Here is a 57115-nt window from a genome sequence, read left to right on the forward strand (position 1 = left end):
AGCCGTCCTGGAACTTGCCCGACGCCTTCTCCGTCTTGAACCCGTCCTGAACGAGCTCGTCCACGTAGCCCTGGCACTCATCCAGAGCCGACTCGATCGTGTCCTTGCCCTGGTCGAGCTTGTCGGCGGTGCCGGTCATCTCGTCGTATGTTGCCCCGAAGTCACTCATCGGTCGTTGCCTTTCCCGGGATGTGATGAGGTGGCGCCCGGACGGACGCCGCGGGTCACGCTAGGCCACCCTCACGGTGATGTGAAGGGTAAAAACCGTTCCGTTGCCCGATCCATGCAAAGGGTTCATTCCGCGCCTTCTGCGTCGCTGGCCAGAGGCATCTGCATGGTGACCGTGCGGCCGGCCTGGACGAAGATTCCGCGGCCGACCGGGAAGTCGGTGCGCTTGAGCTTGCCGAACGGAACCTTGAACAGCGTGTCGCCGTCGTAGGTGTCCGGCTTGAGCACGATGCCCTGGCGGGCGGCCTTCCATTCACCCATGACACCCGAGCCGCCGCCGGCGCGGGTGACGTCGGCGTCGCCGACGAAGAGGTGGTCGGAGTTGTTGATGGCCTGCAGCAGGGCGCGCATCGGGCGGTCGGCGGGGCCGTCGGCCAGGTGGGTCATGTCCTCGGCGACGATCATGATGCGGCCGGGGAACGACTCGTCGGCGACGATCTCGGCGAGCTCGGTGACGAGCGCCTTCTCGTCGTCGGGGCGGGTGGCGCTGCGTACCCAGGGCCTGAAGTCGCCCAGCTGGGCGCGACGGCTGCCGAGGTGGAACAGCTTGACCTCCGGGTCGAAGCGCTCGACGGACTCGACCAGCGCCTTGAGCACGTTGGTCTTACCGGACTGCGGCGGGCCGGTGATGATGAACGAGCCGATCGGGTCGAAGCCGCGCGGGGCCAGGGTGTCGTCGGCGATACCGAAGACGGGCTGGCCGTTGACGTGCGCGGGCATGGACTTGCTCGCGACCTTGGTCGGCAGGGCGCCGATCTCGCCGACCTCGGGTGCACCCTGTGCACGCAGCTGGCTGACGAGCTCGTCGAGGGCCTTGGTCTGCTCGGCGACATTGGTCGTGCCGCCGAGGACGGCGAGCTGCACCTCGGCCTTGTCGACCACGGCGCGGCCGGGAGCCGACTGCTCGTTGAGTACGTCCTTGGGGGCTCCGACGAGCACGTACTGGCTCGGGTCGGAGAGCCGCATGACGACACGGCGCGGGATGTTCGCGAAGACGGCGGTCGGCACGGAGCCGCTGCGGTCGGCGGTGATCACCGCGTGGATGCCGAGCGGGCGGCCCTCGCCGAGGACCCGCATGAAGGACTGGTAGAACGGCGCGCGGCCGGCGGCGATCTCCCACTCCTTCTTGAACTCCGGGTAGTTGTCGATCAGGAGCAGGATGCGCGGCACCGAGGGGTCGGCGAGCTCACGGTATTCGCTGAGGTTGGCCGCCGAGGCCTTGGCGAACATCTCCGAACGGCGGTCCATCTCCCGCTCGAGGGTGCGCATCAGGCGCTGCAGACGCTCCGCGTCGTCACCGTCGATGATCGAGCCGACGTGCGGGAGGCGCTCGATCGCACCGAGCGCGCCCGAGGCGAAGTCGAGGCCGTAGACCTGGACGGTGCCGAGGTCGGGGCGGGCGCCTGCGGCGGTCGCGATCGTCTTCAGCAGCGTCGACTTGCCGGAGCCCGACGACCCGAAGATGAGCAGCGAGCCGTCGCGGTCGGGCGAGAAGTAGATGGCGTTCTGCTGCTGGCGCTCCGGGATGTCGGCGAGACCCAGCAGGATCTGGCCGTCGCCCTCGAGCGGCAGGTCGCGCATGTCGACCACGGTCGCCAGGTCGTCGAGCCACGGACGCCGCGGAGCCGGCAGGCCGGCGGTGTCGGCGGCGCGGATGAGCGTGGTGACCACCCGCTTCTGGTCGTTGGGGCCGAGGTCCTCGTCGTGCGAGTCGCTCTCCGGCGGACGCTCCGGCTCCCACTCGGTGATCGAGCCGAACTTCAGCTCGGCGACCTTCACGTCGGCGGTGACGACCTCGTCGTCGCGGGTCCAACCACCGGCGTACGCGGACTGGAACGGGGTCAACCGACCGGGGCCGGTCTTCGCGATGCCGCGACCGGGCAGGGATGGCGGGAACGAGGCGGCCACCGGGTCGTCGACGACGTCCTTGGAGTCGCTCTCGTCGGCCATGCGCAGGGCGACGCGGAGGTTGGTGTTGGCGCGCAGGTTGTCTTTGATGACACCGGCAGGACGCTGGGTCGCCATGATCAGGTGGATGCCGAGCGAACGGCCTCGCTGGGCGATGTCGACGACACCGTCGACGAACTCCGGCACCTCGCCGGCGAGAGCGGCGAACTCGTCGATGACCAGCACCAGCGCCGGCGGGCACTCCGGGTCCTGGCGCTTCTCGAGCTCGAGGAGGTCCTTGGCCTTCTTCCGGTTGAACAGGTGCTCGCGGTAGTGCAGCTCGGCGCGGAGCGAGGTCAGCGCGCGCCGCACCAGGTGAGGCGACAGGTCCGTCACGAGGCCGACGCAGTGCGGCAGGTCGACACAGTCGGCGAACGCGGAGCCGCCCTTGTAGTCGACGAAGAGGAAGGTGACCCGGTCGGGCGAGTGGGCCGAGGCGATGCCGAGCACCCATGCCTGCAGGAACTCGGACTTACCGGCCCCGGTGGTGCCGCCGACGAGGGCGTGCGGGCCCTGCGTACGCAGGTCCAGCGTCATCGCGTCCGAGGCGCCCTGTCCGATGATCGCGCGGAGGTTTCCGGCCTTCTTCAGGCGCGGCCGCGGGCGGTCGGAGCGGTCGATGATCGAGTTGTTCTGCCGCCAGCGCTCGATGACCGAGTGGGGGTCCTCAGCGACCTCGTTGCCGACCAGCGAGAGGAAGTTGACCGAGTTGGGCAGGTCGGAGGAGTCGTGGACGACCGTGCTGGCGTCGACGACCGGGGCGAGCCGCTTGGCGAACATGTCCATGTAGGCGTTGGAGACGCCCTCGATGGTCACGCCCTCGAAGAGGTCACCGTTGCGGACCAGGCCGACCGTGGCGTTCTCCAGACCTTCGCTGACGTCGAGGTAGCTGCGGCACACGGCCGGCAGCGCCTCGACGGTGGAGGACATGAAGACCGCGTGTACGCCGACGTCGGCTCCGCGCTCGAGGACCTGCACCAGCCGGGCGCGGTCGACCGGAGCGTCGTTGGTGACGAAGACGATGATGGAGACCTGCACCCGGGCGTTGGTCTCCTCGCCGGCCCGGGCGACGTCGGTGCCGTACTGCATCGGGTTCCAGCGCTCGGGGAACGGGCCACGGTGCTCCGCGGTCCGACCCGCGCGCATGATGTATTCCTCCAGCGCGCTGAGCAGGGCGTTGGCCGTCGGTGCGGAGTCGGCCAGCGGCATGTCCTTGAAGCGGTTGGTCTCCGAGGTGGTGTGAGGCAGCCACTTCAGCCACTCGAACTCCTCGACCCAGTCGGGGTCGGCGAAGGCCACGGTGACGACCTCGTTGGGCGCGTGCAGACCGAAGAGCTGCACCGCGAGCCCACGCATCGCGTCGGCGGCCGGGCCGGCCGGACCGGCGACGCCGACGGAGCCGACCGCGGGGAGCGACTCGAGCAGCGGTACGTCGTCGACGTACTTGTAGCGCTCCTTGAGGCGCTCGATGCGCTCGATGAACTCGGGCAGACCGTTCTGGGTGTCGCGCTCGGCGATCGAGTTGCGCGAGAGCGCACGAGTGGTGCCGAGGCGTACGGCCAGGAAGTTCCAGTGCTCGGGGCGCCGGGTCCACAGCCTCGGACCGAGCTGCATCGCCTGCTCGAAGACCTCCGCGACCGGCGGGACCTCCTCGTTGCGGGCCAGCTCCTCCTCCGGTTTGCTGCGGTAGAAGACCTCTTCCAGCTTCTCGAACTGCCGCTCGAAGAGCTGGATCTCGTGGTCCTGCTTGGCGCCGGCCTGGCGATGCTGGTTGATGAAGTTGCCGACCGCCATCATCGGGGTCATCACGACCAGCAGCAGCGCGCGGGTGCGGCCGGTCATCGCGTAGATCGAGAGCGCCATGATGATCGGCGCGATCAGCACGAACCACGGGAACAGCTTCTTCTGCATCTCGGTCGGCATCCACGGCGGCGGGTGCTCGGTGCCGGGGTAGCGGACGTCGACGCGCGGGCTGCGGTTGAAGAGCAGGCCGCCACCGCGCTCGAGGACCGGGTCCTCGACGGCGGAGAGGAAGTCGGCCGAGAGCTGCATGACCAGCGTCGTGCCACCGATGACCACGGGGGTGTCCGGGGCCAGGCGTACGCGGGAGACCTGGGTGCCGTCGACGACGACACCGTTGGCCGAGTTGAGGTCGACGAGCTCGACGGAGCGGTCGACCTCGATGCGGGCGTGACGCTTGGAGACCATCGGGTCGGCGAGGACGATCTCGTTCTCGGGACCACGTCCGATCGAGGCGTGACCGGTGGTCAGCGGGAACGCCTGACCGCGCACCGGACCGTCGATCGCACGCAGCACACCGACGCTCTTGCGGCGCGACCCGGTGGTCTCGTTGTCCGGGCCCATGTTGACGACCGCTGCAGCGAAGCCGGACCCGATCGGCGCGTCACCGATGGGTACGTCGGGCTCGAGCGGCTCCATCCGGTCGGCCGTCGGCGGGGCGACCGCCAGGGTCAAGATGTCGTGCTCACCCGCGATCACGGAGCGCGCCGGGTCGGCGTCGGCGATGTGCCGAGCGACGTCACCCGCGGTCGCCGTGGAGTCAGCTGTGACGATCACATCCGCAGGCGCGACACCGGGCCGATGCAGAGTGAGCTTGACCTTCATCCTTCGTTCCCATCGTCAAGGTGGCAGCTAAGCGGTCGTGCCGGGGCGGCCGGGGTCACCCGCGTCGCACCAGGGCCGAGCGGTCGCCGAACCGGATCATCGCGCCCACCGGAGCGAGCACCGGCTCCCAGGCGTTGAGCCGTCGCGTGGCGCCTTCGTGGATCACCACGGTGCCGTTGGTCGAGCCTCGGTCGGTGACCTCCACGCCGTCACCGCTGGGACGCAGCGAGAGGTGGGTCTTCGAGACCGAGACGTCGATGATCGATACCGTACGAGCCCCCAACGTGTTCTCCGTCAGGGCCGGGTCGCGCCCGACCAGCACCAGGCCGGCCACCGGGATCCGCTCGCCGGAGTCGACCTTGAGCATGATGCCGCGCTCGCGCGACTGCGCGGGCGGCTGCTGCCCGGCGCCTGTGGGCGCTGGCGTCGGAGCGGGCGTCGGAGCGGGAGTCGGCGCGGGCGTGGGAGGCGGGGTCGGGTGCGGCGTGTGGTGGGTCGGCTGCTGCGGCGCGGGATGGGGCGTCTGGTGCTGTGCGGGCTGCTGGGCTGGATAAGGAGCCGGGTGGGGCGTCGGGGTGGGCGTCGGAGGCGGCGGAGGCACCGTCTGGCCCTGGTTGGGGACCGCACCGCGCGAGGGCGGGATCGACGGCGTCACCGGCTGGGGCGGCACCGGCCCGGACGCCGGGGTGGCGAGCGCACCACCGGGCGAGGCACCCGGCTCGTCGCGCTTGGGCTTCGGACGGGAGACACCGAGGACGCCGGCGCTGACCCGGCCCGCGGGTCGGTAGCTGCCCGCGTCCTGGGCGTGCGGGGTGCTCAGCGAGGGCAGCGACTTCCGCTCGGCGACCGGCGCGGCGGCGACCGTCTTGCGGGCGATGCGCATCCGCTTCTCGTCGTAGGGGTCGAGACCCTCGCGCACGTCGACGGTCCAGATCTCGGCGACCTTGTCGTGCCAGCCGCGGTTGCGCTCCTCCTTGTCGAAGCGGGGCGAGACCAGGAAGGCGATCGGCGCGAACGGGACGATGCCGGACCCCCACAGCACGAAGGCGCGCAGCAGGGCCTTGCCGATCCCCGGCCGCTCGAGCGTCTTGACGTTGACCGATCGGATGCCGGCGACGGACTTACCGAGCGTCGCGCCGCGGCGGCCGTGGAAGACGATCTGGACGATCACGAAGATCAGGGTGAGCAGCATGGTCGTGCCGCCCGCGATCGCCGCCAGCAGGAAGTCGGGGTGGCTCAGGAAGCGCGCGAAGCCGAACTTGCCCTGCACCAGCTTGAGCAGCAGCGGCAGCGTGAAGACCAGGTAGGGCACCTGCAGGAGCACATAGACGGCGATGTCGACGCCGGCGCCGAGCGCTCGGCGTCCCAGAGGCGCATCCTTCAGACCGAGCGAGGCGGCGTAGGCCGGATCAGGCTTCCCATCTGCGGTGAGACCTTCGATGCGGTCGTCGGCATGTTCGGCGACCTCCCATATCTCCACCGCAAGAACTCCTCACGCCTGATGTCCGAGTGATTTCGGCGCTGATCAACAACGCCAGAAGGCTACCGGAATGTCCGGGCTCGGGCGCGATGGTGTCTGGCAGGATCGAACTATGTCAACACCCTCGGGCCCGACCGGGAGCCGCGAACGGATCGTGTTCTCAGACGGCAGCACCGCCGACCTCGTACGCAAGGAGGACGGCTGGGCCATCGAGATGGGAGGCGTCGCGCAGTCTCACCTCGGTGACCCCGCGCAACCGCCCAGGCTGGCCTCCATCCGGTGGATGCTGGCCGCCCTCGGAGACCGGCCACCGCGACGGGTCGCACACCTGGGTGGGGCGCTGCTCGCGCTCCCCCGCGCGCTGGCCCACCGCTGGCCCTCGGCGACCCAGACGGTGGTGGAGCTCGAGCCGGCCCTGGTCGAGCTCGCCCGGTCGCGGTTCCCGCTCCCGGACGGCATCACCATGAAGACGGCCGAGGCCCGGTCGTGGCTCGAGGCTCACCCCGGCTCCGACCACGACGCGATCGTCATCGACGTCTTCGTCGGCAACCGGATCCCGCCGGCGTTCACCTCGCTGGAGTGCATGACCGCGGCCCGCGACGCGCTGAGCGAGGATGGCCGGCTGATCCTCAACTCCGTCGCCGGCCCCGAGCTGCTCTTCACCCGTCGCGAGCTCGCCACGCTGCGTACGCTCTTCGAGCACGTCGCGATGATCGTGCAGGGCTCGGCGCTGGCCGGTGCGCGGTTCGGCAACGCCACCCTGATCGCGTCGGCCGCCCCGCTGGACACCGAGGTGATCCAAGCGGCGCTCGCCGGCGACCCGTCCAAGGGTGCACTCGTCACCGACCTCGACCCGATCGTCGACGGCGCCGAGCCGATCCACGACGCCGACGAGCTCTGGTCGCCGGAACCGAACCTGCCCGACGCCAGCGCCGCGCTGCGCCTTCTCGAGCAGGCACGGCAGGCGGTCTCCACGCTCAGGCCGGCCTCCGACTGACCCCTCCGTCGCCTTTGTCTAGCGAGATTCGGCCCTATCGCTCGGCAGATACCGCGACTGGCATCGCTGAACATTTCTTTTACCGAAACCGGCTTGTAACGTTCAAACAACCTGCCCGCGACGCGCGAGCGGGATGCTTGATGCGCAGACAAACCACGATGCACACCATCTATCCGTTGTAGGGGGGACCTCGATGGAAACACTCACCGCGACTGAGCCCGAGGCGATGAGCGCCGCGAAGCAGCGCAGCCTCAAGTTCCGGCACGCCAGTGCCCTGGCCAAGCTCATGGAGGAACGCCAGGACCTCCGCGGAGTCCACGTGTTCGCCGACTTCGTCGACGACTCGGTGCGCTGGTCCGCATGACCGGCATCTGAAAATGGGGGGATCCACGATCCCGTTGCGCAAGGCCCGGCCGTCTCAGCCGGGCCTTCGCCGATTCTGAGCTCTGACCAGGTCGACCCGAGAGTCGGTCAGGCGCTGCGGTGGGCGATCCGTCCACCGACGACGGTCAGCGCGACCCCGCCGTCCGCGATCGCGGCCAGCTCACGGACCGATGCCGTGAGCGGGTCGATGTCGAGCACCGCCAGATCCCCACGTGACCCGGCGGCGACCGTCGGCTGACCGTCCACCGACGCGGCCAGCGCCTCCTGCACGGTGAGCGCCTGCTCCGGATGCCACGGCTCGTTGCCGTCGCGCGAGCGGCCCACGGCGGCGGCGATCGCCAGCCACGGGTCGAGCGGCGCGACCGGCGCGTCCGACCCGAGCACCATCCGCACACCCTCGTCGAGCATCCAGCGGGTCGCGAAGCAGCGATCCTCTCGGCCCGGCCAGAGATCCTCGGTCATCTCCCGGTCGTCGAGGATGTGCGCCGGCTGGACCGACGCGACGATGCCGAGCGCGGCCATCAGCGAGAGGTCCTCGCGGCGTACGAGCTGGGCGTGCTCGATGCTGCCCCGCGCCCCCGTCGCCGCGTACGCAGCCAGGGCCTCCGACACCGCTCGGTCACCGATCGCGTGGGTGGCGACGTCGAGGCCGGCCGCGCGGGCCTTCCCCAGCAGTCCGTGCAGCTCGTCGGGCGACTGGTTCGGCGCTCCACAGCTGTCCGGGTCGTCCGCGTAGGGGTCGCAGCACCAGGCGGTGCGGGTGCCGAGCGAGCCGTCGCTGATGATCTTCAGCGGCCCCATCGTCAGCCGGTCGTCTCCCGGCAGCAGCGGGTCGCCCGTGCGCAGCCCCTCGGCGATCGCCTCGTCGAGCTGGTCGGCGTAGGTCGCCACGCGCACCCGGACGAGGTCGCAGCCCGACGCCCATCGCGAGCGCCAGTCGTCGAGCCGGATGCCGACCTCGAAGTCGGTCATCCCGACCACCCCGAGCGCAGCGGTCCGCTGGAGCATCCGGCGATAGGCCGCCGGGGTGCTGCCGGCGCTCTCGAAGCGCTCCAGCACCTCCGGGTAGACCTGGTACCACTCCGTCTCCTGCACCATGTCGTCTCGTCGCGGCAGGTCCAGGGCGTCGAGCGCGGCGGTGTTGAGCCAGGCGTGGTGGAAGTCGTGGTTGACCAGGATCGCGGGGATACCGCCGGTGACCGAGTCGAGCTCGGAGACGGTGCCCCAGCGGTCCCAGGTGCCGGCCGAGTGGCCCATCCCGACGATCGCCTCACCGGGGTCGCGCTGCCCGTCGCTGGCACGCGCGGCCGCGGCCACCCGCGCCAGCGCCTCGGCCGGGGACCGGGTGCCGTGCAGGTCCAGCCGGCTGGCCTTCAGCGTCCACTGCCCGAGGTGGGTGTGGGCGTCCCACAGGCCCGGCACGAGCCAACGGCCGCCCGCGTCGTAGTCCTCCACACCGTCCGGTCGGGACAGCCCTTCTCCGACCGCCGAGACGACACCGTCGGTGACGAGGACGTCAACCACCCCGGCAGGCACCTCGGCCCGGGGCGAGAGCGGAACGACACGTACGTTCCGGAGGAGAAGGTCGGGCATGAGCCGACGATAAGGAGTGGGCCCGTGCCCGAGCCAATCAGTGACCTGGGTGCCTCAGCGGCGCTTGAAGATTCCCCGGACGAGCTCGCGGGCGGCGGTCCGCGCAGCCTGCTTGAACGCGGTCGACTTCACCACCGTCTCGATCATCGAGTCGTCGTCCTCCTGTGACCGAGATCGCGATCGCGAGGACTTCGTCGAGGCGCTCTTCTCGGCACTCTTCTGGGCACTCTTCTGAGCGGCCTTCTCCTCGACCTCGGCCGTCTTGGCGGCCAGCACGGCGGCCGCCTTCGCCTTGATCTGGTCGGCTGCCGACTCGACCTCCACGGAGGCGCTGTATTTCGCCGCGAGCGGCGACCCCGTGACCGCAGCCTCCATCGCGGCAGCCTCGGTGGGCCCCATCAGCGACTCGGGCGCCCGCAGCCGGGTCCAGGCGACCGGTGTCGGCGCGCCACGCTCGTTCATCACGGTCACGATCGCCTCGCCGATCCCGAGCGTCTGGATGACGGCACCGAGGTCGTCGTAGGAGGAGGTCGGATAGGTGTTGACGCTGGCCTTGAGCGCCTTGGCGTCATTGGGGGTCGCGACCCGCAGCTGGTGCTGGATGCGCGAGCCGAGCTGACCGAGCACGTCGTCGGGGACGTCGGTCGGCTTCTGGGTGACGAAGAAGACGCCCACGCCCTTGGAGCGGATCAGCCTGACGGTGTTGGTGATCTGGTCGAGGAATGCGTCCGAGGCGTCGTTGAAGAGCAGGTGGGCCTCGTCGAAGAAGAAGACCAGCTTGGGCTTGTCGACGTCGCCGACCTCGGGGAGCGCCCGGAACAGCTCGGCGAGCAGCCACATCAGGAAGGTCGAGAAGATCGCCGGCCGGTCCTGCAGGTTGGGCAGCTCCAGCAGCGAGATGATCCCGAGATCGCCGTCGTTGCGTACGAAGTCGGTGACGGCGAAGGCCGGCTCACCGAAGAACTCGTCGGCGCCCTGGTCGGCGAAGGCGATGAGCGTACGCAGGATCACCCCTGTCGTCGACGAGGAGAGACCGCCCAGCTCCTTGAGGTCGCCCTTGCCCTCGTCGGAGACCAGCCACTGCAGCACCGCCCGGAGGTCGTCGAGCCCGACGAGCTTCAGACCCTCCTTCTCGGCGTAGTGGAAGACGAGCCCCAGCGAGGACTCCTGGGTCTCGTTGAGATCCAGCACCTTGGACAGCAGCGTCGGTCCGAACGCCTCGACCGTGACCCGCACCGGGATGCCGGTGCCCTCGCCGCCGAGCGCGAAGTACTCCACCGGGAAGCCGCGGGCCTGCCAGGTCTGCCCGACGCTCGCCGCGCGGGCGGTGAGCTTCTCGCTCGACGTGCCCGGCGTCGCCAGACCGGAGAGGTCACCCTTGATGTCGGCGGCGAACACCGGAACCCCGGCGGCCGAGAGCTGCTCGGCCAGCAGCTGCAGGGTCTTCGTCTTTCCCGTGCCCGTCGCGCCCGCGACCAGCCCGTGCCTGTTCAGCATCCCCAGCGGGATGCGGATCGGCGTCTCCGTCAACGTCTCTGCGTCCGCCATCAGGCCGCCGAGCTCGAGGGCCGCACCCTCGAACTGGTAGCCGGGCGCGACCGCTTCTGAGAGGGCAGCAGCATCCGTCATGACAAGACCTTATGTTGAGGTTTGGTTCCGGGGCGATAAGGTCACGAGGGTGATCTTCAAGCGTGTCGGCGATTCTCGCCCCTACCCTGACCATGGTCTGACGACCAAGGGGTGGGCCGCGCTGCCTCCTCGGACGGTACGCCTCGACGAGCTGGTGACCACCAAGGACACCCTCCAGCTGGTGGCCCTCCTCAACGAGGACTCGACGTTCTTCGGCGACCTCTTCGCCCACGTCGTGGAGTGGAACGGCGAGCTCTACCTCGAGGACGGGCTCCACCGAGCCCTGCGCGCGGCCCTCCAGCAGCGCAACGTGCTCCACGCCCGCGTGCACAGCCTCGGTTAGAAGGCTCCCGAGCGGTTAGGCTCGGCGGCATGCTCGATTCGGCCCTCACGGGACTCCGTACGTTCATCATCCTCGCCGTCCTCGCGGTCGCGGTCGCTCTGGCCGGTGCCTGGGGATGGAAGGCGATGACCGCACCCTTCCCGGAGAAGGTCGACGTCGGGCCGTGCGTGCCCACCCCGGTCAAGAAGGGGTCCGAGGTCTACCCGTCCCAGGTGGTCGTGACCGTGCTCAACGCGAGCACCCGGGCCGGCCTCGCCACTCGTGCGATGACCGACCTCGTCGACGCCGGCTTCGTGAAGGGCTCCACCGGCAACGCCCCGCGCGGCACCAAGCTGCGTACGGTCGAGGTGTGGACGCCCGACAAGGACGCCCCCTCCGCCGCGCTCGTGGCGAGCTGGCTCGGTGACGCGAAGATCGTCGAGAAGAAGACCGACATCCCCGGCATCGTGGTCATCACCGGCGAGCGCTTCCCGAAGGTCACCGGCGGCGACAAGACCGCCAAGGCCAAGGCCGACGGGATGATCTGCAGCCCGCCGGTGGAGTAGCTCAACGCAGCCAGCCCGCCAACCGCCCCTTGCGGCTGACCAGCTCGAGGCGACGCTCGACCTTCTCCCGCTGGTGGCGGGGCACGACCACCAGGATGACGTCGCGGGCGCGGAGGACGGTGGTGCTCTCCGGCACCAGGGTCTGCCCGTCCCGGATCAGCAGCGAGACCGAGGACTCGGTGGGGAGCCGGAGCTCGCCGACCTCGACGCCGTGGAGGCGCGACTCGCGCGGGATCCGGAGCTGGATCAGGTCAGCGGCGACCTGCTCGAGCGGCGCCACGTCCAGCTCGAGGGAGCGCGGGTCGTTGGGACGGGCGACGCCGAGCACCCGAGCGACCCAGGGCAGCGTCGGGCCGGTCAGCAGGGTGTAGACGACGACCATCACGAAGACCAGGTCGAAGAGGTCCTGCGCGCCGTCGACCCCTTCGGCCAGCGGGATCGTGGTCAGCACGACCGGCACCGCCCCGCGCAGCCCGGCCCAGGAGACGAACGTCGTCTCGCGCCACGACATCGGCGAGACGACCATGCTGACCAGCACCGACGCTGGGCGGGCCACCAGAGTCAGGATCAGCCCGGCAGCCAGGGCGAGCCCGATCGTCTCCAGGTCGATACGTCCCGGGGAGAGCAGCAGACCGAGCATCACGAAGAGCCCGATCTGGGCGAGCCAGGCGACACCCTCCGCGAAGGATCTGGTGGCCCCGCGGTGGGGCAGATCGGTGTTGCCGAGCACGAGCGCGGCCACGTAGATCGCCGCGAACCCGGACCCGTGCAGCCAGGCCGACCCGCCGTAGGCGAGGAACGCCAGCGTCATCACGGCCAGCGGGTAGAGGCCGGCCGAGGGCAACGCCGCGCGTCGCATCATCCAGGCGCCGCCGAACCCGACGAACAGGCCGACCAGGATGCCGACCAGCAGCTCGCCGATCACGATCCCGGCCACGACGAGTGGCGAGTTCTCGCCGATCGCCCCGCTGGCGATGAGCGTCACGATCACCACGGTCGGCGCGTCGTTGAGCCCCGACTCCGCCTCGAGCACCCCGGTCAGCTTCTTGGGCAGCGGCACCACCCGCAGCACCGAGAACACCGCGGCGGCGTCGGTCGGCGACGTCACCGCTCCGAGGAGGAACGCCAGCTGCCACGGCAGCCCGAGCAGGTAGTGGGCCCCGACCGCGACGATCCCGATCGAGATCACCACTCCGACGGTGGCCAGCACGACCCCGAGGCGGAAGGCGGGACGTACGTCCTTCCACGACGTCGTCAGACCACCTTCGGCCAGGATCAGCGCCAGCGCTCCGAAGCCCAGCGCGTGGGCGAGGGCGGCGTCGTCGAAGTGGATCCCGAGCACCGACTCGCCGAGCAGGACACCCATCAGCAGGTAGAGCAGCAGCGAGGGCAGGCCGGCCTTCGTGGAGATGCGCACCGCCAGGATCGCCAGCAGCGTCACCATGGACCCGACGAGGATGAACGCGTCGAGCTGATGGACGTCGAAGCTCATGCGGCCGTCGCTCGCTGATGCTCGCTCATCGTGGGCCGGGCCCTCCTCCGGACTCTGGGGTTGCATCCTAGTGTTTGCTCACATGGACCGTCTGACAGTTGCCCGACGCGCGAACGTGCCTCCTTTTCACGTGATGGACATGCTGGAGCGGGCGGCCCAGCGCCAGCGGACGTACGGCGATCTCATCTCGCTCACCTCCGGGCAGCCCTCGACCGGGGCGCCGCAGGCGGTCAACGCGGAGGCGATCCGGCTGCTGCAGAGCGGTGAACCGCTGGGATACACGCCGGCGACCGGGATCCTCGAGCTGCGCCAGGCCATCGCGGGACACCACCGCGCCTGGCACGGCATCGAGGTCTCCCCCGACGACGTCATCGTGACCACCGGAGCCAGCGGTGGCTTCCTGGCCTCGTTCCTGGCTGCGTTCGACGTCGGCGACCGGGTCGCGATGGCCCGGCCGTCCTACCCCTGCTACCGCAACGTGCTCGCGGCGCTCGGGTGCGACGTCGTGGAGATCCCGACCGGGGCGGCCGAGCGCTTCCAGCCGACCGTGGAGCAGGTGCAGGAGCTGCACGAGCGCGTCGGGCTCAAGGGGTTGGTGGTGGCCAGCCCGGCCAACCCGACCGGCACCATGCTGCTCCCCGAAGAGCTCGCGGCGCTGGCGCGCTACTGCGAGGAGGCCGGCATCCAGCTGATCTCCGACGAGATCTACCACGGCCTGACGTACGCACCGGAGAGCGGTCGCGGGCGCAGCGCCTGGGAGACCTCGCGCGACGCCGTCGTCTTCGGCTCCTTCTCGAAGTACTTCTCGATGACGGGCTGGCGCATCGGCTGGCTGCTCGCCCCGGCCCACCTGCGGCGGGCGATCGACGTGCTCGTCGGCAACTTCACCATCTGCCCTCCGGTGCTGGCCCAGCACGCCGCGGTGGCGGCGTTCACCCCGGACGCCTACGCCGAGCTCGACGGCCACGTGACCCGCTACGCCACCAACCGCGGCGTCCTCCTCGACGGCCTCCGCTCCCTCGGCGTCACCGAGATGGCCCCGGCCGACGGCGCCTTCTACGTCTACGCCGACGTCAGCCGCTGGACCGACGACACCATGACGTGGTGCCACGACGTCCTCGACCGCACCGGCGTCGCGATGGCCCCCGGCGTCGACTTCGACCCGGTCGACGGGCACCGCTTCGTACGTCTCTCCTTCGCCGGCTCCACCCAGGAGATCGAGCAGGGCCTCGACCGGCTCTCCACCGTCCTGCGCTGAGCCGGTGTCGGGCGAGTCGAAGCCCGATACCTGCCGAGTGACACCGCGCCGATGCGTACGCGTGTTCGCGCACCGTCCAGAAAATCCGCTCCTAGAATCGCGCTGTGGCGGAGGTGTGGGCATACATCGACGAGACCGGTGATCGCGGCATGTCAGCGGCCTCCAGCCCGATATTCGGAATGGCCGCCGTGATCGTGGACCGACGTGGCGCCGCGGAGCTCCAGGCCGCCGTCGAACGGCTTCGCGGTGACTTCAAGGTGCCGGCAGGAAAGGTGATGTCTTGGAAGGAGCACGTCAAGACCCACGATCGGCGGCGACACGCAGCGCGGGTGCTAGCCACGGTCCAGGGAATGAAGGTGTGTTACGTCTACGCGATCAAGACTGCTCTGACGAGAGCCACATACACCCAGGACCGAGCGCTGTTCTACAACTACGTGGCGATGAAGACATACACGTCTGTGCTGTGGGCAGCCAGATCGTGGAAGGGTGAGAGAACACGGTTGTGGACTCGCTTCGGTCACGTACGTCATCACGATCACAAGCCCACTGAGGCGTATCTCAGGCGCGAAGCCTCCCGCAGTGCCAAGATTCCCGACCATCTCGAGCAGGGTCTGCGATGGGTTCCGGCGAACAAATATGCGGAAAGCCAGGCGGCCGACCTCTTCGGTGGATTTCTCAAGGCTGCCCTGTGGCCGAGCGGCGAGTTCAGCTTGACCGAACCCGCCTATCTCCTCAGCGTGTGGAGCAAGATCCGCAACAGTGAGGACTGCGCCGTCCCCCTCGGAATCATGTCGATGCCGGACAGTTCGCTCGTCACGCGTGAGTCGTGGTTTCCATGCACGACATGTACGAAAACCTGACGGCTGGCCCAGTGCCTCCGGGGGCCGATCCACTGAAGGAGGGCGGTGGCAGCACCGCAGGCGATCCCCGGCAAGCGCTGGGCCAGCCGTCGGTTTCATTATGCACCAGACTCGGTGCGAGGAACAGTTGCTGACGCTCGAACCTGACCGCCCAAAAACCGATTTCGAGAAAGTTCACGATTTTACGTTTAGGAATCCTGGCAGCGGGTAGGACCATCACATAGACCTGTCCGAGGAGGGATATGTACGGCGACAGTGACGTGATCCGTCGTCGGGTGAACCGTCTGCGCGAGCAGGCCGGTGACATCCGGGCGAGTGCCGACAAGCTGGTGGTGCAGGCCGAGGCCGTGCCCTGGCACGGTCGGGCCGCCGAGTCCCTCCGTGGGCGGATGAAGGAGCGCGCCACCGCGCTGCGCAGCGCGGCCGAGCAGCACGATCGTGCGGCCGACGCGCTGGCCAAGCACCTCAAGCAGGTCGACCTGTTCAAGGAGCAGATCGCTGAGGCCGAGGCTCGCGCCGAGGCGCTGGCCGACGAGGGCAAGCTCAACGGATTCGAGGCCCCTGAGCCGGGCCACAAGGACTGGCTGGAGGTCACCCTTCGATGACCACGATCGATCTGGGCCCCGCTCCGGCGGCGCCGACCGAGCCCTGGGCGGGAGTCCCCCGCCGGGTCGGCCTGACCCTGCCCGAGCTCACTCACGCCTGCGCGACGATCGGGGCGCCGCTCCCGTTCGAGGTCGCCGCCCAGCGCGAGGAGGGCCTCGACGCCAGGCTGGGGCGTACGCGCTCGGCGGTCGAGGACGAGGCTCTGGCGCGCGCTGTCGAAGGCTTCGGTGACGGCGCCACATCGCTGCAGCGCCGCGAGCTCCTCGGCGCCGACGGGATCCTGGACGCTGGGATCGCCGGTGCTCTGGGCCTGCTGGCCACCCCGGAGGTCGTCATCGATCTCGACGTCGTCATCGACGGGTGGCGTGGCCGCGCCTGGCACCGGCAGAAGGGCGAGGCCGCGGCCTCGCTCGCGACCGTCGACGGGCTCGTCTTCGAGCTCTCCTGGTACCCGTCGACGGCCTGGGCGGCCGAGCTCGGCCGCACCGCGACGCTGCCGAGCGAGACCGCCCGGCTGACCTCGGCGGTGCCGGAGCAGCTCGAGGTCCCGTTCGCGACCGCCGACGCCGTCTTCGAGGCGCTGCGCACCGGTCGCGGCGACCTGGTGCCGGTGCTGACCGCCGGTGACGTGGTCGTCTCGAGCGCGCTCGAGGCGCTGTCGAACGAGACCCACGGCCGGCTGCGCGCGGTCGTCGCGACGACGGCCGACATCGAGGAGCCGCTGATCGGCACCGTCTCCTGGACGCTGGTCAACGACGGCTGGCGCTCGATGCGCGCGGTGTCGCTCGACGGAGAGCTGACACTCCTGATCACCAGCGTGGAGCCTTCCGAGCTCGCCGCTGACCTCGCCCCTGTTCTCGCGGAGGTGGCTCGATGAGCGCTCCAGAAAATAACGACCCGATCAACCGGCTGGGGCCGCTCCCCGGCAACGCACCCGAGCCGGTGGTTCCGTCTTCCGGGCCGGAGGAAAAGTACGAGCAGATCCTCGGCCTGGCCGCCGCCATCGGCGATGCCGGGGCACAGCTGCGCGAGTGGGCCGAGCTCGGGCCCGAGATCCTGGGCGACGACGACGTCACCGACTCCGCCGAGCTCTCCACCAAGACCTGGGAGCCCGCCGAGGAGGAGATCCTCGCCGCGACCTCGGAGAAGACCGGCGTCCTCGGCCTCGGGCAGGCGCTCGACGCCGACGCGCTGTCGGTGCGTGCGACCGTGCAGACCTACCGCTGGATCGACGAGCTCCAGGCCGCTGCCCGCCGGTCGCTGGGCACGATCGCGGCCAACGCGCTCGACTACCTCGCGCCCGAGGTCGAGCTCGGCGGCTCGCTGCTCTCCGCCGGTCTGATCGAGACCGACGCGCTCGACCGTGAAGGCGTCACCGCCTACCTCGGCGAGCTCGCCCAGGGCCACCCCGAGCTGATGGACCACATCGCCACCGGTGGCGGGCTGCTCGAGTCGCTGGAGCTGCGCTCGCTGCTCACCGCCGACTTCCCGCGCGGCGACGACGCCGCCGCGGCCACCGCCGGCGCGCTGCGGGCCGCGGGCATCGACGCGTTCGCGGCCGACGCCGGCCACGCGCTGCGCGACATCGGCGGCGCGCTGGCCTCGACCGCGGAGGAGCCCGCAGGTCTCGACGTCACCGCGGCCGCCCCGGCCACCATCGAGGAGCTGATCCGCACCCTCGAGGCGACCGAGACCGGCATCTCGATCCAGAAGACGGCTCCCGGTCGCTACATCGCCTACCTGCCCGGCCCCTACACCGGCAACCGGCGGCTGCGGCTCGTCTCCGGCGACCTCTCCGACTACATCGCGACCGCGTCGAAGACCATCGAGCAGGCGGTCGAGGCCGGCTCCCACGTGATGCTCGTCGGCTCCGCCGCCGGGGGCACCGCGGCGGCGGCGATCGCGGCGGCAGCCGGGGCTGCGTACGTCGTGGACCAGGTGGTCACCGTCGGCTCCCCGGGCGCGGCAGCGCCGCGGGTCCCGGAGACGACGCGGGTGCTCTCGCTGGAGGACCGCTCCGACCCGGTCGCGCTCCTCGGCGGGCTGATCAACGCGGGTGTCGGCCACCGGTTCACGGTCGTCTACGACGGCACGGCGGCCGAGGAGAGCCACTACGTGGCCGGCGGCCGGGCGGCCGACAACGCCAGCCACGACGAGCTGCGCGAGGAGATCGGCCGGATCCGGAGTCTGGGATACCTCGCCTGAAACGCGCGTGCGGAGGGGAAAGTCGCTACATTTGGCCCACCCTCCGCACATTCCCCACCCGGTACTCCGGTTGTAGCCGCAGGGCGTTCCGAATGCCTATCTGATCGGACCTGCGTGAAGTCGATCGTCATCCATGCCGGCCTTCCCAAGACCGGCACCTCCGCCGTCCAGGCGTGGCTCCATCACAACACCGAGCAGCTCGCCGCCGCGGGCGTCTTCTACCCGTGGCACCACCTGGACAAGAACGGCATCAGCGCCGGCAACGCCGGATCGCTCATGGAGCGGTCCGGGCCACGGTTCGTCACCTCCCCGACTCAGATCGAGGGCACCCTCGACGACTTCGAGGCCAGCGGCTGCCACACGATGCTGCTCTCCTCCGAGGCGTTCCTCCCCGAGCTGCCGCGGCTGGCCGAGGCCATGCCGGGGCACGCCAGGTTCGTGATGTACGTCCGTGACCCCCTGGCCTTCCTGGAGTCCGACTACAACCAGCGGGTGAAGCGGATCCCGCAGCTGCACGCGTTCGTCCCGGAGTCGGGTGCGTACGGCGGCTGGCTCGGCCACGAGCACCTCTACAACGCGCTGGCCTCCGATGACGTACGCGCCCGGGCGGAGCTGCGGCCCTACCACTCCGATCTCTTCGTCGGCGGCAGCCTGCTCACCGACCTGCTCCACGCCGCCGGGATCGACTCCTCGCAGCTGACCGGCCTCGAGCTGAAGCAGGTCAACACCTCCTACTCGCTCCACGCGCTCGAGATCAAGCGCGCCCTCAACGTGCTGCCGCTCGGCAACGAGCTCAACGAGCGGCTCGACCTGCGGCTGCAGTCCTGCACCCTGGGCCCGACGTCCTACTCCCTGATCCCGCCCGCCGACTACGAGCGCCTGCGCGCCGAGGCCGACGAGGAGCTCCACGCGCTCTCGGTGAAGTACGACATCGACTCGCTGGAGCCGCTGCGGGAGAAGCTCCGCGACCTGCCGTCGCGGCCCTACCACCCGCAGGATCTCTCCGAGGACGAGGTCGACGCGGTGGTGCGACATCTGGCCAAGGTCGGCAAGCGGCTCACCCGGCGGATCAACGCGGCGCTCGAGAAGCACCCCGACGTCGAGCTGGCCTATCCCTCGCTGCGCGAGTCGTTCGCGCGGGCGGTCGAGGCGCTCGACCTGGCCGCACAGCAGCCGAAGCCGCGCCGCCGCTGGTGGCACGCTCTGCGGAACGGGCGGCTTGTCAGCCGGAGGTGAGTCGATACGGTGTAGGTCGCCCTGTCGTGCCTACCCCGATCGGTCCCTGTGAAGTCCATCATCGTCCACGCCGGCCTGCCCAAGACGGGCACCTCCGCGGTCCAGGCCTTCCTCAGCGCCAACACCGAACGGCTGGCGCGGGCCGGCATCTTCTATCCGCAGCACAGCGTCGACAAGAACGGGATCAGCGCCGGCAACGCCGGCTCCCTGATGGAGCGCGCCGGACACCTCTTCGTGGCCTCACCTCGGGAGATCGCCGCGACCCTCGGAGCCTTCGAGGAGAGCGGCTGCCACACCCTGCTGCTCTCGTCCGAGGCGTTCCTCCCCGAGCTGCCCGGGATCGCGAAGCTGCTGCCCGAGCACGCCCGGTTCGTCCTGTACGTCCGCGACCCCCTCGCCTTCCTCGAGTCCGACTACAACCAGCGGGTCAAGCGGCTGGCGCACCCGGATCCGTTCGAGGCGTCGCCCGACGCGTACGGCGGCTGGCTGGGTCACGAGCACCTCTACCACGCGCTCGACTCGGCCGATGTGCGCTCCCGGCTCGTGCTGCGGCCCTATCTCCCGGAGCTCTTCGTCGGCGACAACCTGCTCACCGACCTGCTCGACACCGCCGGGATCGACACCGCCGAGCTCGGTGACCTCTCCCTGAAGCAGGTCAACCTCTCCTACTCGCTGCACGCGCTGGAGATCAAGCGCGCCCTCAACGTCCTGCCGCTCGGGCCGAAGCTCCAGGAGCGGCTCGACGTCCATCTCCAGTCCTGCCCGCTGGGGCCGACGAGCTACACCCTGATCCCGCCCGACGACCATGCGCGGCTTCGCAAGCTCGCCGACGACGAGCTGCACGCGCTCGCGCTGAGGTACGACATCGAGTCGCTCGAGCCCATGCGCGCGCTGCTGCGGGAGAAGCCGCAGAAGCCCTTCCACCCGCAGCAGCTCACCGACGACGAGGTCGACGCGGTCGTACGCCACATCGCCACCGTCGGCAAGCGGCTCACCCGCCGGATCGCCCAGACGCTTCTCGAGCATCCTGAGGTCGAGCTCGCCTATCCGTCGTTGCGCGACTCCTTCGCCGCTTCAGCGGCTGCGTTGGACGAGGAGCCGGTCGCGTCGCCCACACGACGTTGGTCCTCCCCCTTTCGCTGGTTGAGCCGCCGGAGCCGCCCCGCTGGTTGAGCCGCCGGAGCCGCAAGGCGAAGGCGTGTCGAAACCAACACATGCGGATCTGCGCTCGATCGGGCCGTGTTGGTTTCGACACGCTCGCTGGCGCTCGCGGCTCAACCAGCGGGGTAGCGGTGACGCCTACGACAGGTCGGCGACCACGATGGTGTGGTTGTCCGGCGCCCCGGCCGCGACGACAGCCGCGGCGACCGCGTCGGCGATCTCCTGAGGTCCGGCCTCGGCGGTGATGAGCGTCGCGAGGTCGTCCACGTGGGAGTGGACGCCGTCGGTGGTGAGCACCAGCCGGTCGCCGGGCAGCAGGTCGAGCGTGATCTCGTCGGCGACGACGCCCGGTGTCAGCGCACGGTTGAGAACGGCCCGGTGCTCGTGCGAACGAGCCTCGTCGGCGGTCAGCTGGCCGGCCTCGACCATCGCGGCGACCACCGTGTGGTCGTGGGTGGCCTGGCGTACCTCGCCGTCACGCACCCGGTAGACCCTGCCGTCGCCGATGTGGGTGATCCGCGCGGTCGAGCCGTGCAGGTCGACGGCGGTCAGGGTCGTGCCGGACTTGGTGACGTCAGGGGCGACCTCGGTGAGGGCGTTGGCCAGCCCGCCCGCTGCGTACGCGGTCAGGGCTGCCCCGGCGAGATCGTCGCGGGCGCCGAAGCCGTCGGCGACGGCGATCAGCTCGCGCGTCACCAGGACGGCGTCCTGCTGGCTCGCCCGGCCGCCGATCTCATGGCTGACGCCGAACTCGGCGTGAAGGGTCTCGGTGGAAGTGGTCATCTGTCGTGCCTCGCTCCGCAATCGGTGGACGAGGGTGGAGACCATGCCCCGCCGGGTCGCCGTGTCCGCCTCGACCTGGCGCCAGTAGGCCTCGAGCTCGACCGCCGCCAAGGCGGCAGGCATCTCGGCCACCTCCCGGATCCGAGCCAACGGCATCCCGACCAGCCGCAGCGCAGCCACCAGACGAGCGCGTTCGACCTGGTCAGGGGCGTAGCGGCGATAGCCCGAGTGGGCATCCACCTCGGCAGGTGGCAGCAGCCCGAGGTCGTCGTACAACCTCAGTGCCTTCGGCGTCAGCCCGGTTTTCCGGGCGAAATCGCCGATGTTCACCAGCCCCGACAGGCTACTCATGGTCACCATCCTCCCCGGTGAAGGTCACCGGTGGAAGCAGATTGGCGCTTCCCCTTGGGGCAGACTCAAGCCCCAGGATTCAAGCCCCGGCCTCATCGGCCCACTTCTCCAGAAGCCGGGCGAGCGAGCGTCGTTCGGCGGCGGTGAAGACAGCGAGCAGCCGGTGCTCGTTGGCGATGTGGTCGGTGAAGGCGGCGTCGATGAGCTCGCGGCCGCTCTCGGTGAGGGTGATCCGGCGGCCGCGGCCGTCCCCGTCACGGCGCCCCCTGGCAACCCACCCCTGGGCGACGCAGCGGTCGACCCGCTTGGTGACCGCCCCGGAGGACACCATCGTCTGCTCTCCGAGCTCCTTCGGAGTCAGGGCGTACGGAGCGCCCTGCCGTCGCAGCGTCGCGAGCACGTCGAACTCGCCCTCGCCCAGGCCGTGCTGCGCGTAGACGGTGACCAGCTCGTCGGTGAGGCGCAGGGCGAGGCGGTGCAGCCGAGCGATGACGGCCTGCGGGCTGACGTCGAGGTCGGGCCGCTCTCGCTCCCACTGCGCCATCACGGTCGAGACGTGGTCGGTCATGCCCATGGAATATACCTTACGCGGAAGGTATTATCTCTTCCATGGAAAGTAGATTGGCCACCCTGCTGCTGACCGCGATCGCCCCCGTGGCGTGGGGGTCGGGCTACTTCGTCACCGCCACCTTCCTGCCACCCGACCGGCCACTCTTCGGCGCCGTGGTGCGGGCACTGCCCTTCGGGCTGCTGCTCCTGGCGCTCCGCCCCGGCCTGCTGCGCGGCTCGTGGTGGTGGCGCACCGCAGCGCTCGGGCTGCTCAACTTCGCCGCCTTCTTCACGCTCGTCTTCGTCGCCGCCTATCGCCTCCCCGGTGGCCTCGCCGCGACCCTGACCGCAGTCTCACCGATCGTCGTGATGCTGCTGGCCTGGGCGTTCGCGGGCGAACGACCGCGCGCAGGATCGCTGGTCGCCGGGGTCGTCGGTGCCGTCGGCGTCGCACTGCTGGTGCTCCGCGGCGGCGCGAGCCTCGACCTCGTCGGCGTGCTCGCAGCCTTCGCCGCGGTCGCCGTCTTCTCGACCGGCTTCATCCTCGTCAAGGTCTGGCAGCCGCCGGTCGGCCTGCTCACCTTCACCGCCTGGCAGCTCGTCCTCGGCGGGCTCGTCCTCGCTCCGATCGCACTGGTCGTGGAGGGTCCGCCACCGACTCTGGACCTGCCGGCGGTCGGCGGCTACGCCTACATCGGCCTGATCGGCACGGTCGTCGCGTACGCGGTCTGGTTCCGTGGCGCCCAGCGGCTCCCCGCGGCCGCGGTGTCGCTCGTCGGGCTGCTCAACCCGGTCGCCGGGATCCTCATCGGGCTGGTCTTCGCCGGCGAGCACCTGACCATGGTGAGCGGTCTCGGGATGGCCCTGGTGCTCGGTGGCGTACTCCTCGGACAGCCCGCCGTCATCGACCGGATCCGAGCGCGGCACACGCCGAACGCAGGGGTCTGTGCCGACGTTGGAGCCGCCGGATAGGTTCACCCCCATGAAACTGCGTGCTCGTGCGCTCGAGCTCCTCGTCTTCACCGTCGGTGCCGGCACTCTGGGAGCGGAGATGGCCGCCGCGCGCCTGCTCGCTCCGTGGTTCGGCGACTCGACGATCGTGTGGGCCAACACCATCGCGACGGTGCTGGTCGCGCTCGCGATCGGCTACTCCGTCGGCGGCAAGCTCGCCGACCGCAACCCGAACCCGTCCGGTCTCGCCAGGATCGTGCTGCTGGCCGCCGCCCTCCTCGCCGCCGTACCCTTCATCGCCGACCCGTTCCTCCCGCTCGCGGTCAAGGCGGTCGACCAGCTCAGCGTCGCCACCTTCGCCGGGTCGCTGGTCGGGGTCGGAGTGCTGCTCGCGATCCCGCTGTTCCTCCTCGGCATCGTCAGCCCCTACGCGGTGCGGCTGAGCGTCGACAGCGTCGAGGACGCCGGCCACGCGGCCGGTCGCCTCTACGCCATCTCCACCGTCGGCTCCCTGGTCGGAACCTTCGCCGCCTCGCTGTTCCTCATCCCGGTCGTCGGGACGCGGCGCACCTTCCTCATCTTCGCGCTCTGCATGGCCGTCTGCGCCATCCCGCACCTGATGAAGCGCCGCCTCCCGGCCGCCGTCGTCCCGGTCGCGATCCTCGCCCTGATCGCCCTGCCGACCGGCTCGATCAAGACGCTGACCAGCAACGGCGGCGAGGTGATCTGGGAGAAGGAGACGGAGTACCAGTACGCCCGCGTGGTCGAGTACGACGACGGCACCCGCTACCTCGAGCTCAACGAGGGCCACGCGGTCCACTCGGTCTACACCGAGGGCGAATACCTCACCGGCGCCTATTGGGACGAGATGCTCTCCCTGTCGTACGCAGGCGCCCAGGCTCCGAAGTCGGTGGCGATCCTCGGGTCGGCGGCCGGCACGACCGCGCGCCAGTTCGGCCACTTCGCGCCCGACACCCGGGTCGACGCCGTCGAGATCGATGAGGACGTGACCAAGGTCGGCCAGGAGCTCTTCGACCTGAAGGACCAGCCCAACCTCCACCTCCACACCGCCGACGCGCGCCCGTGGCTGCAGAAGCAGACCCGGAAGTACGACGCGATCATGGTCGACGCCTACCACCAGCCCTACATCCCCTTCTACCTGACCACGAAGGAGTTCTTCGCGCTGGCGAAGGACCACCTCAACCCGGGCGGGGTGCTCGTCGTGAACTCAGCCCACCCCGAGGGCTCGACAGCGCTCGAGAAGGTCCTCACCGCAACGCTGCGCACCTCCTTCGGCGACGCCGTGTGGCGCTCGGACTCCGGCGCGACCAACACTCACCTGGTCGCGACCGTCGACCCGGAGGCCGACCCCGCCGCCAGCCTCGCCGCGACGGCCGAGGATCAGCCCTCCGACCTGGCCGGTGCCCTGAACAGCTCCGCCGCCCGGCTCGAGCCCGCGCTTCAGGGTGGGACGGTCTACACGGACGACGTCGCGCCGGTCGAGTGGCTCACCGACCTCAGCCTGCTGGAAGTCGCCTGACCCGCCCTTCCGCTTCACGTCGCCGATCGGCGTCTTCCGCAGGCACCCGACGCAGACGAGGTTGGGCGCCACCCGACTGAGCCTCCGCGGCGGGAGCACGTGCCACGTACCCAGCCTGCGACCGCACATCGTCATGACGTACCCGCTGCTCTTCTTGGCCGAGCGAAGGTGCCAGAAGCTGCCCCGGTCGGTCCGGTAGACCAGCGGATCCTTCGCCAGGACCGGTGGCCGCTCGCTGGTCCCCATGCTGAGTCTGTCGTCTACGAACACGAATTCCCCCCAAGGAATGTCGATGGCTCTCGTCGTTGAGTGCCTCGAGACGCCGGTGCACAGCTGGGCCATACGCCCAACGCCCCGAGACGGTTTCGACCATAAGTCCACTCATTGCAATGGGTCAAGGCTGAAAGAGTGGGACTATGCGGCTATTCGGGATCTGTACGGCTCAGTAACGTGTTCTCTCATGAGCAACCCCCGTCCGCGCGGCCTGCCGAAATACCTCCACGTGGCCGACTACCTGCGGGCCCAGATCGACGACGGCACCTATCTGCCGGGCGAGCGTCTACCGACCGAACCCGAGCTGATGGACACCTTCCCCTACGACCGCGCGACGATCCGCCGCGGCTTGGCGGTGCTCCGCAACGAAGGCCTCATCACCAGCGAGCAGGGCCGCGGCGTCTTCGTACGCGACGCCACCAAGACCCGCTACGACCTGATGAGCATGCTGATCACCGACCCGAGCCACCCGGCGAAGCCGGACGCGGCCTACCACCAGCCGCCGCGCGGCCCCGACGACGGCATCTCGGTCGAGCACTCCTACGAGGTGATCACCGCCGGCGAGAAGCTCGGCGAGGCCTTCGACCTCGACCCGCGCAGCGAGCTGCTCAGCACCACCTACACCTTCTTCATCAGCGGTGACACGGCCGAATACCGCACCACCGCCTACATCCCCTACCCGCTGGTCGTCGACACCCCGCTCGCCACCCCGACGGCCGAGTGGCCGCAGCCACCGATCAAGGACCTGCTCGCCACCGTCGACATCAAGGTCACCACCGTCGCGATGGACATCGAGTCCCGCATGCCCACCCCGCAGGAGACCTTCGACCTGCAGATCCCCGACGGCACCCCCGTCCTCTCCGACCGCCGCCGCTTCCTCGCCGACGACCGCGTCGTCTGCGTGACCGACTCCGTCGGCGTTGCCGACCGGATCGTCTACGGGTTGGACCTCAAGCTGCAGTGACGCCCGCTGGTCGACCAGCGGCGCGATCAGGCGAGGTCGTGGACGAACTCGGAGAGCTGGGTGAGGTTGCGGCACTCGCGCATCTCGATGATCGACCCGTAGCGGGTCGCCTCGGAGTCGCCGGTGTCCCACTGCGTACGGACCTCGGGGTTGAGCCAGTAGGAGTGTCGCGCCGCGTCGGCCATACCTCGCAGGGAGTCGACGGCGAGGTCGGAGTAGTTGGAGCGGGCGTCGCCGAGGACGAGCAGGGACGACTTGGGCCCCAACGCGTCGGCGTGGCGCTCCTGGAAGAGGGAGAAGGCGCGGCCGTAGTTGGTGCGGCCCATGCGGGCGGAGTGCTCGGTGGCCTTGGTCAGCTCGGTCATCGTGTCGACGAGGTCGGCGCCGGGGCGGAAGTAGTCGGTGACCTCGTGGATCTCGTCGACGAAGGTGAAGGCGCGGACCTTGCCGAACTGCTCGCGCAGCGCGAAGACGAGCATCAGCGTGAAGGTGGCGAAGTTGGAGACGGAGCCGGAGACGTCGCACAGGATGACGAGCTCGGTGCGGTGGGGGCGCTTGGGGCGGTAGCGCAGGTCGACGGGGACGCCGCCCGTGGACATCGAGGACCGGAGCGTACGCCGCAGGTCCACCGCTCCGCGGCGGCGAGCGTGGTGCTCCTGGGTGAGCCGCGTCGCCAGCCGGCGTGCGAGCGGGTAGATCTCGCGCCGGAGCGCCTCCAGGTCGGCGCGGCGGGCGTGCAGGAAGTCGAGCTTCTCGATCGTGGGGCGGACCGCGATCTTGGCGATCTGCTCGGGCCCCTTCTCCTCGGCGATCCGGCGGCGTGCGTCGGCCTCGACGAGTCCCGCGAAGCGGCCGACCCGTCGGTTGCCGGCCCGGGCCGCCTCCTCCTCGGTCCAGCCGCCCTGCTGGAGGCCCTCGATGAGCCGCGCGGTCAGCTCGTCGGTGGAGAGCCGGCGCAGGGCGGTGTAGGACGACCACGAGCTCAGCCCCGGGCCGCGGCCGGGCATGGCACCGAAGCGGGCGACCGCCTCGGCGGCCAGCTGGCGCAGCAGCTCGGTGTCATCGGCCTCGAGCGCCTCGGCGAGGCGCGAGCTGAACTCGTCCAGCGCCTCCGGGCTGTCCTTGGCGACCCCGGCCGCCTCGGCCTCGGCGTCGACCCCCGAGCCGACCATGCGCGGGAAGTAGAGCTCGAAGAGGCCGTCGAACGTGGCGCGCTGGTTGGCGCGCTTGACCAGGGTCGCGGCGTACGCCTCCTTGACCTGGGTGCGGTCGTTCCAGCCGATCAGGCCGAGCGCGGTCACGGCGTCGAGGCCCTCGGCGAGCGACACCGGCAGCCCCGCTCCTCGAAGTGCTTCGAGGAACTCGATGTGCCGGTCGAGGAGGGTCACCGCTTCAACCGCAGCTCTCGGACCGCGCGGTCGACGTCGGAGGAGTGCTTGAGCACGACGCCGAGGGTGTCGGCGACGGCCTTGTCCGAGAGGTCGGTGATCTCGAGCGCGATCAGGGTGCGGGCCCAGTCGACCGACTCGGCGATGGAGGGCGCCTTCTTGAGCTCGAGCTCGCGCAGCCGGCCGACGACGGCGACGAGCTGGCGGGCGACGTTGTCGTCGAGGCCAGGCACCTGGGAGAGCACGATGTCGCGCTCGCGGTCGGCGTCGGGGTAGTCGAGGTGGAGATAGAGGCAGCGGCGCTTGAGCGCCTCGGAGAGCTCGCGGGTGGCGTTGGAGGTGAGCACGACCAGCGGACGCCGGGTCGAGGTCATGGTGCCGAGCTCGGGGATGGTGACCTGGAAGTCGGAGAGCACCTCGAGCAGCAGCCCCTCGACCTCGACGTCGGTCTTGTCGACCTCGTCGATCAGCAGGACCGTGGGCTCATCACGACGGATCGCGGTCAGCAGCGGACGGGTCAGCAGGAACTCTTCGGAGAAGATGTCGTCGTGGGTCTCCTCCCAGGCCTGGCCGTCACCGGCGGCCTGGATGCGGAGCAGCTGCTTCTTGTAGTTCCACTCGTAGAGCGCCCGGGCCTCGTCGAGACCCTCGTAGCACTGCAGCCGGACCAGCTCCGCGCCGGTCGCCCGGGTGATCGCCTTGGCCAGCTCGGTCTTGCCGACACCAGCCGGACCTTCGATGAGCACCGGCTTCTCCAGCGCCCCCGCGAGGTAGCTCGTCAGCGCGGTCGAGTCGTCCGCGAGGTAGCCGACATCTCCCAGGCGAGTGACGGCCTCGGCGGGCGAGGAGAACCAGGAAGACGTACGCGAAGGCATGACGCGACACTAGCGACTCCCCCGTCGGCCCGCGCCGGGTGTCCACCCGGGACCTTGGTCATAATGCCTGATCGGACCGTTACTGTCGGACTCTTTCGTCGTTGTGAGAAACGTGCACTCGGACAAGCCGCGACCGCTGACGCTTGCCGTCGTCGCCATGAAGGTCTGCGCCCTGACGGCGCTGGCCGGCTTCTGCGTCGTCGCGATCAGCACCCCGTCCGAGCCCCAGTCGCTCGCGAAGCGGGAGCAGCCGGAGCTTGCCGTGATGCTCGAGCAGCACAACTGCGTCGCGCCGCCGACGATCGCCCCGTGGCGCCGGGAGAGCGCCATCATCCGCTCGCCGCTGGGCGAGCTGAAGCACGTCACCCTCGAGGTCGGTCAGCTCGTCGAGCAGGGGAAGGCCCGGGGCGACCTGGTCGCCTTCTGCGCCGACCCGGTCTCACCCGACCCGAGCCCGAAACCGAGCTCGAAGCCGAAGCCTTAGCCGACCGCGGCCATCGCGTCGGCGAAGACCCGGATCACCCGGTCCAGGGCGGCGCGGTCGCCTTCGACGCGGAGAGCGCCCGTCGCCATGGCGGCGTCGAGGGGCTGGCCGAGAAGAGCGACCCCGGCCCAGACCGTCGAGTCGCCGGCGACCGAGACATCGACCGCGGGGAGGTCGCCGACGTCGAGGTCGAAGCCGAGCTCGCTCCAGTCCAGCCGGAACTGCTGCGGCTCGACCTCGGGGCAGCGGGAGTCGGTGAGCCGCCAGGCGGCTCGGAGCGGCGTCTCGGTCGGCAGGCTCTGCGGCGGGACCATGGTGCGCATCGCGACCATGACACCGCTCGGAGTCATCCCCGTCGACGGCACCGGGTAGTGGGTCGACCCCTCCAGCGCCCACAGCGACAGCGCACTGAGCACCTTCTCCAGCTCGCGGCCCCACTCGGTCAGGGCGTACGCGGTCGTCTTGGTGATGTAGCCGAGCTCGGTCTCGACGACGACCCCTGCCCGCTCGAGGAACAGCAGCCGGTCGTTGAGCTCCTCGGTGCTGACTCCGTTGAGCGAGGCCCGCAGATCGGGCGAGGTGCGTGGTCCGAACATCAGCTCGCGCACCACCAGCAGGCTCCACCGGTCACCGATCAGGTCCAGCGCATGCGCGGCCGCGCACGCGTCTCCCAGGTCGCCGTAGGACAGCTGCAGGGTCACGTCGGTCCTCTCCGAGTCGCCGGATCCGTCGCGGATCAGTGAACCATGTCGGAGCGGGCGGGGACGGTTGTTCTCTGCGGACAGGGGTCTCGACAGGCTCGACCTCCGGTGGGGCGAGGTCAGCTGGCCTCGGCGAGAGTGTCCGCGAAGAGACCCAGCACGCGGTCGAGCGCCGCCCGGTCGCCTTCGACCTTCAGCCCGGCCTCGGCGATCGCCGCGTCCACGGGGAAGCCCATGAAGACGACGCCGGTCCAGGCGGTCGAGTCGCCGGCGATGGCGACGTCGGGGTCCTCGAGGGTGCCCTCGGCGAGGTCGAACTCGTTGTCCTTCCAGACCAGCCGGAACTGCTCCGGGGCGGCGTCGGGGCGACGCGCGTCGGTCAGCTCCCAGGTGACGCTGATCGGCTCGGACGTGTGGGCACTGCCGGCCGGGACCATCGTCCGCATCGCCACCATCACGCCGCTCGGCGTCATCCCGGCCGACATCACCGGGAAGCGGGTCGAGCCGTGGGCCCATCGACCGAGCGCGCCGAGGATCGACTCGAGCTCGCGACCCCAGGGGGTGAGCGCGTAGGCGGTCGTCTTGGTCATGTAGCCGAGCTCGGTCTCGACCACCACACCGGCGTGCTCGAGGAACTGCAGCCGGTCCTTCAGCTCGTCGGTGCTGACCCCGATGACGGAGGATTCCAGGTCGCGTGCGGTGCGCGGCCCGAACATCAGCTCGCGCACGACGATCAGGCTCCAGCGGTCGCCGATCAGGTCCAGGGCATGCGCGGCAGCGCACGCGTCTCCGAGGTCCCCATAGGTCAGGTTCAGGGTCACGTCGATCCTCTCCGAGTCATTCGATCCCATCGAGGGTAGTGAGGCTGAACTACGGCTCGTCAGTGCCAGAGGTCCCGGCATGCCGCGGAAATGGCGGCTCCGTCACGCGGGCTTCCCGAGAGAGCCGTACGCAGCAGCCACCCGCTCCACGGCTCGCCGGTCACCCTCGACGCTCATGTCGTCGACCGGTGCTCCGCCGAAGACCACCTCCGCCCAGGCCGACGAGTCGCCCGAGACCGTCGTCGCGGGATCGTCGTCCGCACCCTCGGTCAGCGCGAAACGGTCCTGGTCCCAGCGGAGCCGGTAGCGGCGTACGGCTGCGGCGGGACGCCGCTCGTCGTGCAGCTCGATCGCGAGGCGGATCGGGCCTTCGCTCCAGTCGGTGATCGTGGCGTAGGGCGCCATCGTGCGCATCGCGACGATCGCGCCGTCGGGGGTCATCCGGCCCTCCGGCACCGGGAAGCCGGGCGACTGCTGCGCCCAGCGACCGAGCGCACTCATCACGTGCTCGAGCCCTTGGCCCCACTCGGTGAGCCGATAGGCGGTCCGGCCCGGACCGTCGACCTGCTCGACCACGCCGCTGTCCTGCAGCGCCCGCAGCCGCGCGGTGAGGACCGCAGGGGTGATGCCGACGACCGCCGAGGCGAGCTCGGCGAACCGGCGCGGGCCGAGCATCAGCTCGCGCGCGATCACCATGCTCCACCGGTCACCGATGACGTCCATGGCGTGCGCGGTCGCGCAGGCGTCGCCCAGGTCGGCGTAGGTCTGTTTCTTGGGCATCGATTCTCCGAACTCCTTGTCCTCGACCCTGGCACTATGTTTAGCATATCAGTCATGCAGACAACCATCGGCCTCCCCACCCGTGACCGGCGGCTGGCCTACGAGTTCTACCGAGACGGCCTGGGCCTGCCCACACCCGGGGAGCCCGCCAAGGACGGCGTGCCGGAGCCGCTGCGAGCGACCCTGTCCGACTCCTGCGAGGTGATGTCGATCCCGACCGGCGGGTTCAGGTGGGTCACCGAGCAGCTCGGCGACGAGCCGATCGACTCGGCCACGCTCCCGCCACCGGAGGAGCTCAAGCAGTGCGTCCTCACCCTCGGGCTCGGCTCTCCCGAAGAGGTCGACGACCGCTTCGCGGCGGCCGTACGCCTGGGCCGCACCGTCGCCGAGCCGACCCGGATGCCGTGGGGCTACCGCGCTCTGGTCGCCGATCCCGACGGCCACCTCTGGCAGCTGCTCGCGGCATGACCGAGCCGCTGAGGAGCCGTCACCGGCCCTACAATCCTGACCATGGCCGGAGACGACACACGGATGCTGCTGCTGGGGGCGGTGGCACTGTTCGAGCCGGTCAACGGCTACCAGATCCGGCGCGAGCTGATGTCCTGGCAGGTCGACCAGTGGGCGAACATCAACCCCGGCTCGATCTATCACGCACTGACCTCGTTGTCCGACAAAGGACATCTGACCAGGCACGATCTGGTCGACAACGGTCGCACGGTCGCGGTCTACGAGATCAGCGACAGCGGCCGCAGCGAGCTGGAACGCCTCGTCTCGCGCTCGCTGCAGGCCGTGGACGTCTACAACGGCGTCTCGTTCTACGCCGCGTTCTCACTGATGCCGTTGCTCGAGCGGCCGGCCGCGATCCAGCACCTCAGCCTCCGCCTGAAGAACCTCGAGCGCACCCTCAAGGAGCTCGACGCCGCCCTGCGGGTGAACGTCGGGGCGGTGCCGCCCCACGTCACCTCCGCGACGCGTCTCCAGCACGACAAGCTCCACACCGAGCGGACCTGGCTGGTCGAGGTCCTCGATGACGTACGCAGCGGCAGGCTCTCCTTCGTCGACGAAGCCCCCGGCTGGACTCCGGCCGACGACGACCCCGGTTGGCAGATGGACGCCGACCGAAGGCGCTACCGGGAGATGCTGCGCCGCTGAGCCGGCCCGGCTCGACCGGAATTGGTTTGACAACTCGGGATCAAAATTGAACACTCGCGATATTCAAGTTTGAATACGCAGGCGAAAAGCAGATGATCCCCGACGTCCGGCCGTGCTTGTCTGGACTCGCACGCACAAGGGAGTGACACATGATCCACGCACGCGGCCTGAGGCACACGTTCGCCTCCGGCCATGGCAAGCAGAAGAAGGAAGTCGTCGCGGTCGACGGGGTCGACCTCGACGTCGACGAGGGCGAGGTGGTCGGCTTCCTGGGCCCGAACGGCGCCGGCAAGACCACCACGCTCCGCATCCTCACCACCCTCCTCAAACCCACGGCCGGCACCGCCACGGTGGCCGGTTTCGACGTCGCCAAGGAGTCCGTGCAGGTCCGGCGGAGCATCGGCTACTGCTCCCAGGTCGGCTCGACCTTCTCCGGCGCCTTCGCGGGCGACGAGGTCGTCGACCACGGGATGCTCTACGGGATGTCCAGGAAGGACGCCGTCGCCAACGGTCAGGCGCTCTTCGAGCGGCTCCAGCTCGACGGCCTGTGGCGCCGCAAACCGCGCAACATGTCGGGCGGGCAGAAGCGCCGTCTCGACATCGCGATGGCGCTCATCCACGCTCCGAAGCTGGTCTTCCTCGACGAGCCGACCACCGGCCTCGACCCGCAGGCCCGGGCCAACCTCTGGGACCACATCGCCTCGCTGCGTACGGACCATGGGATGACGGTCTTCCTGACCACCCACTACCTCGACGAGGCCGACACCCTCGCCGACCGGGTGATGGTCATCGACCAGGGCCGCATCGTCGCCAACGACACCCCGGAGAACCTCAAGGCCGCCGTCTCCGGCGACCTGGTCTCCCTGGAGGTCGCCACCGACGAGCAGGTCGCGATCGCCCGCGACAAGCTCGCCTCGATCTCCGAGCGCGTCGACGTCGACGACCGGCTGGTCAGCGGCCGGGTGCCGCGCGCCGGCAAGGCCGTGCCCGGGCTGCTGCGCGACCTGGAGTCCAACGGCATCTCCCTGGAGTCGATCGAGGTAGCCCGCCCCACCCTGGACGACGTCTTCCTCACCCTGACCGGACGCACCCTGCGTGACGCCGAGGCAGGCTCACCCGAGGCCGACGTGGCCACCGAGCAGAACGAGGAGGTCATGTCATGACCGACTTCCAGCAGCCCGTCCTCAGGTCCGGCTTCTTCCGGGAGTCGATGGTCGTCTTCAACCGGCAGCTGCGGATGAACCTTCGCAACCCCGCCTGGGTGCTCATCGGAGTGATGCAGCCGGTCCTCTACCTGCTGCTCTTCGGGCCGCTGCTCGAGCCGCTCATCGAGCAGCTCGGCGGCAACGCCTACAACTGGTTCGTGCCCGGCATGCTCGTCCAGCTCGGCATCTTCGGGGCGATGTTCGCCGGCTTCTCGCTGATCGGCGAGTGGCGCGAGGGCGTCATCGAGGCCGAGCGGGTCACCCCCGCTTCGCGCGGGGCGCTGCTCTTCGGGCGGCTCTACCGCGACCTGCTGCAGATCCTGGTGCAGGCGATCATCCTGGTCCTGCTGGGTCTGGTGATGGGCATGGACTTCCGGCCGGTCGGGATCCTCGTCGGGATCGCGATCACCGTGCTGATCGGTGGGGCCGGGGCGGCCGCCTCCAACGCGTTCGCGCTGCTCGTCAAGAGCGAGGACGTGATGGCACCGGTGACCAACATGCTGCTGATGCCGATCCTGCTGCTCTCCGGCATCTTCCTGCCGATGAGCTTCGGCGCCCAGTGGCTGCAGACGCTGGCCGACGTCATCCCGACCAAGCACATCGTCGACGCGGTGCGTTCCTCGTTCTTCGGCGACCTCGGGATGGCCGACATCGGCTGGGGCGTCGGCTGGACGTTCGTCCTGTTCGGGCTCGCCGTCTGGTGGGGCATCTCCACCTTCCGCAAGGAGAACGCCTGACTTGACGGGTGTTTCATGGACTTGACGGGTGTTTCAGTGCCCGTCAAGTCCAGGGATACCCGGTCGACCGGGTATCCCACACCCCCGCGAACTCAGCGGAAACACCGCCTTACTCTCAGCGGCGACTCAGCGATGGGTGGCAGGGTAGGAGTGTGAACAGCCCTGCCACCCCTCGTGATGGGTCCAGCGACGCGCTCGGCGACAAGCCCCACGTGCTGGTCGTCGACGACGACAAGGCCGTGCGCGAGTCGCTGCGCCGGTCCCTGGAGTTCAACGGCTACCAGGTCGCCCTCGCCGGCGACGGGGCCGAGGCGCTCGCCGGCATCGCCAACCACGGTCCGGACGTGGTCATCATGGACGTGATGATGCCCCGGCTCGACGGCATCGAGGCCACCAAGGCGCTGCGGGCAGCCGGCAACGACGTCCCGATCCTTGTGCTCACCGCTCGCGACGCCGTCGGCGACCGCGTCGACGGTCTCGACGCCGGAGCCGACGACTACCTCACCAAACCGTTCGCGCTCGAGGAGCTGCTCGCCCGGCTGCGTGCGCTGCTGCGCCGCGCCGCCCCGGTGGGCGACGACGACGAGGAGACCCTCCACTTCGCCGACCTCGCGATGAACACCACCACCCGCGAGGTCACCCGCGGCAAGCGGGCCATCGAGCTCACCCGCACCGAGTTCACGCTGCTGGAGATGTTCCTGCGTCGGCCCCGCCGCGTACTCGACCGGTCGTTCATCCTCGAAGAGGTCTGGGGCTACGACTTCCCCACCACGGCCAACTCGCTCGAGGTCTACGTCGGCTACCTGCGCCGCAAGACCGAGGCCGAGGGTGAGCCGCGGCTGATCCACACCGTACGCGGCATCGGCTACGTCCTGAAGGAACCGTGAGCGGCGCCGTGACCACGGCCACCGGCTCGCGCTACCGCGGCTCCTTGGCGGGTCGGGTCACCCTGTTGACCACTCTTGCGGTCGCTGCTTCGATCGCACTGATCGCGACCGGGCTCTACTTCGCCGTGCGGATCCAGCTCCAGGCGAACATGGACGAGTCTCTGCTGAAGCGTGCGCACGCCGCCGCCTCGAACCCGCAGTACATCCACGACGCTCGCGACGGCAGCTACTTCCCGGTCTTCGCTCTGAACGCCGGCGACATCGCACTCATGTCGGTGACCCAGAACGGCGACTACTGGAACCCGCAGAAGCGGGACGACACCGACTTCCCGATCCCCGGCGCGCCGGAGGCGTATGTGGCGCAGCGGAAGACCTCCTATGCCGTACGCACGATCACCACTGACGAGGGCGGGGTCTTCCGCGCGGCCACGGTGCCCATCTCGGGCACCGACGAGGCGTTGATGCTCGCGCAGTCGATGCAGCCGCAGCAGGCGATGTACAAGCGGCTCGGGCTCATCGTGCTCTTCTTCGGCGCCGGCGGAGTGGTCGCCGCCGCGTTCGCAGGATGGGTCGTGGCCGCCGGCGGCCTGCGGCCGGTGAGGCGCCTGACCGACTCCGTCGACCGGATCGCAACGACCGAGGACCTCACCCCGCTCCCGGTCGAGGGGGACGACGAGATCGCGCGGCTGGCGACCTCGTTCAACCGGATGCTCTCGGCTGTCTCCGCCTCCAGGGACCGTCAGCGGCAGCTGGTGGCGGATGCATCGCACGAGCTGCGTACGCCGCTGACCTCGCTGCGTACGAACGTCGAGCTGCTCACCCAGGCCGACGCCTCGATCTCGGGCGAGCAGCGGGCCGACCTGCTCGGCGACATCCGCGCCCAGATCGAGGAGCTCACCAACCTGATCGGCGACCTCGTCGAGCTCGCCCGCGACGCGCCCGCCGAGCCGACGCTGGAGTCGGTCGACCTCTCCGACGTGGTCGACCGGGCGCTCTCCCGGGTGCGGCTGCGCGCGCCGTCGGTGACGTTCACCGAGGACGTGACCTCGTGGTGGGTGATGGGCGACTCGAGCTCGCTGGAGCGTGCGGTCACCAACCTGCTCGACAACGCCGCCAAGTGGTCGCCGGAGTCCGGCACCGTGCACATCACGCTCCGCGACGGTGTGCTCGACGTCGACGACGAGGGCCCCGGCATCGCCGAGGCCGACATCCCCTACGTGTTCGACCGGTTCTACCGGTCCACGGAGGCCCGCTCGATGCCCGGCTCGGGCCTCGGCCTCGCTATCGTCCGACAGGTCGCCGAGCGCACCGGCGGGTCAGTCTCCGCGTCCCGCTCGCCACGCGGGGGCGCCCGGATGACCCTGCGCCTGCCCGGCTCGGCCTCACCCCGGCCGACCGAACCGCCCACGGAAGTGTTGAACCATTGAGAACCGCCCTCCTGGCGCCCGCCGCTGTGCTGGCGCTGGTCTCGCTGGCTGCCTGCGGCGCCGACGAGCCCGAGAAGCCGTCCGCGTCCGCCTCACCCTCGGGGAAGGCGGACCAGAAGGCGTTCAACCCGTGCGACGGGCTCGACATCGCGCCCGTCGAGAAGGCGCTCGGCGCCGAGCTCCGCGTCGAGAAGGGCACCTCGGCAGCACCCCGCTGCGCACTCCTGCCGAAGGAGTCGGGCGGGACTGCGTACGAGCTGAACTACCTGCCCTTCAAGGGCACGCTCGCAGACGCCTGGAAGACCATGGACGTCGCCTCCGGAAAGGTCAGCGAGCCCGAGATCGACGGCGCCGACGACGCCCGGCTGGTCAAGCAGCAGGGCGTGAGCTCCTACGCGGTCACCGGCTTCGTCCAGAACGGGCCGTTGATCCAGAGCTTCAACTCCGTCGACCTGGAGCCGTACGACGGCGACGCCATGGACCGCGCCGCGCTCGTGCTGCTCGAGCAGCTGAGCGCGAACGCCTCCTAGGCGCGCCCGTCGGGACTACTGCTTCTTCGTCTCGCGCCAAGAGCGCTCGAAGGGCAGCCGCCAGGCGTGCGGGGCGATCAGCTGGTGGATCGAGTTGGGTCCCCAGGAGCCGGGCGCGTAGAGGCGTACCGGCGGCGGGTTGTCGAGCAGCGGCTGGGAGATCTTCCAGAGCGTCTCGATGCCCTCGGCGGTGGTGAAGAGGGTGTGGTCGCCGCGCATGGCGTCGTGGATGAGGCGCTCGTACGCCTCCAGGACGCCGGTCGCCGAGCTCGTCTCCTGGGTGGCGAACTGCATGGAGAGCTTCTCCAGCTTCATGCCGGGCCCGGGGCGCTTGCCGTAGAAGGAGAGCGACATCTTCGACTGGTCGGCCAGGTCGAAGGTGAGGTGGTCGGGGCCCTGGGTGCCGGCACCGGAGTTGGACGGGAACATCGTCAGCGGCGGCTCCTTGAACGCGATCGAGATGATCCGCGCCCCTTCGGCGAGCTTCTTGCCGGTGCGCAGGAAGAACGGCACGCCTGCCCAGCGCCAGTTGTCGATGATCACCTTCATCGCGATGAAGGTCTCGGTGTCGGAGTCGTCGGCGACCTCGTTCTTGCCGCGGTAGCCCGAGTATTGGCCACGCACCACGTTGCGCGGGTCGAGCGGCTGGATCGAGCGGAAGACCTTGTTCTTCTCCTCGCCGATCGGGTCGGGGGCCAGCGAGGTCGGCGGCTCCATCGCCATGAACGCCAGCACCTGCATCAGGTGGGTGACGACCATGTCGCGGTAGGCGCCGGTGCTCTCGTAGAAGGCGGTGCGGCCCTCGAGACCCAGGGTCTCGGGGATGTCGATCTGGACGTGGTCGATGAAGTTGCGGTTCCAGATCGGCTCGAAGAGACCGTTGGCGAAGCGGAACGCGAGGATGTTCTGCGCGGCCTCCTTGCCGAGGAAGTGGTCGATCCGGAAGATCTGCTCCTCGGTGAAGACCTCGTGGATCTTCGCGTTGAGCTCCTTGGCCGACTCCAGGTCGGTGCCGAAGGGCTTCTCCATGATGATCCGGGCGCGCTCGACGAGGTCGGCCTCCTCGAGCTGGCGGATCACGTCCTGGGCGGCCTTGGGCGGCACGCTGAGGTAGTGGAGGCGGCGTACGTCGTTGCCGGCGCCCTGCAGCTTCTTCTCGGCGAGCTTCACCGCGTCTGCGAGCGCGTGCGGGCCCTCCTTGGTCGAGACGTAGGAGATCATCTCGCCGAAGGTCTGCCACCGCGCGTCGGTGATGTCGCCCTTGCCGAACTCCTCACAGGCGTCGCGCGCGAAGGCTACGAAGTCCTCGTCGGCCATCTCCTCGAGGGAGGTGCCGACGATCTGAGCGTCCGTCATCAGCCCGGCTTCGTGGAGCCGGAGCAGGCCGGGCAGGAGCTTGCGGCGCGCCAGATCACCCGTCGCACCGAAGAGCACGATCACATGAGGCAGGGCTTTGTCATCGATGGTCGCCATGATGTCTCCACGGTAGTCCTCGTTTTATGAACGTTCCAATAGACATGGCTCCGATGTCTCGACGTGTCGCCGTCTTTTCACCGGATTGATCACCTGCCGAGGGAAGCACGCACCCGGTCGGCCTTCAACCGGGCCTCAGCGGCCTCCTCGGCGAGGTCGGACCTGACCGTGATCCCGCCGCCCGTGCCGATCCGCCAGGTGTGCCGGTCGTGGGTGGTCAGGGTGCGGATGACGACGCCGAGGTCGGCCGGACCGTCGCCCGAGATCCAGCCGAACGCCCCGGCGTACGCCGCCCGTGGGCCGCCCAGCTCACGCTCGGCACGCTCGATGATCTCCATCGTGCGCAGCTTGGGCGCACCGGTCATCGACCCTGCCGGGAAGAGCCTTCGCAGCGCCTCGACGGTCGTGATCTCCTCGCGCAGACGGCCGCGGACCGTGGTGACCAGCTGGTGCACGCTCGGGTAGGACTCGACCTTCATCAGGTCCGGCACCTCCACCGTCCCGGGCTCGCAGACCATCGCCAGGTCGTTGCGGAGCAGGTCGGTGATCATCAGGTTCTCGCTGCGCAGCTTCGGATCGGTGCGCAGGTGCTCGGCGCTCGCCGCGTCCTCTTCCTCCGTCTCGCCCCGCGGCGTCGTCCCCTTGATCGGCCTCGTCTCGATCGTGCGGTCCTCGTCGATCAGCGCATAGCGCTCCGGGCTCGAGCTCAGCAGCCAGGCTCGGTGATCGGCTACGTCGTGCTGGAGGAAACCTGCGTACGGGGCGGGGTTGATGCTGCGCAGTCGAAGATAGGTCTCCACCGGGTCGGCCTCCGTCTCCACCGTCGTGCGGTAGGTCAGGTTGGCTTCGTAGGTGTCGCCTCTCCTGAGGGCTTCTTGGATCTGGGCGAAGGCTTGGGGGTAGGTGGCGGGCGGGGGTGTGGGATACCCGGTCGACCGGGTATCCCTGGACTGGACGGGCACTGGAACACCCGTCAAGTCCAAGAAGTGCCCGTCAAGCTCATGCTCGATGACCATCAGGTGAGACGGTCGCAGCCAGACCGCGTCGGGGACGTCGGTCGACGGGGCAGCGGGGAGATCGGCGCGGCAGGCGTAGCCGAGGTAGCCGAACCACTGTTCCCCGGCGCCGATCTCGTCCTCGAGCGCCTGCCAGATGTCGTCACCGACGACCTCGGAGCGGCCACCGGCATGGAGCAGCACCTCGCGCCGTGCGGCCGAGTAGGTCAGCGAGACGTCGTCGTCATCGAGCCAGCCGATCAGCGACCGGGTTCCGGACCAGTCCCGCGCACCTCCACCGTCGAGCCAGACGCAGCGGGGGTGGGCGGCGGCGACCTCGGCGAAGAGCTCCTCGGCGCTCGTCACTGGCCCGCTACCGACGTGCTCAGGAACCGCGCGATCATCGCCGTGCCGTGCTGCGAGAGCACAGACTCGGGGTGGAACTGAACGCCTTCGAGCGGCAGCGAGCGGTGGCGTACGCCCATCACCACGCCGTCCTCGGACCGCGCCGTCACCTCCAGGTCATCGGGCACCGAGACCGCCGCCAGCGAGTGGTACCGGACGGCTGCGAGCGGGGAGGGGAGGCCGGCGAAGACCCCGCGACCGTCGTGGGTCACCTGTGCGACCTCACCGTGCGCGGGCTCGATGCGGTCGACGACGCCGCCGTAGGCGGTGACCAGCCCCTGCATCCCCAGACAGACGCCGAGGACGGGCCGGTCCCCGGCCAGGAGTACGTCACGCCCGACTGCGAAGTCCGCCGGGTCGGCCGGGTGGCCGGGGCCGGGCGAGAGCACCACGTGGGTGTAGCCAGCGAGCTCGCCGACCTTCACCTCGTCGTGCTCGACGACGTCCGGAAGGACACCGCTGACCTGGGCGATCATGTGGACGAGGCTCCACACGTAGGAGTCGTGGTGGTCGACCACCACCACGTCGCTCATTCGGCCAGGAGGTCGCTGACGACGTCGTGGATGAGGTCGTAGCCGCGCTCGGTGAGGACCGACTCCGCATGGAACTGGATGCCGGCGTAGTGCGGCCCGGAGATGGCATGGATGTCGCCGGAGACCGGGTCGGCGTCGACCGACACCCCGTCGGGCAGCTCCGTGTCACCGAGCCGGCCCACGAAGGTGTTGTAGAAACCGACCCGCTCGCGCCGCGGCCGCCCGCCGAAGCCGAGACCGACGCGGGTCTGGGTGCCCTGGAAGACGATGTCCTTGTAGTGCAGCCCGATCCCGAGCTGGTGACAGAGCGCCTGATGTCCGAGGCAGACCGCGAGGAACGGCTGCTCCGACTCGAGCAGCGTCGCCACCGCGGCGCGCAGCTTGCCCATCTTCGGGTCCTCGTCGTCACGAGGGTCGCCCGGCCCTGGACCGACGATGACCAGGTCGGCACCCTCGAAGGAACCGTCCTGGTAGTCCTCGTGACGCACCACCGACGAGGTCATGCCGAGCACCCGGAGGACGTGGCGCAGCATGCGTACGAAGTCGTCCTCGCCGTCGAGGATCACCGCGTGCTTGCCGGCGAGGTGCGACGCGGGCTCCTCGTCGGCCTGGTCCGTCAGCCAGAACGACGACAGCCGGCGGTTGCGCGAGGCCAGCGTGAGGAGCAGGTCCTCGTCGTTGACCAGCTCGGAGACGTCCTGGGCGAGCGCCGGCGCTGCCGGCACCAGACCGAAGGCGGAAAGGATGCCGCCGGCCTTGGCGTGCGTCTCGGCGACCTCGTAGGCCGGGTCGGAGTCGCGCACCAGGGTCGCCCCGGCGCTCACCTTCAGCTCGCCGGACAGGGACACGTCGGCGGTGCGGATCACGATCGGGCTGTCCACGGTCGGCGCACCGGACTCGTCACGGCCGAGCAGCGCGAGCGCGGCGCCGTAGTAGCCACGGCCCTCCGGCTCGTACTTCTTGATCAGCCGGCACGCGTTCTCCACCGGCGAGCCGGTGACGGTGGCGGCGTACATCGTGTCGCGCAGGATCTCGCGCGGATCGCGGCCCGAGCGGCCGGCGAGGAGGTACTCGGTATGGATCAGACGTGACATCGGCTTCAGGAACGGGCCGAGCACCTGGCCGCCCTGGTCGCAGATGTCGCACATCATCTTGAGCTCCTCGTCGACCACCATGAAGAGCTCGTAGACCTCCTTCTGATCCGTCAGGAAGTCGGTCAGCTGCCCCTTGAGGTCGTGGGCGATCTTCTCCGGGGTGCCCTCGAGATCCCGCGGCAGGCGGAACGTACCGGAGATCGGGTTCATCCGGACGTCACCGCCGTGGACGCTCACGTGGCGCTCCGGGCTGGCGCCGATCAGATAGCGGTCACCGGTGAAGAAGCAGTAGGTCCAGTACGCCCCGCGCTCGCGCTCCAGCAGCCGGCGCAGCACGGTGAGCGCGCGGGTGTGGTTCCAGTCGTCGAGCTGGGCGCGATAGTGGCGGCCGATCACGAAGTTGGCGCCCTCGCCCTGGCCGATCTCGTCCTCGATGACGGTCTTGACCAGGTCGGCGTAGGTGTCGTCGTCGACGTCGAAGCCGCCGCGGTCGGTGAACTCGACGGGTACGTCGGGCAGCGCCTCGATCACCTCGGCGACCGAGAACTCCCACTCACGCTCCACGTCGACGACCACCAGCGGGGTGCCGTCGTCGTGGGCCTCGAAGCCCCGCTCGGCGACCTGCCGGAACGGCACCGCGAGCAGCCGGTCGGCGACCTTCCCGGGCTCCGGCGTCCCCTCCTCGAGAGGTACGTCGAGCAGCGACTCCACCTCGGACCGCGTGCCCGCCAGCATGCCGACCGTGTCCCGATCACCCGCCCTCGACGAGCGCCGGATGATCGCCCACGCCTCGTGTCCCGTGATCTCCTCGATCGCGGTCGTGGCAGGGCTTTGGCTCGTCATGGGACGAGCCTAATCCGCGCGCCCGCGTGCGGCCGATTCGATTCGGATCGTGGGCTCCGGGCCGCTACCACCCCCGAGCCCTCTGTCGGCTGTCCCCTCCTCCGGGCACTGCACTAGCCGATGACACTTTGTGAACGGTTCACAAAGTGTCATCGGCTTCTCAAGTCCCTGGCGGGAGCCCCTGGCTAGGCTGCCCGGGTGGGTGTCAACGATCTGAGCAACGACGAGTTCGAGCGTCTCTACGGGCCCTGGGCGACCCACACCCCGGCCGACGTGGCGGAGCTGTTCGAGGGCTATCCCGGCACCTGGTGGATCGCCGGCGATCTGGACCCGCGAGAGTGCGCAGAGCCCGTGGGAGTACGACCTGCTGCTCTCCCCGGGGTCGGCCCGCCTCTGGGAGTACCGTCGCGACCCGTCGATCCGGATGCCGATGCACGATGCGCTCTGGGAGCTCGACGGCGTGCGCTACCTGCAGCCCGAGATCCAGCTGCTCTACAAGGCGCCGGGCCTACGCCCGAAGGACCAGGTCGACTTCGACAACACGATCCCGCTGCTCGACGATCGCAGCCTCCGCTGGCTGCGACAAGCCCTCGCGCAGACCCTCCCCGACCACCCCTGGATCACCACCCTCTGACCGCGTCGGTCTCGACACGCCCGACCAGCGAGGACCACCCGACCCCCGCTGGTCGAGCCCCGCGAGCGCCAGCGAGCGGGTGTCGAGACCAACACGGTCCCGTCGACGCTCGATGAGGCTGTGTTGGTCTCGACACGCTCGGCCGCAGGCGGCCTCCCGGCTCGACCAGCGTGCGGACGGGTCAGGAGACGGTCGTGAGGAGCTGGGTGGCGCGAGTGAGGACGACGTAGAGGGTGGCGCGGCCGGTGGCCGACTCCTGCTCGATCTCGTCGGGGCTGACCACGACGATGCCGTCGAACTCGAGGCCCTTGGTGTCCAGGCCGGTGAGTACGACGATGCGGTCCTCGCCCGAGGGGACGGCATCCGGGGAGGCTGCGGACGCAGCAGCAGACGGCGCGTCGGCGGCGAACTCCGACCACGAGGCCAGCCACGAGTTGACCTCGGAGCGGCGCGCGACCGGGACCACGATGCCGACGGTGCCGCCGACCTGCGACGCGATCTCGCCGACCGCCTCGCGGGTGGCCTTCTCCAGGTCGACCGCGTGCTCGATGACCCGCGGCTCGACACCGGTGGAGCGGACCGCGGTGGGCAGGTCGGCGTCGAGCCCGACGCGCTCGGCGTAGGCAGCGGCGAAGGCGTAGATCTCGGCCGAGTTGCGGTAGTTGGTCGAGAGGTGGAACGCGTGGACCGGCTTGCCCTCCAGCGCCTTGGCCCGCGCCTCCTCCGCCTCCGACGGCACCGGCCACGAGGACTGAGCCGGGTCGCCGACGATGGTCCAGGAGGCCGTACGTCCTCGGCGGCCGACCATCCGCCACTGCATCGGGGTGAGGTCCTGGGCCTCGTCGATGAGGATGTGGGCGAACGGGTCGTCGTCGATGCGGTAGGTCGGCGGCCGCCAGCCGCGGCCCGACGCGAACTCGCGGTCGGAGGCGGTCATCAGCTCCGCGATGTCGATGCCGCTGTGGTCGGCGTCGCGCTCGTCGGCGGCCTGCTCGGGGATGTCGCCGATCGCGTAGCGGAGCTCGTCGAGCAGCGGGATGTCCTCGATCGCCAGGTCGGCGTCGGTCAGCCCCCTGCCAGCCCACGACTTGAGGAGCAGCTGCTGCTCGTCGTGGGACAGGACTCCCTCGGAGACCCGAGCGAGGAACTCGGGCTCGCGCAGCCAGCCGAGCACCTCGCGCGCCTCCAGCGCCGGCCACCAGGCCGCGGCGAACTCGAGGAAGTCCGGGTTGTCGAGCATCTCGTCGTTGAAGACCTCGCGACCCCGCTCGCGGCCGCGCTCGCCGCGTACCTGCCGCCAGAGGATGTCGAGGAGCATCTGAGGTACGCGGCGCAGCTGCTGGTTGCGCCGGCCCTGGCTCATCAGCTGACGGCGCAGCTCACCGAGCCGCTTGCCGTCCAGCCGCAGCGAGTCGTCGCGGTAGAAGACCTTGAACTCGCGCGGCGAGCCTGGCGCCTGCTGGCGCGCGGCGCGACGCAGCACCTCGGCCATCCGCGCCGAGCCCTTCACGTCGGCGACGGCCGGGTCGTTGTGCCAGGTGGCGCGTACGCCGTCGACGACCTCGCCCAGCGACCGCAGCGCCACCGCGGTCTCCCCGAGCGAGGGCAGGACCCGCTCGATGTAGCGCATGAAGACGCCCGACGGACCCACGATGAGCACACCGCCGGACTCGTAGCGGCGGCGCTCGGTGTAGAGCAGGTAGGCCGCACGGTGGAGCGCGACGACGGTCTTGCCGACGCCGGGGCCACCGGAGATGGTGGTGACGCCCTTGCCGGGCGCACGGATCGCCTTGTCCTGCTCGGCCTGGATGGTCGCGACGATGGAGTGCATCGTGCGGTCGCGCGCGCGGCTGAGCTGCGCGATGAGCGCACCCTCGCCGACGATCGGCAGGTCGGCGCCGGAGCGCTCGAGCGCGTCGGCGTCGAGCAGCTCGTCCTCGACACCGATGACGTTCTGGCCCTCGGAGCGGAGCACCCGGCGCCTGATCACGGAGCGCGGCTCGACCGCGGTCGCCTGGTAGAAGACCGCGGCGGCTGGCGCTCGCCAGTCGATCAGCAGCGAGTCGCGCTGGGCGTCGCGCAGGCCGATCCGGCCGACGTAGCGCGGCTCCGCGTCGACCTCGGGGTCGAGGTCGAGCCGGCCGAAGACCAGCCCCTCGTGGGCAGCATCGAGCTGCGCGATGCGACGCGCAGCCTGGTAGGCGAACGCGTCGCGCTCGACCAGACCACCCTCGTGCCCCAGACGCCCGCGGTCGCGGCCCTCGTCAGCCAGCTCCTGGGCAGCGCGCGCCGACTCCCCCAGCTGGAGGTAGACACGATCTACGAAACTCTGCTCCTGAGCGATCTCGTGCTCAGCCAGCTTGTCGTTCAACTGGACGTTCCCCCGTCAGAAGTTCCACACCCCGCCGTGCGCCCCCCATGGCGCACGGCAAGGAGACAACTCTACCCCCGACGTGCGGTTATGGGCACACGGGTGCCATCAGTCGACCGGCCCAGCGGACCGGCTGCCCGCCGACCCAACCCTCGACGTGGTCGATGACCCCGAGGTCGATCTCGATCGTTCCGTCGGCGGGGACCCCGCTCTGCGCCTCCCGGAGTCGATTCGGCTGCGCTGCCTGTTTCCGGCCGCTACTTCTTCCGGGTCAGGAAGGCCGTCATCGCCTCACGGGCCTCGTCGGAGCCGAAGAGGCGAGCGGAGAGGGAGGCCATCTCCTCGCCACCGGCGTCGATGTGCTCGACCAGGCCACGCACCATCAGGCGCTTGGTCTCGCGCAGGCCCTGGGGCGATCCCTTGACCAGCGAGGAGGTGATGGCGGCGACCTCGTCGTCGAGGGAGTCGGCCGGGACGGCGGCGGTGAGGATGCCGATGCGGGCGGCCTCGGCGGCGTCGAACTTCTCGCCGGTGAGGAAGTAGCGCGACGCCGCGCGCGAGTCGATCCGGGGCAGGATCGAGAGCGAGATCGCCGCGGGGGCGAGGCCGAGGCGGACCTCGGTGAGCGCGAACGAGACGGTGTCGGCGGCGACCGCGACGTCGGCGGCGGCGACCAGGCCGAGGCCCCCGGCGCGTACCGGACCCTGCACCTTCGCCACCACGGGCTTGGTCAGGGCGACGATGGTGCGCTGGAGACGGACGATCCCGCGGGTGCCCTCCTCCATCGGCACGGTCGCGGCTTCGGAGAGGTCGGCACCGGAGCAGAAGACGGTGCCGGTCGCCTGGAGCACGACGGCCTTCACGTCGGCGTCCTTGTCGGCGGAGTGCAGGGCGTCGAAGAGCTCGGTGACCAGCTGGCTCGAGAGCGCGTTGCGGTTGTGCGGCGAGTCGAGGGTGATCGTGGCGACGCCGTCGGCGACGTCGAGGTGGACGAGCTCAGCGGGGGTTTGCGCTTCAGTCATGGACCAAACCCTACGGTGGTTGACTGGTGGTGTGGACCGGGTCCGCGATGCATTCGCCGCGATCCCCCGGGACGGCTTCCTGCCTCCGGAGGAGCGCACCTACGCGGGCTTCGACCAGCCGCTCCCGATCGGCCGCGGACAGACCAACTCGCAGCCGCGCACGGTCGCCGACATGCTGCATCTGCTCGAGGTCCGACCGGGCGACGAGGTGCTCGACGTCGGCTCCGGGTCGGGCTGGACGACCGCGCTGCTCGCCCACCTGACCGGCCCCGAGGGCAGCGTCGTCGGGGTCGAGCTGGAACCGTCCCTCGTACGCTTCGGCCGCCACAACCTGGCAGCGACCGGGCAGCCCTGGGCACGCATCGAGAAGGCGAGGAACGGCGTCCTCGGGTGGCCCAAGAAGGCTCCGTACGACCGCATCCTCGTCTCCGCGGAGGCAGAGGCGATGCCGCGGGAACTGGTGGAGCAGCTGGCCGCGCCCGGCCAGATGGTGATCCCGGTCGCCGGGATGATGATGCTGGTCGAGCGCTCCGCGACCGGGCAGGCGCGACTCAGCAGCCACGGCTGGTATCGCTTCGTACCGCTGCGCCGGAAGGCTTAGGGCTTCGCCTGTCTCGCAGGTCTCGTCCGCTTCGTCTCCTTCGCCGGCTCAGGCTGCTTCGGCTCCTCGTCGGGATGAGGCAGTGCGCGCAGCTTGCCCGGCGGCACCGGGGGCGGTGGCTTGGTCGGCGGCAGCGGCCGGCTGAACTCGTCACGCCGACGGATCTGCCGCGCGGTCTTGCGCAGCCAGGACGGGTCCATGACGATCTCGTGGGTGTCGCCGTCGGGCCCGTCGAAGCTGACCGCGACGGTCTCGAAGCCCTTGTGGCGCTGCATCAGCGCATAGCTGGCGTACGCCCGCCGGTCGGCCTCGGTGAGGAGGACGTCGTCGGTGAAGAGGGTGAGCAGCGCGCGCGGCCACAGGTGGCGGGAGTAGACGACGTTGACCTCGATCGAGATCACCACCATCAGCGCGGCGATGTAGAGGAAGGCGACCAGACCGAGGACCAGGGCGAAGGTCTGGTTCATCCCGTTGGTGGCGGCGAGCACGTGCTGGACGAACTCGGCGCCGAAGTACTGCAGCACCTGCCACAGCAGCGCGAACGTGAACGCGCCGGGCAGGGCGTGGGAGAGCGCGTGATCGCGAGTCGTGGCCATCCGGAAGACGACGCACAGCATGCCGGTGACGATGCCGACCGTGCCGAGGATGACCAGCCAGTAGCCGACGTCGACCGCCTTGAACCCGAGGAAGTCGGTGCGGCTCAGCACCAGCGAGAGCGAGGTGACCGAGAGGATCGCCAGGCCGCCGGTGGCGAGCATCAGCAGCGACCGCACCCGCAGCAGGATCGGGTTGGGACGGCTGTTGCGCGGCACCGACCACGCGGTGTTGACGGCGTTCTGCATCGACAGACCGAGGCCGAGCGCACCGTAGAGGGCCGCCAGACCACCGACGATGATCGCGCTGGTCGACCCGGTCAGCTCCTTGCGGCCGAGCTGGTCACCGATGATCGGGAACTGCGCCAGCGCGGTGTCGAGCACCGCCTCCTGCAGCTTCGGGTCGCCCTCGAGCACGAAGCCGAGGATCGAGGAGGCGAGCAGCAGGATCGGGAAGACCGCGACGAAGGCGTAATAGGTGATGATGGCCGCCAGGTTGTTGCCCTGGTCCTCGTAGAACTTGTAGATGACGGCCAGCGGGAACGCCACCGGCGGGAACCGGCGCTGAGCCCGATCCATCGCCTTCGCTGCTCCAGCCACAAGGGTCAGGCTAACCCCTGCCCGACCCGATAGATTGAACGTCGGTCAGGTCAGCAGGTCACCACACTCGAGGAGATGACCCCCCAGATGTCCAACTTCGGCCCGCCCTCGGGCCCCCCGCCCGGTCCCCCGACCGGGCCGCCTCCAGGTGCACCGCAGGGCCCGCCGCAGGGCCCCCCGCCGGGCACGAGCCAGCAGCCCCAGTCGCCGCCCTGGGCACAGCAGGCGTACGTCCCCAGCGGCCCGCCGCTCGCGACCTGGGGCCGCCGGGCGTGCGCTGCCCTGATCGACGCGGCGCTGCTGGTGCCGTTCTACCTGGTCGCCGGCGTCGGTGGCGGGCTGGCGCAGGAGTCGGGCTTCTTCGTGACCGCCTTCGGCCTCCTGGTCACCCTGGTCGGCTGGGTCGGTCTCGTCGGTTTCGCGGTGTGGAACCACGTGCTCAAGCAGGGCCGCACGGGCTACACCCTCGGCAAGTCGGTCATCGGGATCAAGCTGGTCAAGCAGGATTCCTCAGCCGTGCTCGGCGCTCCGACGGCGCTGGTCCGTCAGCTGCTCCACGTGCTCGACGGCTTCTGCTTCGTCGGCTACCTGTGGCCGCTGCTGGACGACAAGCGGCAGACCTTCGCCGACAAGATCATCAGCACCCTGGTCGTCGTCGAGCCGCGCTCCTAGACCCGGACGGCACGGGCGTGTGCGCTTACTTTTGCGCCGCGATGTGGCCATACTCCCCCCATGTCTAACTACGGCCCGCCTCCCGGCGCCCCGCAGGACCCCTCCGGTCAGCCCACACCCCCGCCCCCGCCCGCGCCGCCTGCCTACGGTCAGCCCAGCGCACCGCCGCCTCCCGCTCAGGGCTATGGCGCAGCTCCCGGTGGCTACGGCACGGTGCCGGCCGGCTACGGCGCCCCGACCCCGCCGTACGCCTCCTGGGGCTCGCGCGTCGGTGCCGCGATCATCGACGGCCTGTGCGGTGCCGTGGCGATGATCCCGTTCTGGGTCGGCTACGGCCTCTTCATCGGCGGCGCCGCCGCGGGCAGCTCGGAGTACGACCCGGTGACCGGCGTGTACACCCCCGGTGAGCCCAACGGAGCGCTGCTGGCCATCGGCGGGATCCTCGCGTTCCTCGGCTTCCTGCTCGGCCTCGCGTTCCTCTTCTGGAACTACGGCCTGAAGCAGGGCAAGACCGGCTACTCGATCGGCAAGGGCGTCCTCGGCATCAAGGTCGTCAAGGAGGCCGACGGCCAGGTCCTCGGCACCTGGTTCTCGATCGGGCGGTTCTTCGTCCACTACCTCGACCAGCTCCCCTGCTACCTCGGCTACCTGTGGCCGCTGTGGGACGACAAGCGGCAGACCTTCGCCGACAAGATCCTCAGCACCATCGTGGTCAACGAGCCGAAGCAGTAACAGGGAAAGACGTACGAACAGGGCCGGTCGCGAGCGCGACCGGCCCTGTCTCGTGGGGGTCTCGACAAGCTCGACCACCGGCGATCAGTAGGACTTGGGGAGTCCCAGGGTGTGCATGGCGATGTAGTTGAGGATCATCTCCCGGCTGACCGGGGCGATCCGGCCGAGCCGGGCGGCGACCAGCTGGTTGGCCAGCCCGTACTCCACCGTCAGGCCGTTGCCGCCGTGGGTGTGGACCGCGACGTCGGTGGCGTTGCAGGCGACCTCGCCGGCGGCGTACTTGGCCATGTTGGCGTACTCGCCGGCACCGGCGTCGTCACCGGCGTCGTAGAGCGCGGCGGCCTTCTGCCAGAGCAGGCGGGCCTGCTCGAGCTCGATCTTCACCTTCGCGAGCGGGTGCGCGATGCCTTGGTGGGAGCCGATCGGGGCGTCCTTCCAGACCGACCGGGTCGAGGCGTACTCGACCGCCTTCCCGAGCGCGTAGCGCGCCATCCCGGCCGAGAGGGCGGCGCCCATGATCCGCTCGGGGTTGAGGCCGGCGAAGAGCTGCCAGATGCCGCCGTCCTCGTCGCCGACGAGGGCGTCCGCGGGGAGGCGTACGTCGTCGATGAAGAGGGTGAACTGCTTCTCCGGCGCCTCCCAGGCCATCGGGATCACCTGCTTGGTGAAGCCCTCGGAGTCGGTCGGCACCACGAAGAGGGCCGGCTTGAGCTTCCCGGTCTTGGCGTCCTCCGTGCGGGCGACGATGAGGACCGAGTCGGCCTCGTCGACACCGGAGATGAACGTCTTCTGACCGTTCAGCACCCAGCTGTCGCCGTCACGCTTGGCGGTGGTGGTGATCTTGTGGGAGTTGGAGCCGGCGTCGGCCTCGGTGATGCCGAAGGCCATCAGCAGCGACCCGTCGGCGATCGACGGCAGCCAGCGCTTCTTCTGCTCCTCGGTGCCGCAGCGGCCGATGATGCTGCCGCAGATCGCCGGGCTGACGACCATCATCAGCAGCGGCGCGCCTGCGGTCGCGGCCTCCTCGAGCACGGCGGCGAGGTCGCTCATGCCGCCGCCACCGCCGCCGTACTCCTCGGCGATGTTGACGCCGAGGAACCCGTTGCGGCCCATCTCGAGCCACATCTCGGTCATCTTGCCGCCCTCGCGGGCCTGCTTGGCGACGAAGTCGTGACCGTATTTCCCGGCCAGCTTCGCCACCGCCTCGCGCAGCGCGATCCGCTCCTCGGGCTCGGTGAACGGGCTTGGCGCAGTGGGGTTGCTCATGCTGTTTCCTCCTTGGTGGTCTCGACAGGCTCGACCACCGACTCGACCGACTCGACCACCGCGAGCACCTCGTCGGCGGCGACCTGGTCTCCGGGCTTGACGTTGATCTGGGTGAGTACGCCGTCGGTCGGCGCGGTCACGGTGTGCTGCATCTTCATCGCCTCGAGCACCAGCAGCGGCTGGCCCTCGGTGACGTCCTGGTCGATCTCGGCCAGCACGCTGATGACGGAGCCCGGCATCGGCGCCAGCAGGCTTCCGGGCTGCGTCTGCAGGGCCGGGTCGGTGAACCGCGGCCGACGCTTCAGCGCGGTGTGGCCGAAGGCCGAGTCGACGTCGACGCTCGCGCCGTCGATGGAGACGGTGTAGCCGGTGCGCAGCCCGTCCTTCTCGAGGACGACGGTGTCCCGGCCGGAGCCGTCCCCGGTGGCGGAGACGACCTCGAAGCCCTCGACGGCCTGACCCTCGATGACATAGCCGTCACGGGTGCCACGCCACTCCACCACGATGCCGTCCTCGGAGCCGTCCTCGAAGACGGTCCGCTGCGGCTGGTTGGGGACGTTGCGCCAGGCGACCGGGATGCCCGGTCGGCGGGTGCGCTCGGCGAGGGCGATCGCTGCCGCGACGGGAGCACCGGGGTCCTCCGTCGTCGAAAGAAATGCCTCTTTCGCGAGCAAGGAGGTGGTGACCTCGCCGCTGCGGAACGCGTCGGAGCCGAGGATGCCGATCAGCTGCTCCCGGTTGGTCACCAGCCCGTGGATCCTGGCCGTACGCAGCACCGAGCTCAGCCGCCGGATCGCCGCGTCGCGCGTGGGCGCGTGCACGATCACCTTGGCCAGCATCGCGTCGTAGAAGGTGCTGACCTCCGAGCCGGAGGTGTAACCGGCATCAATCCGAGCGTCGCCGGAGAACTCCAGCGCAGTCAGCGTCCCCGACTGCGGCTGGTAGTCCGCCGTCGGATCCTCCGCATACAACCGCACCTCGATCGCATGTCCGTCAACGGAGGTCGAGCCTGTCGAGACCCCGCCCAGCGCACCAACCCCGTTTTCAGCCACAGCGACCTGCAGCTCCACGAGATCCACCCCGTGCACCAGCTCGGTCACCGGGTGCTCGACCTGCAGCCGGGTGTTCATCTCCAGGAACCAGAACCGCTCCGAAGCAGCGTCGTAGAGGAACTCGACGGTCCCCGCCCCTCGATAGTCGATCGCCGCGGCGGCGTTGCGGGCCGCCTCGTGCAGCGCGGACCGGACCGAGTCCGGCAGCAGCGGAGCCGGCGACTCCTCGACGACCTTCTGGTGACGGCGCTGCACCGAGCAGTCCCGCTCACCGAAGACGGCGACGTTGCCGGCACCGTCACCGACGACCTGGACCTCGACGTGACGGCCGGCTTCGACGTACGGCTCGACGAAGACGGTGCCGTCGCCGAAGGCCGACTTGGCCTCGGCCTCGGCGGCGGCGACCTCGGCTTCGAGCGCGTCGAGGGTGCGGACGATCCGCATCCCTCGCCCACCACCGCCGGCGGAGGCCTTGACCAGCAGCGGCAGGTCGGACTCGGCCGGGGAGGCGGGCGCCTCGAGCACCGGTACGCCGGCGGAGGCCATGATCTTCTTGGCCTCGATCTTGGAGCCCATCTTCTCGATCGACTCCGGAGCCGGACCGATCCAGGTCAGACCGGCCGCCTCGACGGCGCGGGCGAAGTCGGCGTTCTCCGAGAGGAACCCGTAGCCCGGGTGGATCGCGTCGGCACCGGCCACCTTCGCCGCCTCGATGACGAGGGCGGAGCGGAGGTAGGTGTCCGCGGGCGCGTTGCCGGGGAGGCGTACGGCGTGGTCGGCCTCCGCCACGAACGGCAGGTCGGCGTCGGCGTCGGAGTGGACCGCGACGGTCTCGATGCCGAGCTTGCGGGCGGTACGGAAGACGCGGGAGGCGATCTCGGCGCGGTTCGCGACCAGAATTCGGTTGATCATGAGCATTTCCTTTCGCTGGTCGAGCCGCCGGAGCCGCAAGGCGGAGGCGCGTCGAGACCAACAGAGTCGACTGTGTTGGTCTCGACACCGCTCGCTGCGCTCGCGGGCTCGACCGACGGGGGCTGGTCACACACGGAAGACGCCAAAGTTCATCGCCCCCTCGATCTCCTGAGTCGCGATGGCGGAGAGGCAGAGGCCGAGGACGGTGCGGGTGTCGCGCGGGTCGATGACCCCGTCGTCATAGCCGAGACCGCTCAGGAAGAACGGCAGCGACTGCTCCTCGACCATCCCCTCGACCATGTCCTTGACGCCCTTGAACCCCTCGGCGTCGAAGACCTCGCCCTTCTTCTCGGCGGACTCGCGCGCGACGATCTCCATCACGCCGGCCAGCTGCTGCGGTCCCATGACCGCGGACTTGGCGGACGGCCAGGTGAAGAGGAAGCGGGGGTCGTACGCCCGGCCGTTCATGCCGTAGTTGCCGGCTCCGTAGCTCGCGCCCATGATCACGGTCAGGTGCGGCACGGTGGAGTTGGAGACCGCGTTGATCATCAGCGCACCGTGCTTGATGATGCCGCCCTGCTCGTACTCCGTGCCGACCATGTAGCCGGTGGTGTTGTGCAGGAACAGCAGCGGGGTGTCCTTCTGGTTGGCGAGCTGGATGAACTGCGCCGCCTTCTGGGCCTCCTCGCTCATCAGGACGCCGCGGGCGTTGGCGAGGATGCCGATCTCGCGGCCGTGCAGCCGCGCCCAGCCGACGCAGAGCGAGGTGCCGTAGAGCGGTTTGAACTCGTCGAAGGCCTGATCGCCGTTCGTGTTCCCCGGGCCGACGCCGTCGACGATCCGCAGGATCGCCTCGCGCGGGTCGAACGGCTCCTTGAGGTCGGTCGGGATCAGGTCGAGCAGACCGTCGGGGTCGAGGTCGGGCTCGTGGAACGGCTTCGGCTCGGGGCCGCGCTTGCGCCAGTTGAGGCGGGCGACGACGCGGCGCGCCTGCCGGATGGCGTCGTGCTCGTCGACGGCGAGGAAGTCGGAGGAGCCGGAGATGCGCGAGTGCATCTCGGCACCGCCCAGCGACTCGTCGTCGGTGTCCTCACCGGTCGCCATCTTCACCAGGGGCGGGCCGGCCAGGAAGACCTTCGCCTGCTCCTTGACCATGATCACGTAGTCGCTCATGCCGGGGACGTACGCACCACCCGCTGTGGAGTTGCCGAAGACGACCGAGATGCTCGGCTGCTTGCGGGCGGAGGCCCGGGTGAGGTCCCGGAAGCCCTTGCCGCCCGGGATGAAGATGTCCTTCTGGGTGGGCAGGTCGGCGCCGCCGGACTCGGTCAGGTTGATCGTCGGCAGGCCGTTCTTCTCGGCGATCTCGGCCGCACGGAACGAGCGCTTGAGGGAGTAGGGGTTGAGCGCCCCGCCCTTCACCGTCGGGTCGTTGGCGACGATCATGCACTCGACACCCTCGACCACACCGATGCCGGTGATGATCGACCCACCGACCGGGAAGTCGCTGCCCCAGCCGATCAGCGGCTGGGTCTCCAGGAACGGGCTGCCCTCGTCGAGCAGCAGCTCGATCCGCTCGCGCGCGAGCAGCTTGCCGCGGGCCTGGTGGCGCTGGATGTACTTCTCGCCACCGCCGGCGGCGGCCTTCGCGTGCTCGGCGTCGAGCGCCGCGATCTTCTCCAGCATCGCGCTGCGGCGATCCTGGGGCTCGGGCTGGGCGGCGTTGTCGAGACCCTCTTCGGTAACGGTCATCGGTCCAGTCCCAACAGCTTGGCGGCCAGGTCGGTCATCACTTCGGTGGCTCCTCCTCCGATCGGCAGGATCCGGGCGTCGCGGTAGTGCCGCTCCACCTCGGTCCCGTGCATGTATCCCGTCCCGCCGTGGAGCTGGACGGCCTGGTCGACGACCCAGGTGCAGGCCTCGACCGCTGTCTGCTTGGCGAGCGCGGCGCCGGCGATCGTCGCCGGGTTGGTCCCCTCGCGGTCGTACTGCGCGACCACGGAGTGGGTGTATGCCTTGGCCGCCTCGACCTGTCGGTGCATCTCGACGAGCTTGTGGCGGACCACCTGACGCTTGATCAGGGGCTCGCCGAAGGTCGCACGCTGGCGGCAGTAGTCGGCGGTGAGCTGGAGGCAGCGCGCGGCGGTGCCGTAGCCCTGCACGGCCAGCGCGATCCGCTCGGTCACGAGGGCCTCGGCGATGTAGATGAAGGCGGCGTTCTCCTCACCGACGAGGTTCGTCGCCGGGACGCGCGCATCCTGGAAGGCGAGCTCGGCGGTGTCGGAGCAGTGCCAGCCCATCTTGGCGAGCTTGCGGGTGACCGTGAAGCCAGGGGTGTCCTTGTCGATCACGAGCAGGCTGATGCCGCCGGCGCCCGGGCCGCCGGTGCGTACGGCGGTGGTGACGAAGTCGGCGCGGCAGCCGCTGGTGATGAACGTCTTCGAGCCGTTGACGACGAACTCGTCGCCGTCGCGGACCGCGGTGGTGCGCAGGTGGGCGACGTCGGAGCCCCCGTCGGGCTCGGTGATCGCCAGCGAGCCGATCTTGTCGCCGGCCAGGGTCGGCCGGACGTAGCGGTCGACGAGCTCGGCGGAGCCGTGGTTGGCGATGTGCGGCAGCGCGATCCCGTGGGTGAACAGGCCGGCGAGCAGGCCGGAGGAGGCGCCCTCGGACATCATCCCCTCGGAGGCGGCGACCGTCTCGGCGAGACCGCCGCCCTCGCCGCCGACCTCCTCGCGGAAGCCGATCCCGAAGAGGCCCTGCTTGGCGGCAGCCTTGTGGAGCTCCCGCGGGATCTCCTGGTTGTCTTCCCATTCCTGCAGGTCAGGGGCTACTTCCCGGCGGGCGAACTCGGCGCCCAGCTGGAACAGATCCTCGATCACAGAAGTCCTTCCTCGATGTCCACGTATCGGCTCCGGGCCCACTCGCCCAGGCCCTTCGCCTGCGGGTCGAACCGGGTCGAGGCGGCCACGCCCTCACCGAGCAGACCGTGGATGACGATGTTCACGCCGCGCAGGTGCGGGAGCGGCGTGATGTCGATGTCGAGCTCCTCGGCCTCGGGCAGCAGCTCCTTCACCCACTGCGGGGTCACCGTCGCGAGCAGCCAGTCGACCGCCGCGTCCGGCTTGCCCTGGGGCACCCAGAGCCCGAGGTTGGCGTCGCCGCCCTTGTCCCCGGAGCGCGCGTAGACCAGCTCACCCAGCTCCCGCCGAACCGTCACTCCCGTCGGCCGAGGCGTCACCGCGGGTGACGTCTGGGCCGGCACAGCTGACGCTTCGGCGTAGGCGAGCGGGGCCGGGACCTCGTAGGTCGAGCCGTCGGGCAGGTGGACGGTCTCCGGGGCGCGGTCGCGCCGGACGTAGGCAGCCTTGTAGACGCCGAACGGAGACGGCCGTCCCGGAGGCGCGGTGACGTGGAAGCCCGGGTAGGAGGCGAGCGCCAGCTCGATGGCCGGGGCGGTGAGGGCACGACCGACGGCGTCGGCGTCGGCGGCACGCGCGCTGAGACGCAGGATGCAGGCCGCTCCCTCCTCGGTCGGCGAGTCGGGCGCAGGGATGCGGTAGGTCGACCAGGTGTAGTCGGGCCCGATCGGCAGCTCGGCGTCGAGCTGGTCGCGCAGCCAGGTGGCCTTGGCGTCGATGTCGCGGCCGGTGAGGACGAACTCGGCGGAGTTGCGGTAGCCGCCGAGCGAGTTCACCGCGACCTTGAGCGTCTCCGGCGGCGGGGTGCCGGTGACGCCGGTGATCGCGACCCGGTCCACGCCGACCTCCTCGAGACGGATCGAGGTGAGGTCGGTGGTGACGTCGGGACCGAGGTAGAGCGGGCCCTGGATCTCGTAGAGCAGCTGGGCGGTGACCGTGTCGACTGTGACGGTGCCGCCGGTCTCGTCCTGCTTGGTGATGACCGAGGACCCGTCGGCCTCGATCTCGGCGACCGGGAAGCCCAACGGACGGGACCGGGCCGGCGGCGACATGGTCAGGAAGCCGGAGAAGTTGCCGCCGGTGGCCTGGGTGCCGCACTCGATCACGTGGCCGGCGACCACGGCGCCGGCGAGCTCGTCGTAGGAGTCGCGCTTCCAGCCGTGGTGGGCGATCGCCGGTCCGACGACGACCGACGCATCGGTCACCCGGCCGGTGACGACGATGTCGGCACCGGCCTCGAGCGCGTGCGCGATGCCGAAGGCGCCGAGGTAGGCGTTGGCGGTCAGCGCGTCGGGGTGGGAGTCGAGACGACCGCGGAGGTCGTCGCCGTCGACGTAGGCGACCTTGGCGCTGGTGCCGAGCGCCTCGATCGCCTTCGCGAGCCCGGCGGGGTTGAGACCGCCAGCGTT

General features: G+C 69.9%; 50 protein-coding genes (1 of these 50 cut by a window edge). 26 read left to right on the forward strand and 24 right to left on the reverse strand.

Annotation, left to right across the window (positions count from 1 at the left end; translation table 11 throughout):
- Nucleotides 1–294: 294 nt before the first annotated feature.
- Both IEY81_RS02500 and IEY81_RS02505 read right to left on the reverse strand, forming a co-directional pair.
- The gene (locus IEY81_RS02500) at nucleotides 295–4752 is read right to left on the reverse strand and encodes a type VII secretion EssC family protein (protein WP_229787240.1); all 4458 of its coding nucleotides are present in this window, start codon (nucleotides 4750–4752) and stop codon (nucleotides 295–297) included.
- 103 nt (nucleotides 4753–4855) lie between these two features.
- Complete coding sequence (locus IEY81_RS02505) at nucleotides 4856–6280, reverse strand: RDD family protein (protein ID WP_189116883.1); 1425 nt, start codon at nucleotides 6278–6280, stop codon at nucleotides 4856–4858.
- A 112-nt stretch (nucleotides 6281–6392) separates the two neighbouring features.
- Between IEY81_RS02505 and IEY81_RS02510 the strand changes: the two genes are divergently transcribed.
- A complete protein-coding gene (locus IEY81_RS02510) occupies nucleotides 6393–7277 on the forward strand; it encodes a spermidine synthase (protein ID WP_189116884.1) in 885 nt (294 codons plus the stop codon).
- A gap of 193 nt (nucleotides 7278–7470) precedes the next feature.
- Nucleotides 7471–7641 (forward strand): hypothetical protein, encoded by a 171-nt coding sequence (locus IEY81_RS02515; RefSeq protein WP_189116885.1) that lies wholly within the window; start codon nucleotides 7471–7473, stop codon nucleotides 7639–7641.
- A 107-nt stretch (nucleotides 7642–7748) separates the two neighbouring features.
- Here the strand turns inward: IEY81_RS02515 and IEY81_RS02520 are convergent, their stop codons facing one another.
- Together IEY81_RS02520 and IEY81_RS02525 are read right to left on the reverse strand one after the other, a co-directional pair.
- Nucleotides 7749–9254 carry an amidohydrolase gene (locus tag IEY81_RS02520; RefSeq protein ID WP_189116886.1) on the reverse strand — a complete coding sequence of 502 codons (1506 nt, stop codon included), beginning with the start codon at nucleotides 9252–9254 and terminating at the stop codon, nucleotides 7749–7751.
- A 54-nt stretch (nucleotides 9255–9308) separates the two neighbouring features.
- Nucleotides 9309–10883: a helicase HerA-like domain-containing protein gene (locus IEY81_RS02525; RefSeq protein WP_189116887.1), complete on the reverse strand. Its 1575-nt coding sequence runs from the start codon at nucleotides 10881–10883 to the stop codon at nucleotides 9309–9311.
- A gap of 49 nt (nucleotides 10884–10932) precedes the next feature.
- Here IEY81_RS02525 and IEY81_RS02530 point away from each other — a divergent pair, with 49 nt between their 5' ends.
- Together IEY81_RS02530 and IEY81_RS02535 are read left to right on the forward strand one after the other, a co-directional pair.
- Complete coding sequence (locus tag IEY81_RS02530) at nucleotides 10933–11226, forward strand: type II toxin-antitoxin system VapB family antitoxin (RefSeq protein WP_045551249.1); 294 nt, start codon at nucleotides 10933–10935, stop codon at nucleotides 11224–11226.
- Nucleotides 11227–11255: 29 nt separating this feature from the next.
- A complete protein-coding gene (locus IEY81_RS02535; protein ID WP_189116888.1) occupies nucleotides 11256–11771 on the forward strand; it encodes a LytR C-terminal domain-containing protein in 516 nt (171 codons plus the stop codon).
- Nucleotide 11772: 1 nt separating this feature from the next.
- On the opposite strand, the gene IEY81_RS02540 is transcribed toward IEY81_RS02535, so the two are convergent.
- Entirely contained in the window at nucleotides 11773–13263 is a 1491-nt protein-coding gene (locus IEY81_RS02540; RefSeq protein ID WP_189116889.1) for a potassium/proton antiporter, read from the reverse strand.
- Nucleotides 13264–13378: 115 nt separating this feature from the next.
- On the opposite strand from IEY81_RS02540, the gene IEY81_RS02545 reads away from it, so the two are divergent.
- From IEY81_RS02545 to IEY81_RS02575, 7 genes are all read left to right on the forward strand, one after another.
- Nucleotides 13379–14521: a pyridoxal phosphate-dependent aminotransferase gene (locus IEY81_RS02545; RefSeq protein WP_229787242.1), complete on the forward strand. Its 1143-nt coding sequence runs from the start codon at nucleotides 13379–13381 to the stop codon at nucleotides 14519–14521.
- 104 nt (nucleotides 14522–14625) lie between these two features.
- The gene (locus tag IEY81_RS02550; protein ID WP_229787245.1) at nucleotides 14626–15381 is read left to right on the forward strand and encodes a DUF3800 domain-containing protein; all 756 of its coding nucleotides are present in this window, start codon (nucleotides 14626–14628) and stop codon (nucleotides 15379–15381) included.
- A gap of 242 nt (nucleotides 15382–15623) precedes the next feature.
- Entirely contained in the window at nucleotides 15624–15986 is a 363-nt protein-coding gene (locus tag IEY81_RS02555; protein ID WP_189116891.1) for a hypothetical protein, read from the forward strand.
- On the forward strand, nucleotides 15983–16864 hold the full coding sequence (locus tag IEY81_RS02560) for a hypothetical protein (RefSeq protein ID WP_189116892.1): 882 nt from the start codon (nucleotides 15983–15985) through the stop codon (nucleotides 16862–16864). Before IEY81_RS02555 ends, IEY81_RS02560 begins: the two co-directional genes overlap by 4 nt.
- On the forward strand, nucleotides 16861–18192 hold the full coding sequence (locus tag IEY81_RS02565) for a hypothetical protein (RefSeq protein WP_189116893.1): 1332 nt from the start codon (nucleotides 16861–16863) through the stop codon (nucleotides 18190–18192). The genes IEY81_RS02560 and IEY81_RS02565 overlap by 4 nt, the downstream gene beginning before the upstream one ends.
- 114 nt (nucleotides 18193–18306) lie before the next feature.
- Complete coding sequence (locus IEY81_RS02570) at nucleotides 18307–19428, forward strand: hypothetical protein (RefSeq protein ID WP_189116894.1); 1122 nt, start codon at nucleotides 18307–18309, stop codon at nucleotides 19426–19428.
- Between the two features lie 48 nt (nucleotides 19429–19476).
- The gene (locus IEY81_RS02575; RefSeq protein WP_189116895.1) at nucleotides 19477–20601 is read left to right on the forward strand and encodes a hypothetical protein; all 1125 of its coding nucleotides are present in this window, start codon (nucleotides 19477–19479) and stop codon (nucleotides 20599–20601) included.
- A gap of 126 nt (nucleotides 20602–20727) precedes the next feature.
- Here IEY81_RS02575 and IEY81_RS02580 read toward each other — a convergent pair whose 3' ends face one another.
- The gene (locus tag IEY81_RS02580) at nucleotides 20728–21723 is read right to left on the reverse strand and encodes a MerR family transcriptional regulator (RefSeq protein ID WP_189116896.1); all 996 of its coding nucleotides are present in this window, start codon (nucleotides 21721–21723) and stop codon (nucleotides 20728–20730) included.
- 79 nt (nucleotides 21724–21802) lie between these two features.
- Nucleotides 21803–22297 (reverse strand): MarR family winged helix-turn-helix transcriptional regulator, encoded by a 495-nt coding sequence (locus IEY81_RS02585; RefSeq protein WP_306341447.1) that lies wholly within the window; start codon nucleotides 22295–22297, stop codon nucleotides 21803–21805.
- Between the two features lie 35 nt (nucleotides 22298–22332).
- On the opposite strand from IEY81_RS02585, the gene IEY81_RS02590 reads away from it, so the two are divergent.
- The 3 genes from IEY81_RS02590 to IEY81_RS02600 all read left to right on the forward strand — a co-directional run bounded on the left by IEY81_RS02590 (nucleotide 22333) and on the right by IEY81_RS02600 (nucleotide 26000).
- Nucleotides 22333–23244, forward strand: coding sequence for a DMT family transporter (locus IEY81_RS02590; RefSeq protein ID WP_189116898.1), 912 nt, complete (start codon nucleotides 22333–22335; stop codon nucleotides 23242–23244).
- A 10-nt stretch (nucleotides 23245–23254) separates the two neighbouring features.
- Complete coding sequence (locus tag IEY81_RS02595; RefSeq protein ID WP_229787247.1) at nucleotides 23255–24763, forward strand: spermidine synthase; 1509 nt, start codon at nucleotides 23255–23257, stop codon at nucleotides 24761–24763.
- Between the two features lie 460 nt (nucleotides 24764–25223).
- The gene (locus IEY81_RS02600; RefSeq protein ID WP_189116899.1) at nucleotides 25224–26000 is read left to right on the forward strand and encodes a GntR family transcriptional regulator; all 777 of its coding nucleotides are present in this window, start codon (nucleotides 25224–25226) and stop codon (nucleotides 25998–26000) included.
- A 26-nt stretch (nucleotides 26001–26026) separates the two neighbouring features.
- Here the strand turns inward: IEY81_RS02600 and IEY81_RS02605 are convergent, their stop codons facing one another.
- A complete protein-coding gene (locus IEY81_RS02605) occupies nucleotides 26027–27388 on the reverse strand; it encodes a vWA domain-containing protein (protein WP_189116900.1) in 1362 nt (453 codons plus the stop codon).
- Nucleotides 27385–28263 (reverse strand): AAA family ATPase, encoded by an 879-nt coding sequence (locus IEY81_RS02610; RefSeq protein WP_189116901.1) that lies wholly within the window; start codon nucleotides 28261–28263, stop codon nucleotides 27385–27387. The genes IEY81_RS02605 and IEY81_RS02610 overlap by 4 nt, the downstream gene beginning before the upstream one ends.
- Before the next feature lie 103 nt (nucleotides 28264–28366).
- On the opposite strand from IEY81_RS02610, the gene IEY81_RS02615 reads away from it, so the two are divergent.
- Nucleotides 28367–28747, forward strand: coding sequence for a hypothetical protein (locus IEY81_RS02615; RefSeq protein WP_189116902.1), 381 nt, complete (start codon nucleotides 28367–28369; stop codon nucleotides 28745–28747).
- Here the strand turns inward: IEY81_RS02615 and IEY81_RS02620 are convergent.
- From IEY81_RS02620 to IEY81_RS02630, 3 genes are all read right to left on the reverse strand, one after another.
- Complete coding sequence (locus tag IEY81_RS02620; protein WP_189116903.1) at nucleotides 28744–29448, reverse strand: winged helix-turn-helix transcriptional regulator; 705 nt, start codon at nucleotides 29446–29448, stop codon at nucleotides 28744–28746. The genes IEY81_RS02615 and IEY81_RS02620 overlap by 4 nt on opposite strands.
- A 119-nt stretch (nucleotides 29449–29567) precedes the next feature.
- Entirely contained in the window at nucleotides 29568–30269 is a 702-nt protein-coding gene (locus IEY81_RS02625; RefSeq protein WP_189116904.1) for a winged helix-turn-helix transcriptional regulator, read from the reverse strand.
- Nucleotides 30270–30371: 102 nt separating this feature from the next.
- Nucleotides 30372–31049: a winged helix-turn-helix transcriptional regulator gene (locus IEY81_RS02630; protein WP_189116905.1), complete on the reverse strand. Its 678-nt coding sequence runs from the start codon at nucleotides 31047–31049 to the stop codon at nucleotides 30372–30374.
- 54 nt (nucleotides 31050–31103) lie between these two features.
- Between IEY81_RS02630 and IEY81_RS02635 the strand changes: the two genes are divergently transcribed.
- The 7 genes from IEY81_RS02635 to IEY81_RS02665 all read left to right on the forward strand — a co-directional run bounded on the left by IEY81_RS02635 (nucleotide 31104) and on the right by IEY81_RS02665 (nucleotide 36987).
- Nucleotides 31104–31517, forward strand: coding sequence for a VOC family protein (locus tag IEY81_RS02635; RefSeq protein WP_229787249.1), 414 nt, complete (start codon nucleotides 31104–31106; stop codon nucleotides 31515–31517).
- Between the two features lie 42 nt (nucleotides 31518–31559).
- Complete coding sequence (locus tag IEY81_RS02640) at nucleotides 31560–32201, forward strand: PadR family transcriptional regulator (protein WP_229787251.1); 642 nt, start codon at nucleotides 31560–31562, stop codon at nucleotides 32199–32201.
- A 149-nt stretch (nucleotides 32202–32350) separates the two neighbouring features.
- Nucleotides 32351–33364, forward strand: a complete 1014-nt coding sequence (locus IEY81_RS02645) for an ATP-binding cassette domain-containing protein (protein WP_189116907.1) — start codon at nucleotides 32351–32353, stop codon at nucleotides 33362–33364.
- Nucleotides 33361–34143, forward strand: coding sequence for an ABC transporter permease (locus IEY81_RS02650; protein WP_189116908.1), 783 nt, complete (start codon nucleotides 33361–33363; stop codon nucleotides 34141–34143). The genes IEY81_RS02645 and IEY81_RS02650 overlap by 4 nt, the downstream gene beginning before the upstream one ends.
- Before the next feature lie 152 nt (nucleotides 34144–34295).
- A complete protein-coding gene (locus IEY81_RS02655) occupies nucleotides 34296–35030 on the forward strand; it encodes a response regulator transcription factor (protein WP_271188334.1) in 735 nt (244 codons plus the stop codon).
- Nucleotides 35027–36457, forward strand: a complete 1431-nt coding sequence (locus IEY81_RS02660) for a sensor histidine kinase (RefSeq protein WP_229787252.1) — start codon at nucleotides 35027–35029, stop codon at nucleotides 36455–36457. Before IEY81_RS02655 ends, IEY81_RS02660 begins: the two co-directional genes overlap by 4 nt.
- Nucleotides 36454–36987 carry a hypothetical protein gene (locus tag IEY81_RS02665; protein WP_189116909.1) on the forward strand — a complete coding sequence of 178 codons (534 nt, stop codon included), beginning with the start codon at nucleotides 36454–36456 and terminating at the stop codon, nucleotides 36985–36987. The genes IEY81_RS02660 and IEY81_RS02665 overlap by 4 nt, the downstream gene beginning before the upstream one ends.
- A gap of 15 nt (nucleotides 36988–37002) precedes the next feature.
- On the opposite strand, the gene zwf is transcribed toward IEY81_RS02665, so the two are convergent.
- The 4 genes from zwf to IEY81_RS02685 all read right to left on the reverse strand — a co-directional run bounded on the left by zwf (nucleotide 37003) and on the right by IEY81_RS02685 (nucleotide 42330).
- Nucleotides 37003–38460 (reverse strand): glucose-6-phosphate dehydrogenase, encoded by a 1458-nt coding sequence (gene zwf, locus IEY81_RS02670; RefSeq protein ID WP_189116910.1) that lies wholly within the window; start codon nucleotides 38458–38460, stop codon nucleotides 37003–37005.
- An 89-nt stretch (nucleotides 38461–38549) separates the two neighbouring features.
- The gene (locus IEY81_RS02675) at nucleotides 38550–39821 is read right to left on the reverse strand and encodes an anthranilate synthase component I family protein (protein WP_189116911.1); all 1272 of its coding nucleotides are present in this window, start codon (nucleotides 39819–39821) and stop codon (nucleotides 38550–38552) included.
- Nucleotides 39818–40393 carry an anthranilate synthase component II gene (locus IEY81_RS02680; RefSeq protein WP_189116912.1) on the reverse strand — a complete coding sequence of 192 codons (576 nt, stop codon included), beginning with the start codon at nucleotides 40391–40393 and terminating at the stop codon, nucleotides 39818–39820. The genes IEY81_RS02675 and IEY81_RS02680 overlap by 4 nt, the downstream gene beginning before the upstream one ends.
- Nucleotides 40390–42330 carry an anthranilate synthase family protein gene (locus IEY81_RS02685; protein WP_189116913.1) on the reverse strand — a complete coding sequence of 647 codons (1941 nt, stop codon included), beginning with the start codon at nucleotides 42328–42330 and terminating at the stop codon, nucleotides 40390–40392. The genes IEY81_RS02680 and IEY81_RS02685 overlap by 4 nt, the downstream gene beginning before the upstream one ends.
- 430 nt (nucleotides 42331–42760) lie before the next feature.
- Between IEY81_RS02685 and IEY81_RS24030 the strand changes: the two genes are divergently transcribed.
- Nucleotides 42761–42964, forward strand: a complete 204-nt coding sequence (locus IEY81_RS24030; protein WP_229787254.1) for a hypothetical protein — start codon at nucleotides 42761–42763, stop codon at nucleotides 42962–42964.
- A 181-nt stretch (nucleotides 42965–43145) separates the two neighbouring features.
- Here the strand turns inward: IEY81_RS24030 and IEY81_RS02695 are convergent, their stop codons facing one another.
- Nucleotides 43146–45335 (reverse strand): HelD family protein, encoded by a 2190-nt coding sequence (locus IEY81_RS02695; RefSeq protein WP_189116914.1) that lies wholly within the window; start codon nucleotides 45333–45335, stop codon nucleotides 43146–43148.
- Between the two features lie 257 nt (nucleotides 45336–45592).
- On the reverse strand, nucleotides 45593–46357 hold the full coding sequence (locus tag IEY81_RS02700) for an enoyl-CoA hydratase family protein (protein WP_189116915.1): 765 nt from the start codon (nucleotides 46355–46357) through the stop codon (nucleotides 45593–45595).
- Between the two features lie 31 nt (nucleotides 46358–46388).
- On the opposite strand from IEY81_RS02700, the gene IEY81_RS02705 reads away from it, so the two are divergent.
- The gene (locus IEY81_RS02705; protein WP_229787256.1) at nucleotides 46389–46958 is read left to right on the forward strand and encodes a protein-L-isoaspartate O-methyltransferase family protein; all 570 of its coding nucleotides are present in this window, start codon (nucleotides 46389–46391) and stop codon (nucleotides 46956–46958) included.
- Here the strand turns inward: IEY81_RS02705 and IEY81_RS02710 are convergent.
- Nucleotides 46955–48151 carry a YihY/virulence factor BrkB family protein gene (locus IEY81_RS02710; RefSeq protein ID WP_229787257.1) on the reverse strand — a complete coding sequence of 399 codons (1197 nt, stop codon included), beginning with the start codon at nucleotides 48149–48151 and terminating at the stop codon, nucleotides 46955–46957. The two genes, IEY81_RS02705 and IEY81_RS02710, sit on opposite strands and share 4 nt — an antisense overlap.
- Before the next feature lie 75 nt (nucleotides 48152–48226).
- Between IEY81_RS02710 and IEY81_RS02715 the strand changes: the two genes are divergently transcribed.
- Both IEY81_RS02715 and IEY81_RS02720 read left to right on the forward strand, forming a co-directional pair.
- Nucleotides 48227–48823: an RDD family protein gene (locus tag IEY81_RS02715; protein ID WP_189116917.1), complete on the forward strand. Its 597-nt coding sequence runs from the start codon at nucleotides 48227–48229 to the stop codon at nucleotides 48821–48823.
- Between the two features lie 60 nt (nucleotides 48824–48883).
- Nucleotides 48884–49555, forward strand: a complete 672-nt coding sequence (locus IEY81_RS02720; protein WP_189116918.1) for an RDD family protein — start codon at nucleotides 48884–48886, stop codon at nucleotides 49553–49555.
- An 84-nt stretch (nucleotides 49556–49639) separates the two neighbouring features.
- Here the strand turns inward: IEY81_RS02720 and IEY81_RS02725 are convergent, their stop codons facing one another.
- The 5 genes from IEY81_RS02725 to IEY81_RS02745 form a co-directional block, all read right to left on the reverse strand.
- Nucleotides 49640–50821, reverse strand: a complete 1182-nt coding sequence (locus tag IEY81_RS02725; RefSeq protein WP_189116919.1) for an acyl-CoA dehydrogenase family protein — start codon at nucleotides 50819–50821, stop codon at nucleotides 49640–49642.
- Complete coding sequence (locus tag IEY81_RS02730) at nucleotides 50818–52785, reverse strand: acetyl/propionyl/methylcrotonyl-CoA carboxylase subunit alpha (protein WP_189116920.1); 1968 nt, start codon at nucleotides 52783–52785, stop codon at nucleotides 50818–50820. The genes IEY81_RS02725 and IEY81_RS02730 overlap by 4 nt, the downstream gene beginning before the upstream one ends.
- A gap of 126 nt (nucleotides 52786–52911) precedes the next feature.
- Nucleotides 52912–54537, reverse strand: coding sequence for an acyl-CoA carboxylase subunit beta (locus IEY81_RS02735; protein ID WP_189116921.1), 1626 nt, complete (start codon nucleotides 54535–54537; stop codon nucleotides 52912–52914).
- Complete coding sequence (locus tag IEY81_RS02740) at nucleotides 54534–55667, reverse strand: acyl-CoA dehydrogenase family protein (RefSeq protein ID WP_189116922.1); 1134 nt, start codon at nucleotides 55665–55667, stop codon at nucleotides 54534–54536. Before IEY81_RS02740 ends, IEY81_RS02735 begins: the two co-directional genes overlap by 4 nt.
- Nucleotides 55664–57115, reverse strand: the 3' portion of a protein-coding gene (locus IEY81_RS02745) for an acyclic terpene utilization AtuA family protein (RefSeq protein WP_189116923.1). Its footprint extends 237 nt past the window's final position; only the last 1452 of its 1689 coding nucleotides appear in the window; its start codon lies beyond the right edge, outside the window; it ends in the stop codon at nucleotides 55664–55666. Before IEY81_RS02745 ends, IEY81_RS02740 begins: the two co-directional genes overlap by 4 nt.

This window comes from Nocardioides luteus (genome assembly GCF_014648595.1).
GTDB lineage: Bacteria > Actinomycetota > Actinomycetes > Propionibacteriales > Nocardioidaceae > Nocardioides > Nocardioides luteus.

What these genes read in the sequence shown, in the direction of transcription:
- IEY81_RS02510 (WP_189116884.1), top strand. Translation starts at nt 6,393, where the DNA reads ATGTCAACACCCTCGGGCCCGACCGGGAGCCGCGAACGGATCGTGTTC.
- IEY81_RS02515 (WP_189116885.1), top strand. Translation starts at nt 7,471, where the DNA reads ATGGAAACACTCACCGCGACTGAGCCCGAGGCGATGAGCGCCGCGAAG.
- IEY81_RS02520 (WP_189116886.1), bottom strand. Translation starts at nt 9,254, where the DNA reads ATGCCCGACCTTCTCCTCCGGAACGTACGTGTCGTTCCGCTCTCGCCC.
- IEY81_RS02525 (WP_189116887.1), bottom strand. Translation starts at nt 10,883, where the DNA reads ATGACGGATGCTGCTGCCCTCTCAGAAGCGGTCGCGCCCGGCTACCAG.
- IEY81_RS02535 (WP_189116888.1), top strand. Translation starts at nt 11,256, where the DNA reads ATGCTCGATTCGGCCCTCACGGGACTCCGTACGTTCATCATCCTCGCC.
- IEY81_RS02540 (WP_189116889.1), bottom strand. Translation starts at nt 13,263, where the DNA reads ATGAGCTTCGACGTCCATCAGCTCGACGCGTTCATCCTCGTCGGGTCC.
- IEY81_RS02555 (WP_189116891.1), top strand. Translation starts at nt 15,624, where the DNA reads ATGTACGGCGACAGTGACGTGATCCGTCGTCGGGTGAACCGTCTGCGC.
- IEY81_RS02560 (WP_189116892.1), top strand. Translation starts at nt 15,983, where the DNA reads ATGACCACGATCGATCTGGGCCCCGCTCCGGCGGCGCCGACCGAGCCC.
- IEY81_RS02565 (WP_189116893.1), top strand. Translation starts at nt 16,861, where the DNA reads ATGAGCGCTCCAGAAAATAACGACCCGATCAACCGGCTGGGGCCGCTC.
- IEY81_RS02580 (WP_189116896.1), bottom strand. Translation starts at nt 21,723, where the DNA reads ATGAGTAGCCTGTCGGGGCTGGTGAACATCGGCGATTTCGCCCGGAAA.
- IEY81_RS02585 (WP_306341447.1), bottom strand. Translation starts at nt 22,297, where the DNA reads ATGGGCATGACCGACCACGTCTCGACCGTGATGGCGCAGTGGGAGCGA.
- IEY81_RS02590 (WP_189116898.1), top strand. Translation starts at nt 22,333, where the DNA reads ATGGAAAGTAGATTGGCCACCCTGCTGCTGACCGCGATCGCCCCCGTG.
- IEY81_RS02595 (WP_229787247.1), top strand. Translation starts at nt 23,255, where the DNA reads ATGAAACTGCGTGCTCGTGCGCTCGAGCTCCTCGTCTTCACCGTCGGT.
- IEY81_RS02600 (WP_189116899.1), top strand. Translation starts at nt 25,224, where the DNA reads ATGAGCAACCCCCGTCCGCGCGGCCTGCCGAAATACCTCCACGTGGCC.
- IEY81_RS02610 (WP_189116901.1), bottom strand. Translation starts at nt 28,263, where the DNA reads ATGCCTTCGCGTACGTCTTCCTGGTTCTCCTCGCCCGCCGAGGCCGTC.
- IEY81_RS02630 (WP_189116905.1), bottom strand. Translation starts at nt 31,049, where the DNA reads ATGCCCAAGAAACAGACCTACGCCGACCTGGGCGACGCCTGCGCGACC.
- IEY81_RS02635 (WP_229787249.1), top strand. Translation starts at nt 31,104, where the DNA reads ATGCAGACAACCATCGGCCTCCCCACCCGTGACCGGCGGCTGGCCTAC.
- IEY81_RS02640 (WP_229787251.1), top strand. Translation starts at nt 31,560, where the DNA reads ATGGCCGGAGACGACACACGGATGCTGCTGCTGGGGGCGGTGGCACTG.
- IEY81_RS02645 (WP_189116907.1), top strand. Translation starts at nt 32,351, where the DNA reads ATGATCCACGCACGCGGCCTGAGGCACACGTTCGCCTCCGGCCATGGC.
- IEY81_RS02650 (WP_189116908.1), top strand. Translation starts at nt 33,361, where the DNA reads ATGACCGACTTCCAGCAGCCCGTCCTCAGGTCCGGCTTCTTCCGGGAG.
- zwf (WP_189116910.1), bottom strand. Translation starts at nt 38,460, where the DNA reads ATGGCGACCATCGATGACAAAGCCCTGCCTCATGTGATCGTGCTCTTC.
- IEY81_RS02680 (WP_189116912.1), bottom strand. Translation starts at nt 40,393, where the DNA reads ATGAGCGACGTGGTGGTGGTCGACCACCACGACTCCTACGTGTGGAGC.
- IEY81_RS02685 (WP_189116913.1), bottom strand. Translation starts at nt 42,330, where the DNA reads ATGACGAGCCAAAGCCCTGCCACGACCGCGATCGAGGAGATCACGGGA.
- IEY81_RS24030 (WP_229787254.1), top strand. Translation starts at nt 42,761, where the DNA reads ATGCACGATGCGCTCTGGGAGCTCGACGGCGTGCGCTACCTGCAGCCC.
- IEY81_RS02700 (WP_189116915.1), bottom strand. Translation starts at nt 46,357, where the DNA reads ATGACTGAAGCGCAAACCCCCGCTGAGCTCGTCCACCTCGACGTCGCC.
- IEY81_RS02715 (WP_189116917.1), top strand. Translation starts at nt 48,227, where the DNA reads ATGACCCCCCAGATGTCCAACTTCGGCCCGCCCTCGGGCCCCCCGCCC.
- IEY81_RS02720 (WP_189116918.1), top strand. Translation starts at nt 48,884, where the DNA reads ATGTCTAACTACGGCCCGCCTCCCGGCGCCCCGCAGGACCCCTCCGGT.
- IEY81_RS02725 (WP_189116919.1), bottom strand. Translation starts at nt 50,821, where the DNA reads ATGAGCAACCCCACTGCGCCAAGCCCGTTCACCGAGCCCGAGGAGCGG.
- IEY81_RS02730 (WP_189116920.1), bottom strand. Translation starts at nt 52,785, where the DNA reads ATGATCAACCGAATTCTGGTCGCGAACCGCGCCGAGATCGCCTCCCGC.
- IEY81_RS02735 (WP_189116921.1), bottom strand. Translation starts at nt 54,537, where the DNA reads ATGACCGTTACCGAAGAGGGTCTCGACAACGCCGCCCAGCCCGAGCCC.